Raw genomic sequence first — 40,511 nt, 5'->3', positions numbered from 1 at the left:
CTCGTCGACGGCGGCGACGCTCCGTACGGCAGGGCGGACCGGGTGCCACCGAGGTCTCCTGGGGCCGGGGCACGCCTCGCACCGGGTGCCCGTTGGGACGGGGGTGTGCCGGAGTCGCGCCGCCGCGTCGGGTGCCCGTCGCGGGGGAGGGGCACCCGGCGGCCGTGCTCACCGTTCCTGCGGCCCCAGTATCCGCCGTGCCTCGGCCCGCCGGGCCTGCGCGGTCTCGTCCCTGGCGTCGGCTCCCTCGTAGGCGGCCAGCACCTCACGCGCGCGTGCGGCCGCGTCGTCCTGGCGGCCCAGGTCGGTCTCCAGCCAGCCCGCGGCGAGCTCGGCCGCCGTACGGCTGTGCAGGGCGCCGTCGCCCAGCGAGCCGAACACCGCGACCGCCCGCTCCATCTGGGACAGCGCCTCCTCGAACGGGGCCCGGACCGCCCCCTCCCCGTCCTCCTCGGACACCGAGCGGGCCAGGAGGTCGCCGAACTGGCGGTGGGTGTGGCCCAGTTCGTCGGCCAGCCGCGCCCTTGCCGCGTCGTCGTCGCAGGCCTCCAGCGCCGTCACGCACTCCTCGACCGCGGCCGCCATCAGCTCCCGTGCCCCGGCCGGCCCGGCCTCCGCGCGCAGCGCCAGCCACGCGCGGGCGCGCAGTGAGCGGACGAGGAAATGCACGTTGCCCAGCGAGCGCCACAGGTCGCCCGCGCGCGTGTAGGCCCGGTCCGCCTCGTCCTCCAGCCCCGCCTGCCCGAGCGACTCGGCGGCGAGGTGGGCGAGTGTCGCGTGGTCCTGCTGCTCCGGCCACTGCCGGGCGATCTCGGCGGCCTGCAGCCGGCGCTCGGCGGCGGCGCGGTGCTCGCCCAGCTCGCTCAGGCAGTCCCCGAGCCACCACTGCGTCTGCACGATCGCTCCGTCGCCGTGCGTCTCGACGCTCAGGTCGGGCAGCGCCGACTCCAGCACCTCGGCGGCCTCCGCGAACCGTCCCTGCCGCAGCAGGAAACTGCCCAGCTGGTGCCGCGCCCAGGCGCCCAGCGTGGCGCTCTCACCCGCCTCGTCGGCCCAGTGCGCGGCCTCCAGGGCGTGCTCCACCGCCTCCGGTACCGCACCCCGGCCGCCGACGACCTCGGCCAGCTGGAGGTGCAGCTGGGCCCGTCCGGTCGGCTCCAGATACGGCCCGCCGTGCTCCAGGGACGCCCGCAGCGCCCGCTCCGCCTCCGCCATGTCGCCGAGGCCGTGCGCGAGGGCGGCCACCCGCACCTCGTACTCCACCGAGAACCACGGCAGCCCCGCCTCCACGAACCCCCGCGCCGCCCGCCGGAACAGCTTCGCCGCCCCTTCCCCGTCCCCGGCCAGCTCCGCCAGCTCCGCCAGCATCGCCTGCCCCTCGGCCGCCCGGGACGACAGCCGTACATCGCCGCCGGTGTGCCCCTGCACCAGGGCCAGCAGCTCCCGCACGGACCGCTCGGCGTCGGGGACGGCACCCGGGGTCTCCTCGTGCACCCGCCGCATCAGGATCCGGGCCCGCCCCATCAGCACGGACGCCGTCTGCCGCACGCCGGTGGCGTCCTCCGCGTACAGCGCGAGGACCATGTCGTACGGCTCCGCGACCGCGGCCAGCGCCTCGTCGACGTGGCCCGCCAGGGCGCGTACGTACGCCGCACGCGCGCGTGCGGCCAGTGCCTCTCCGAGGTCGCCCGCCTCCGCGTACAGCTCCGCGGCCCGCAGGAAGAGCCCGGCGCCCTCCGGGCCGCGGTCCATCGCCTCGTGGTCGGCGATCTCCGCACGGTCCCGCGCGTCCAGCTCGACGCCCTCGGCGGCCCGCGCGACCGCCGCCCACGCCTCGACGGCGTTCGGCCGGAGCGTGTCCGACAGCCGCCGGGCCTCGGCGACCAGCGCGGGCAGGTCCGCCCCGTCCGTGCCGGTGTCCGCGACCGTGACCGGGGCGGGCACAGACGCCGCGGGGGAGTGCGCGGTGCGCACGGCGACCGTCCGCACCCCCAGCGGCAGTCGCTCCACCAGCGGCCGCTGCTCCATGCGCGCGCGTACCCGCTCGCCGATGTACGAGGTGCCGTTGCGCCGGTCGAACCGTGCGGCCAGTTCCAGGGCCTCCGCACGCGCCTGGGCGGCGAGTTCCCGTGCGGTCCACGTCCGCCCGGCCGGCCCCGGCACCCGCTGGTCGCCCATCCCGAGCCCCGTCAGGCGGTCCATCAGCAGCGTCACCACGGCCATGAAGTCCAGCCGGCTGCGTGGCTGCCCGGTGTCCGTGAAGTACGCGGGCCGCTCCGCGAGCAGCTCCAGGCCACGCGCCTCGTTGCCGGTCAGCGCGCAGAACTCCACGTGGTCCGCGTAGGCGCACCGCATGCTCTCCATGGGCCGCACCAGCCGGAAGCCGCGCAGATGGTGGGCGCGGGCCTCGTCCACAAGGCCCAGCCGCAGCAGCGGGGACAGGGAGGACGCGAGGACGGAGTGCGGCTCGTGGGCGCAGGTGTACTCGCCCTCCAGGACCGGCCGCCACAGCTCCAGCGCCTCGGCGTCCCGGCCCCGCTTCACCTCCCAGGTGCCCTGCCCGTGCAGCTCGCACGCGTGGCAGTCGGCCATCCGGTCCCGGTCGGCCGCCAGCCAGGCGTCGTACGCCCGCCCGGCACGGTCCAGGTCCCCGATGTGCGCGGCGACACTGAACTCGGCGCTGCGCACGGCCCGTTCGGAGTGCCCGGCCAGCCGGTAGCGGTGCTCCATCTCGGCGAGCCACTTCTCGACCGAGGCGAGCGGGATGTGCGGCTGGTCCAGCATCCCGGCCGACATCCACTTGAAGACCCAGTGCAGCGAATGCGTCTCGTACTCGTCGAAGTCCTCGGGCCGCTCGTCCCACATCCGCAGCAGCCGCGCGAACGGGACGAACATCTTGTCCTTCTCGGAGCTGTAGTTGTAGACCTTCAGCTGGTGTCCGAGCGCCTCGATCACGGCGAGCGGGATGTTCAGCCGCTCGGCGTCGGCGAGCAGCTGCTCCGCGCGCGCGTTGCGGGCCGGGCCCTCCGGCTGCTCGCCGTTCTCCGCCATCGCCCGGCGCAGCGAGTCGAAGTCGGTGATCCCGGTGTCTTCGGTCATCGGTGACCGTCCTCCCCATGTGTGGCCCATTCCAGGAGGCCGATGAACGCGCGGTTCAGCAGCGCGGAGTCCGCGGGCCTGAGCGGGCGCTGCGCCATCAGCAGCGCCTGCCCGTACAGCGACTCCGTCGCGGTGCCGATCAGTTCCGGATCCTTCAGGGAACTGATCCGCCGGATCAGCGGGTTGAGATGGTTGAGCACCAGACGCGCGCGCGGGGCGCTGCCGCGCAGCGAGCCGAGGATGCCCGCCCACAGGTCGTCGGCCTGCTCCTCGGCCTCGGCCCGCGCCTGCTCGTGCCGGGCCGCCCGGTCGTCCAGGTGCAGCGCGGGCACGGACAGCGGATGGAAGGCACGCAGGACGACATCGCAGCCCAGGGGATCGAGTTTCGCCCGCGCGGCCGCCAGGAAGCCGGACAGCGCCAGCTCCTCGGCCGGGTCGACCGCGTCCAGATGGGCGGTCACGGTGTCCGCGTCCAGCTCGGCGACCACCGTCCCCGGGCGCACCGACGGCAGCGCCTCGACCAGCTCGCTGTCGTACGTGTAACCGCCGTTGATCACCCCGATGCCCTGTGCGGAGGCGATCGGCGCGACCTGCCGGTACTCCTCGACGGTCCGGGTGAAGTGCACCACCGGGTGCCGCTGGGCGAACTCCTCCAGGGACAGCCGCCCGTCGGTCGTCTCGAACGGGAGCCACGGCAGCATCGTGCGCAGCATCTCCCTGTCGTGCCGCGCCAGCGACTTCACGCCCAGGTGGTGCACCGACAGGAACGCGGCCAGCCGTTCCGGATCGCCCGCCGCCAGGCCCGTCAGCCAGGAGCGAATCCTTTCACCGAGCGCTTCCCGTACGGCGGCGAGGGTCTCGTCCTCGTACAGCGACTCGCGCGAGGCCGTGGGCCGCAGGCTGTCCGTGTCCAGGACGCAGCGCACGAAGAACGCCCAGTCCGGCAGCAGCTGTTCGGCCCGCTCGGTCAGCAGCATGCCCTTCAGGTGCACGCGGTGCGTCGCGCGCTGGGCCGGGCTGACCGCCGACGGAAGCACGTACGCCACTCCGCGGATCCCGGCCAGCGGCACGTTCAGCTCGATCGAGTCCAGCGGAGTGAACCCGAACAGCTCGTGACAGTGCCGGGCCAGGGCCACCCGGCGGGTGGCGGGGGACGGGTACGCGCGGTCCCAGGGCGCGGGCAGATCGGTGACAGCCTCGTCGCCGACGCGCACGTCGTACGGCAGCAGCGACCCGAAGTCCCGCGCCAGCGCGAGGACCCGCTCGGGCGAGAGCCACTCCGCGGCCCCGGCCCGCGCCACCAGGTGCACGGTGGTGCCCGGTTCGGGCCGGGCCTCGTCCGGCAGGGTCCGCACGGTGTAGGAGCCGTCGTCGCGTGCCGTCCACTCCACGGGCGGGGCGTCGGGCGTACGGGCGCTACGGCTGACGACCCGGATCCGCTCGGCGACCACGAAACAGGCGAGCAGCCCGATGCCGAACTGGCCCAGGAAGTCCGAGCGGGCCTCCTGCAGCCCCTCCGCGCGCTTGGAGCTGCGGCCGATGGTCGCCAGCAGGCTGTGCACGTCGGACTCGGTGAGCCCGACGCCGGTGTCCTCCACCCGCAGGCCATCGCCGTCGGCGTGGAGCCGCACCCGGGCCGGGGCTTCGGGCTCCTCGCCCCGCCTGGCCGTGATGGCGTCCACGGCGTTCTGCAGCAGCTCGCGCAGATAGACCTTGGGACTGGAGTACAGGTGATGGGACAGCAGGTCCACCAAACCGCGCAGGTCGACCTGGAACGTATGAGGTGACTGGGATGCCTGGGATGACTGTGAGGTCTGGGAGTCCATCGTCGCAGCGCCGGTGGGGGGAGGTGCGTCGGCGCGGGGTCGGGCGGTCCCTGATGGGGCGGTGACCGCGGGGGATGGCCGGAGCGCGCCATCCTAGAGCCCGAACAGCCCGTCTGACCAGGGGTTTCCCGGTACGTATACGGCAATGTCAGTGGCGTGGTGTGCAATGGATCTCGTGCCCGCACTGGAAGAACCACTGAAACAACCACTGAAGTCAGTGCTCGGCCCAGCCACCGCGAAGGTGATGGCCGAGCATCTCGGCCTGCACTCCGTCGGCGACCTCCTGCACCACTACCCGCGCAGATACGAGGAGCGCGGCCAGCTCACCCACCTCGCCGACCTCCCCATGGACGAGCACGTCACGGTGGTCGCCCAGGTCGCCGACGCCCGGCTGCACTCCTTCGCCTCCGCCAAGGCCCCCCGAGGCAAGGGACAGCGCCTGGAGGTCACCATCACGGACGGCAGCGGCCGCCTCCAACTGGTCTTCTTCGGCAGCGGCGTTCACAAGCCCCACAAGGAACTTCTGCCGGGCGCACGCGCGATGTTCGCGGGCAAGGTCTCCGTGTTCAACCGACGGCTCCAACTGGCTCATCCGGCGTACGAATTGCTGAAGGGCGACACCGAAGAGACAGTGGAGACCTGGGCCGGAGCCCTCATCCCCATCTACCCCGCCACCGCCAAGCTGGAGTCCTGGAAGATCGGCAAGGCGATCCAGACGGTGCTCCCCAGCGCCCAGGAAGCCCTCGACCCCCTGCCCGACTCCCTCCGCGAGGGCCGGGGCCTGGTCTCCCTCCCCGAGGCCCTGCTCAAGATCCACCGCCCGCACACCAAGGCGGACATCGCCGACGCCCGCGCCCGCCTCAAGTGGGACGAGGCCTTCGTGCTCCAGGTCGCCCTCGCCCGCCGCCGCCACGCCGACACCCAGCTCCCCGCGGTCCCGCGCAGACCCGCCCCCGACGGCCTGCTCACCGCCTTCGACGACCGCCTCCCCTTCACCCTCACCGACGGCCAGCGGAAGGTCTCCAAGGAGATCTTCGACGATCTGGCGACCGAGCATCCGATGCACCGGCTGCTGCAGGGGGAAGTCGGTTCCGGGAAGACCATGGTGGCCCTGCGCGCCATGCTCGCCGTCGTCGACGCCGGCGGTCAGGCCGCCATGCTCGCGCCCACCGAGGTGCTCGCCCAGCAGCATCACCGGTCGGTCGTCGAGATGATGGGTGAGCTGGCCGAGGGAGGGATGCTGGGCGGGGCCGAGCAGGCCACCAAGGTGGTGCTGCTCACCGGGTCGATGGGGGCGGCCGCGCGGCGGCAGGCGCTGCTCGATCTCGTCACCGGGGAGGCCGGGATCGTGATCGGCACGCACGCGCTGATCGAGGACAAGGTGCAGTTCCATGACCTGGGGCTCGTCGTGGTCGACGAACAGCACCGGTTCGGGGTCGAACAGCGCGACGCCCTGCGCGGCAAGGGAAAGCAGCCTCCGCACCTGCTCGTCATGACCGCCACGCCGATTCCGCGCACGGTCGCCATGACCGTCTTCGGCGACCTGGAGACGTCCGTCCTGGACCAGCTCCCGGCCGGCCGCTCGCCCATCGCCAGCCATGTCGTCCCGGCCGCCGACAAGCCGCACTTCCTGGCACGCGCGTGGGAGCGGGTCCGCGAGGAGGTGGCGAACGGGCACCAGGCGTACGTCGTCTGCCCCCGGATCGGGGACGAGGACGTGGACCCCAAGAAGAAGTCCCCCGAGGACGAGGCCGAGAAGCGTCCTCCGCTCGCTGTCATCGACGTGGCCGACCAGCTCGCCAAGGGGCCGCTCGCGGGCCTGAAGGTGGAGGTGCTGCACGGCCGTATGCACCCGGACGACAAGGACGCCGTCATGCGCCGCTTCGCGGCCGGGGAGACCGACGTCCTGGTGGCCACGACCGTGATCGAGGTCGGCGTCAACGTCCCGAACGCCACCGCGATGGTGATCATGGACGCCGACCGCTTCGGAGTGTCCCAGCTCCACCAGCTGCGCGGCCGCGTCGGCCGTGGTTCCGCCGCCGGCCTCTGCCTCCTGGTCACCGAGATGCCCGAGGCCAGTCCGGCCCGCCAGCGGCTGGGCGCGGTCGCCGCCACCCTGGACGGCTTCGAACTGTCCCGCATCGACCTCGAACAGCGCCGCGAGGGCGACGTCCTGGGCCAGGCCCAGTCGGGCGCCCGCTCCAGCCTCCGGGTCCTCGCCGTCATCGAGGACGAGGAGATCATCGCCGAGGCCCGCGAGGAGGCGGCCGCCGTCGTCGCCGCCGACCCGGATCTGGAACAGCTGCCCGGACTGCGCACCGCCTTGGACGCCCTGCTGGACGAGGAGAGGGAGCAGTACTTGGAAAAGGGGTGAGCGGCCCTACCTCAGGGGCGCGGGGCGGTGTCGATATGCGGCTCCGCCGCGTGGGCGCGAGCAACCACGACGAACCCGCAGCCGCTACGCGACGCAAGGCACCCCTCTGCCTACGCCTGCCAAACTGGACCTGTAACCCGCCCCACGATCAAGGACCCCAAATGACCCGCGTGATCGCCGGCGCAGCCGGAGGACGCCGCTTGGCCGTCCCGCCGGGAACCGGCACACGTCCGACCTCCGACCGCGCGCGCGAGGGCCTCTTCTCCACCTGGCAGTCCCTGCTCGGAGGTCCTCTGGACGGCGAGCGGATTCTGGATCTTTACGCCGGCTCCGGTGCAGTGGGCCTGGAAGCCCTCTCCCGCGGTGCGAGCCACACCCTGCTCGTCGAGGCCGACGCGCGAGCGGCCCGCATCGTGCGCGAGAACGTACGGAGCCTCGGCCTCCCCGGTGCCGAGGTCAGGGCGGGCAAAGCGGAACAGATCATCAGGACACCGGCGCCCGCCGAGCCGTACGACATCGTCTTCCTCGATCCCCCGTATGCCGTCTCCGACGACGATCTTCGCGAGATTCTGCTCACACTCCGCGCCGAGGGGTGGCTCGCGGAGGAAGCCCTCGTCACCGTGGAGCGCAGCACCAGAGGCGGAGAATTCCACTGGCCCGACGGTTTCGAAGGGCTCCGGGCCCGTCGTTACGGCGAGGGAACGTTTTGGTACGGTCGCGCCGCCTCTACGTGCGAAGACGCACGATGACCGGACCGGAGAGCGAGGGATCTCAAGTGCGCCGCGCCGTCTGTCCCGGGTCGTTCGACCCCATCACCAACGGACACCTCGACATCATTTCCCGTGCCTCCCGTCTGTACGACGAGGTCTATGTCGCGGTCATGATCAACAAGGCCAAGAGGGGCCTGTTCGAGATCGACGAGCGGATCGAACTGATCCGCGAGGTCACCGCCGAGTACGGGAACGTGCGGGTCGAGGCCTTCCACGGCCTCCTCGTGGACTTCTGCAAGCAGCGCGACATCCCCGCCATCGTCAAGGGCCTGCGCGCCGTCAGCGACTTCGACTACGAGCTGCAGATGGCCCAGATGAACAACGGCCTCTCGGGCGTCGAGACCCTCTTCGTGCCCACCAACCCCACCTACAGCTTCCTGTCGTCCTCCCTGGTCAAGGAGGTCGCGACCTGGGGCGGCGACGTTTCCCACCTGGTCCCGCCGGTGGTTCTGCAGGCCCTCAACGAGCGCCTGCGAGAGGACTGATGGGGCTACAGTCGTCCCGTCCGTCTCCAACACAGCTGTAGAGAGTGGCGAGCACAGGTGGACGTGCAGAAGAAGCTCGACGAGATCGTGGCCGCGGTCTCCGGCGCCCGGGCCATGCCCATGTCGGCATCGTGCGTGATCAACCGCGCCGACCTGCTCGCGATGCTCGAAGAGGTGCGCCAGGCCCTGCCCGGCTCCCTCGCGCAGGCCCAGGAGCTGATCGGCGACCGCGAGCAGATGGTCGAGCAGGCCCGTCTGGAGGCCGACCGGATCATCGGGCAGGCGCACGCCGAGCGCGGTTCGCTGATCTCCGACACCGAGGTCGCCCGCCGCTCCCAGGCCGAGGCCGACCGGATCCTCACCGAGGCCCGCAAGGAGGCCGAGGACGTCCGCGCGGAGGCCGACGACTACGTCGACTCCAAGCTCGCCAACTTCGAGGTCGTCCTCACCAAGACCCTCGGCTCGGTCGGCCGTGGCCGCGAGAAGCTCCTCGGCACCGGGCCCGGCCTCGACGAGCAGGGCTACGAGGACGAGGACGCCCCCGAGCGCAGCCACGACCCCGAGACCCTGCGCCGCAACGCCGACGAATACGTGGACGTCAAGCTCGGCGCCTTCGAGGCGGTCCTCGCCAAGACCCTGGAGGCCGTCGGCCGCGGCCGCCAGAAGCTGCACGGCCGCATCGCCACCGACGACCTCGGCGCCCTCGCCGACGACAACACGACCTTCCAGCACTCCAGCGACGCCGACTACCTGGCCGACCTCGCGGCCCTCGCCGAGCAGGACACCTCGGCCGAGCAGCCCGTACCGCAGCAGCCCGCCGCGCCGCAGCAGTACGACCAGCAGCCGGCCTACGGCTACCAGCAGCAGGACGTCTACGGCGGCTACCAGCAGCAGGAGTACGCACAGCAGGACCCGTACGGCTACCAGCAGGCCGATCCGTACTCCTCCAGCTCCGGCTACGCTCCGGCGGGAGGCGGCGCCCCCTTCCAGGGCTACGACGACGCGCAGGCGGCGTACGACCAGCACCAGGTCCCGAACCAGGGGCAGCAGGGGCAGCAGGGACAACGGGGCTACGCCCTCGACGAGACCAGCCTGTTCGACACCAGCATGATCACGCCCGAGCAGCTGCGGGCCTACGAGCGGGAACGCGGCCTGTAGGCGGCCCGCGGGACCCCCGCGCGGACCGGAAGCGGACACCGGATTGGGCCGAGAGCGAAAGGTCCAGTATCCTGGCTCTTCGGTCGCGCGTACGTCCGCGATCAGCGCTGCCTCACCACACCGAAGGGCAGTGTCCCTCTGAGCTCAGAAGATCGAAAGCAGGAATGACCTCTAACGCCCGCCTCGACCACCGCAACCCTCTCGTGTTCGACACACACGAGCTGGGCAGGCGTCCTGGTGCGCTGCAGCGGCTGACCCGCACGATCAACGCTCCCAAGGACTTCGGTATCCAGGGAGTCGTCGGGGTGCCGGAAGGCGCCCCGGTGGAGCTCGAACTCCGGCTCGAGTCGGTCATGGAAGGGGTGCTCGTCACAGGCACCGCCCGTGCACAGGCCGAGGGGGAGTGCGTAAGGTGTCTGGAGCCGCTTGAGATGGATCTCGAAGCGGACTTCCAGGAGATGTTCTCGTACCCTGACGCCGACGACCGGGGCCGTGTGAAGACGGAACCGGCCGACGACGCCGAGGAAGACGAGGGCAGGCTCTATCTCGAGGACGGCCTGTTCGACCTCGAACCCGTGCTGCGGGATGCGGTGGTGCTCGCACTGCCGATGCAGCCGGTGTGCCAGGACGACTGCCCAGGCCTGTGCTCCGAGTGCGGAGCGCGACTGGCGGACGACCCGGACCACCATCACGACGCCGTCGACATTCGTTGGGCGGCACTGCAGGGACTCGCCGGCACCATGTCGGACGGCGAGAAGGACGAGATGAGCGGCGCCGAAGCGGGCGTCGACGAGAAGCAGGAGAAGTAGCCGTGGCTGTTCCGAAGCGGAAGATGTCGCGCAGCAACACGCGCCACCGCCGGTCGCAGTGGAAGGCTGCGGTCCCCACCCTGGTTGCGTGCGAGCGCTGCCACGAGCCCAAGCAGCAGCACATCGCGTGCCCGTCTTGCGGCACCTACAACAAGCGCCAGGTCCTCGAAGTCTGAGTGGCTAGGTGAGAGGCACTGTGTCCAGTCCCAAGAAGGCGGATGACGCCAAGGCGGACCCATCCGCCAAGAAGAAGACGGACAGCACAGCCTCGTCCCACACGCTTCTGGAAGGGCGGCTCGGCTACAAGCTCGAGTCCGCCCTTCTGGTGCGTGCGCTGACCCACCGTTCCTACGCGTACGAGAACGGCGGTCTGCCGACGAACGAGCGGCTGGAGTTCCTCGGGGACTCCGTGCTCGGCCTCGTCGTCACGGACACGCTGTACCGCACCCACCCCGATCTGCCCGAGGGCCAGCTGGCCAAGCTCCGGGCCGCGGTGGTGAACTCGCGTGCGCTCGCGGAAGTGGGTCGTGGTCTCGACCTGGGTTCCTTCATCCGGCTCGGCCGTGGTGAAGAGGGCACGGGCGGCCGGGACAAGGCGTCCATCCTCGCCGACACCCTGGAAGCGGTGATCGGCGCGGTCTATCTCGACCAGGGCCTCGACTCGGCGTCCGAGCTGGTGCACCGGCTCTTCGACCCGTTGATCGAGAAGTCCTCGAACCTCGGAGCCGGCCTGGACTGGAAGACCAGCCTCCAGGAGCTCACCGCGACCGAGGGGCTCGGCGTGCCCGAGTACCTGGTCACGGAGACCGGCCCCGACCACGAGAAGACCTTCACTGCTGCCGCCCGCGTCGGAGGCGTCTCGTACGGCACCGGCACCGGCCGCAGCAAGAAGGAGGCGGAGCAGCAGGCCGCCGAGTCCGCCTGGCGGTCCATCCGGGCCGCGGCGGACGAGCGGGCCATGGCGGCCAAGGCGGCGAAGGAAGCCGCCGAGGGCGACCCCGACCCGTCGTCGGCCTCCGCCTGACGAACAGCGCACCCGAGCGCCTGCCCCCTGCCCGGGGGCGGGCGCTCGGCTCATCACACGGTCTGTCACGGGGGTCCCCATGCCCGAGTTGCCCGAGGTAGAGGTCGTACGGCGCGGCCTGGAGCGGTGGGTCGCCCATCGCACCGTGGCCGACGCCGAGGTGCTCCACCCGCGCGCCGTACGCCGTCACACGGCCGGCGCCGACGACTTCGCGCACCGTCTCAAGGGCCACCGCATCGGCACCCCCAGCCGCCGCGGCAAGTACCTGTGGCTGCCCCTGGAGGACACCGACCAGTCCGTCCTGGCCCACCTCGGCATGAGCGGCCAGCTGCTGGTCCAGCCGCACGAGGCACCGGACGAGAAGCACCTGCGCATCCGCATCCGCTTCGCCGACGAGGTGGACACGGAACTCCGTTTCGTCGACCAGCGCACCTTCGGCGGCCTGTCGCTGCACGACAACACCCCCGACGGGCTGCCCGACGTCATCGCGCACATCGCCCGCGACCCCCTCGACCCGCTGTTCGACGACGAGGCCTTCCACCAGGCCCTGCGCCGCAAGCGGACCACCATAAAACGGGCCCTGCTGGACCAGTCGTTGATCAGCGGAGTCGGCAACATCTATGCGGACGAGGCCCTTTGGCGCGCCCGCGTCCACTACGAGCGCCCGACCGCGAACTTCACCCGCCCACGCACCGCTGAACTCCTCGGCCATGTGAGGGACGTGATGAACGCGGCTCTCGCCGTCGGCGGCACCAGCTTCGACAGCCTGTACGTCAACGTCAACGGCGAGTCGGGCTACTTCGACCGCTCACTGGACGCGTACGGGCGTGAGGGCCTGCCCTGCAAGCGGTGCGCCACCCCCATGCGCCGCCGCCCCTGGATGAACCGCTCCAGCTACTTCTGCCCGAAGTGCCAGCCGGCGCCGCGCGTGCGGGCCGCCTGAACGGCGACCGGCCCGGGACGGAGCGCGCCACCGCCGTGTTGTTCGGCGACCGAGCGCTCAGGCCTGCCGGGCGTCGTACTCCTGACGTGCCTCGAGCACGTCGTCCATGGACCCCTCCACGAAGTGGATGAGGCTCAGCAGCCGCACGGCGACCTCGCGGCCGAGCGGGGTGAGTTCGTAGTCCACGCGCGGCGGGTTGGTCGGCTGGGCCTCCCGGTGCACCAGGCCGTCGCGCTCCAGCGCGTGCAGGGTCTGGGACAGCATCTTCTCGCTCACGCCGTCGACGCGGCGGCGCAGCTCGTTGAAGCGCAGGGAGCCCTCGTGCAGCGCACCGAGCGCGAGACCGCCCCAGCGGCCCGTGACGTGCTCCAGCGTGCCCCGTGACGGGCAGGCCTTGGCGAACACGCTGTAGGGGAGGTCCTGCTCCTCCGTGCGCTCCTGGGTGCCGTTCATGCTCCAAGCGTACTCGAGCGCAGCGCTCACCAACAGGTTGCACTTACCAGGAGTTAGTGCTTTCCTGTGGTTACCGCTATTGAGCTGCCCATTCGAGGAGTGCGCACCATGACCACCCCTGTTGTCTCCATCGCCTACCACTCCGGCTACGGCCACACCGCCGTCCTTGCCGAGGCCGTTCGCGCCGGAGCGGTCGAGGCCGGTGCCGAGGTGCACCTGATCAAGGTCGACGAGATCACCGACGAGCAGTGGGCGGCCCTGGACGCCTCCGACGCCATCGTCTTCGGATCGCCCACCTACATGGGCACGGCGACCGGCGCCTTCCACGTGTTCGCGGAGGCGTCCTCGAAGCGCTGGTTCGGGCAGGACTGGAAGGACAAGCTGGCCGCCGGCTTCACCAACTCGGGCTCCAAGAGCGGCGACAAGCTGCACACCCTGCAGTTCTTCCAGATCCTCGCCGCCCAGCACGGCATGAACTGGGTCAACCTGGGCCTGCACCCCGGCTGGAACAGCAGCGCCGGCTCCGAGCACGACCTCAACCGACTCGGCGTGTTCGCGGGCGCGGCCGCCCAGACCAACGTCGACGAGGGCCCGGAGGCCGTGCACAAGGCGGACGTGGCGACGGCGGAGCACCTGGGCCGCCGGGTCGCGGAGACGGCGAGGGTGTTCCTTCAGGGCCGGGCGGCCGCCGCCTGAGCGACGGTCGGTGCCGGGCTCGGCAGCCGGGGAAGTGACGGGCCGGTTCGCCGGCCCGTGGCCGCGCAATGAATCAACGCCACGGCCTGCGACCTGGCTGTCGACGGTGGTCGGCGTTGACAGCCATCGGTCGCCCGCCCCAGTCGGTCAGGACAATCCACAGGTGGTGGTTGCTGCCTGCGTGCTCGTACGTCGTGAGGACGGATCGTCCGCGTGCACCAGCCGGTCGGCGAGGCGGCGGCTGTGCTCCAGGTGCGCCGACACGGCGCCGTCGCCCATGGACCCCGGCCCGTGGCTGTCTCAGTAGCCGAAGTCCTGCGTCCACCAGGGGCCGTCGGCCCCGAAGTGCACTCCGACGCCCAGGGTCTTGAAGTCGCAGTTCAGGATGTTGGCCCGGTGTCCGGGGCTGTTCATCCAGGCCTTCATGACCGCAGCCGCGTCGGCCTGGCCACGGGCTATGTTCTCGCCGCCGAGGCCGGTTATGCCCGCCTTGTCGGCCCGGTCCCACGGGGTCGCCCCGTCCGGGTCGGTGTGGTCGAAGAAGCCCCGCGCAGCCATGTCGTCGCTGAAGGCCGCGGCCAGCGAGGTCAGTGAACTGTTCGCGGACACCGCGCTGCAGCCCACCTTCGCCCGCTCCTCGTTGACGAGCTTCAGCACCTGGGCCTCGGCCGCGGCCGCACTGGAGACCGTCGCCGGGGCCGAGGCGTGCGCCGACGCCTGCGGAGCCTTCTTCGGCGGCTTGGTCTTCGGCTTCTTCGACGGCGTGGCCGGGGACTTCGGCTCCTTGGGGTGCGTCTTCGCCGGTGCGGAGGACGAGGAGGCCGAGGCGGATGGTGCCGGCGAGACGGATCGGTCGCTGTTCCGGCTCGTCGAGGTGCCCCCGGAGCCACCGGTCCGGCCGTCGGCGGCGCTGCCCGAGGCGCCGCCCTGTTCGGCGGCCGTGTTGCCGGGCGAGCCCGCGGCCTGCACGTTGTCACCGCCGGTGGTGCTGGTGGTGCCGCCGAGCTTGAAGTGGTCGAGGCCGGGCACCGCACCCGTGGCCACCGTGACCGTTCCGATGGCGACGGCGGCGGAGACCCCGAGCAGACCCGTGCGCACGGGCGTGGCGGCCTTCTTCTTCCGGCGCCGGTGCCCACCGCCCGCGGGCGTGAACCCGTCCGCGGGGAAGGCGGTCGTTTCCGTGACCGGCCCGTACCCGTCGTCCCCGGCGTACAGGTACGCCGAGCTCCGCGCGTTCGCCTCGGCGTACGCTTCCGGGTTCAGATACGGCGCGGTGCCCATCGTGGCGGGGCGGCCCGCGTACGAGTCCTGCGGGTCCCGGCTCTCCGTGTACGAGCCATATGCTTCAGTGACCCCCGTGGCGGCGCGGCCGGCGGCGGAGCGTCGGTGGCGTCCCATCCCCTTGCCTTCCTCGTCTCGCGGTCAACCCCACTCATACGATCTTGTGGGCGAACCAGCTCACTCGATCGAGTGAGTTTCATATGAGATTCATTGGGTGGGGACGGTACCGCATGGCGCCAGAGGGAGATGTGCCTCGGGGGACATTGGTTGGTTAGGTTGCACCCATGAGCGACGATGTGCGACTGGTCGCCTGGGTGCGCGGACGCGTCCAAGGTGTGGGTTTCCGCTGGTTCACGCGGGCCAAGGCGCTGGAGATCGGCGGCTTGAGTGGCTTTGCTCTCAATCTGGGCGACGGACGGGTCCAGGTGGTCGCCGAGGGGTCGCGCGAGGGATGCGAGGGCCTCCTCGACTGGCTCCAGGGCGACGACACGCCCGGACGCGTGGACGGCGTCACCGAGATCTGGGACACACCCCGCGGCGGCTACGACGGCTTCGCCGTCCGCTGACCCCGCTCTGTAAATCTCCGCAGGCCGAAGCGGAGGAGCATGCCACTGGCAGGTGCCAGGAGCAGAAATGACCTGGTGGTTGCCAAGAACCGCTTGTCGTGGCAGGCTCCGACAGGTAAGGATCACCGCTACGCCCCGAGGGCCCCGCAGGACTTGCAGCGCCGCCGCTTCCCGGCCGTGCGCACGCGGGTTGCCCGCCAATACGGGGCGTGATCGTGTTGACCGTCAAACTTTTTGGTGAGACGCTGAAAGCCCCGCGCACCTTAGCTGTTTGGCATGTAGCAACGGCAGAGCAACACTCGAGTGTGCCAAGCACCGCGGGTGCGAATCCCTCACGACCCACACCGCTTCGGTCGGTCACTCAGTGTGGAGGACCATCCATCATGGCAAAGGCGCTTCTCGGTTACGTCGGCGGCTCCGACCCTCGACTCCTCGCCGAGATGCGACGGCTCCAGCAGCGTGTCCAGGACCTGGAATCCGAGCTCGGACGAATCCAGGCGGAGAACGACGTGCTGACGGCTGCCGCTTCTCACGACAGGATCATGGAGAGCATCGACGCACACCAGGCGGAGCCTGCGCTCACCTGATCGCTGCATCGCTCCACGACAGCGCACGCAGTGGTTGGGCTGTCCGTCTCAACCGCTAAGTTGTCAGAGTTGCAAGGGACGCTCCGGCGTCCCTTCTTTCTTGCTTCCCGCTCCCCCTTTACCTGCCCCCGCGCATCCTTTCACTCTCTTTAACGTCTGATGTGCCCTGCATGTTCATGGGCGAAACCGCCAGGTTGCGAGGGTTCGTGGAGTGCGATAGCGGCGGAAGGTAGAGTCCAGCGCCGTGCACCTCAAGGCCCTGACTCTCCGCGGCTTCAAGTCGTTCGCCTCGGCGACCACGCTCCGGTTCGAGCCGGGGATCACATGTGTCGTGGGGCCGAACGGCTCGGGCAAGTCCAATGTCGTGGACGCGCTCAGCTGGGTCATGGGCGAGCAGGGCGCCAAGTCGCTGCGTGGCGGCAAGATGGAGGACGTCATCTTCGCCGGCACCACCGGCCGCCCGCCGCTGGGCCGCGCCGAGGTGTCGCTGACCATCGACAACTCCGACGGGGCGCTCCCGATCGAGTACGCCGAGGTCACCATCACGCGGATCATGTTCCGCAACGGCGGCAGCGAGTACCAGATCAACGGCGACACCTGCCGGCTCCTCGACATCCAGGAACTCCTCTCCGACTCCGGCATCGGCCGGGAGATGCACGTCATCGTCGGCCAGGGACAGCTCGACTCCGTCCTGCACGCCGACCCCATGGGCCGCCGCGCCTTCATCGAAGAGGCGGCAGGCGTCCTCAAACACCGCAAGCGCAAGGAGAAGGCGCTCCGGAAACTGGACGCGATGCAGGCCAACCTCGCGCGCGTGCAGGACCTGACGGACGAGCTGCGCCGCCAGCTGAAGCCGCTCGGCAGGCAGGCCGCGGTCGCCCGCCGGGCGGCCGTGATCCAGGCGGATCTGCGCGACGCGCGCCTGCGCCTCCTCGCCGACGATCTCGTACGGCTCCGGGAGGCTCTCAAGACCGAGGTCGCCGACGAGGCCGCGCTGAAGGAGCGCAAGGAGACCGCCGAGCAGGAGCTGAGGAAGGCGCTCCAGCGCGAGGCGCTCCTGGAGGACGAGGTACGGCAGCTCACGCCGCGCCTCCAGCGCGCCCAGCAGACCTGGTACGAGCTCTCCCAGCTCGCCGAGCGCGTCCGCGGCACGATCTCGCTCGCCGACGCCCGGGTGAAGAGCGCCACGTCCGTGCCCTCCGAGGAGCGCCGTGGCCGCGACCCCGAGGACATGGAGCGCGAGGCCGCCCGCATCCGTGAGCAGGAGGCCGAGCTGGAGGCCGCCCTGGAAGCGGCCCAGCGGGCGCTCGACGACACGGTCACCCACCGCGCGGAGCTGGAACGCGAACTGGCCGTCGAGGAACGGCGCCTCAAGGACGTCGCCCGCGCCATCGCCGACCGCCGCGAGGGTCTGGCGAGGCTGAACGGACAGGTCAACGCGGCCCGTTCGCGCGCCGCGGCGGCCCAGTCCGAGATCGACCGCCTCGCCGCGGCCCGGGACGAGGCCCAGGAGCGGGCCGTCACCGCCCAGGAGGAGTACGAGGCCCTGAAGGCCGAGGTCGACGGCCTCGACGCTGGCGACATCGAACTCGCCGACCGGCACGAGGAGGCGAAGCGGCGGCTCGCGGACGCCGAGTCCGCCCTCACCGCCGCCCGCGAGGCGGCCACCGCGGCCGAGCGCAGCCGCGCCGCGACCCAGGCCCGCCACGAGGCGCTGGCACTGGGCCTGCGACGGAAGGACGGCACGGGCGCGCTGCTCGGCGCGAAGGACCGGCTCAGCGGCCTGCTCGGCCCGGCGGCCGGACTGCTCACGGTGACGCCGGGCCACGAGGTCGCGCTGGCGGCGGCGTTCGGCGCGGCGGCGGACGCGATCGCCGTGACGACACCGGCGTCGGCGGCGGAAGCGATCAGACTGCTGCGCAAGCAGGACGCCGGACGCGCGGCCCTGCTGCTGGCCGGAGCGCCGGAGGAACCGCACACCTCCGGCACGCTGGGCGACACGGTGACCGGGGGAGCCCGGCCGGGACAGCCCCCGACGCACGCCACCGACGCGAACCGCTCCGCCCCCGCCACCGCACCGACCGCCTTCGGCACGCCCGGAACAGCGGGCGGCCCGGTGACGGGCGGCGCCGCCGGGGAGGTGCGGCCAGGTCCGGCACCGGTACCGGCCGCCGGTACCCCGGTCTCGGGCGAGCCGTACCCGGACGCGGACCGGAGCGCCCCCGCCACCGCACCGACCGCCTTCGGCACGCCCGGAACAGCGGGCGGCCCGGTGACGGGCGGCGCCGCCGGGGAGGTGCGGCCAGGTCCGGCACCGGTACCGGCCGCCGGTACCCCGGTCTCGGGCGAGCCGTACCCCGACGCGGGCCGGAGCGCCCCCGCCACGGGCCCCGCCACCGCACCGACCGTCCTCGACGGCACCGGCCCGGGCTCCCTCGCGGACGGTCACCCCTTTGCCGCCGAGCTCGTCCGTGGTCCCTCCGACCTCATGCCTGCCGTACGCCGTCTGCTGCGCGGGATCGTCGTGGTCGGCACGCTCGAAGACGCCGAGGACCTCGTCCAGGCCCGCCCCGACCTCACCGCCGTCACCGCCGAAGGCGACCTGCTCGGGGCACACTTCGCGCACGGCGGGTCCGCCGGAGCGCCCAGCCTGCTGGAAGTGCAGGCATCCGTGGACGAGGCCGCGGCCGAACTCGCCGAGCTGGCCGTGCGCTGCGAGGAGCTGTCCGAGGCGCAGCACCTGGCCGCCGAGCGGCGCAAGGAGTGTGCCGCGCTGGTCGAGGAGCTGGGGGAGCGGCGGCGGGCGGCCGACCGGCAGAAGTCGGCCGTCGCCCAGCAGCTCGGGCGGCTCGCCGGTCAGGCACGCGGCGCCGCCGGTGAGGCCGAGCGCTCCACCGCGGCGGCGGCACGTGCGCAGGAGTCGCTCGACAAGGCCGTACAGGAGGCCGAAGAGCTGGCCGAACGGCTCGCCGTCGCCGAGGAGATGCCGATCGACGAGGAGCCGGACACCTTCGTACGTGACCGGCTCGCCGCCGACGGAGCCAACGCCCGGCAGACCGAGATGGAGGCCCGGCTCCAGGCCCGTACGCACGAGGAGCGGGTCAAGGGGCTCGCCGGGCGGGCCGACGCGCTCGACCGGGGCGCCCGCGCGGAACGCGAGGCACGCGCGCGTGCCGAGCAGCGGCGGGCGCGGCTGCGCTACGAGGCCGCCGTGGCGGAGGCCGTCGCCTCGGGCGCCCGGCAGCTGCTCGTGCATGTCGAGGTGTCGCTGGGCCGGGCCGAGGAGGAACGGGCGGCGGCGGAGGCCGCGAAGGCCCGCCGGGAACAGGAACTGACCACCGCCCGCACCGCCGGACGCGATCTCAAGGCCGAGCTCGACAAGCTGACGGACTCGGTGCACCGCGGCGAGGTCCTCGGCGCCGAGAAGCGGATGCGCATCGAGCAGCTGGAGACGAAGGCGCTGGAGGAGCTGGGCGTCGAACCGGCGGGACTCGCCTCCGAGTACGGTCCGCACCAGCTCGTACCGCCCTCCCCGCCCGCCGAGGGCGAGGTGCTGCCGGACGACCCGGAGCACCCGCGCAACCAGCCGAAGCCGTTCGTGCGGGCCGAGCAGGAGAAGCGGCTGAAGGCGGCGGAACGGGCGTACCAGCAGCTCGGCAAGGTGAACCCGCTCGCGCTGGAGGAGTTCGCGGCCCTGGAGGAGCGGCACAAGTTCCTCAGCGAGCAGCTGGAGGACCTGAAGAAGACCCGCGCCGACCTGCTTCAGGTGGTGAAGGAGGTCGACGAGCGTGTCGAGCAGGTCTTCACCGAGGCCTACCGGGACACGGCCCGGGAGTTCGAGGGCGTCTTCAGCCGGCTGTTCCCGGGCGGTGAGGGGCGGCTGGTCCTGACCGATCCCGACAACATGCTCACCACCGGTGTCGACGTCGAGGCCCGCCCGCCGGGCAAGAAGGTCAAGCGGCTCTCCCTACTCTCCGGCGGCGAGAGGTCGCTGACCGCCGTGGCGATGCTGGTGTCGATCTTCAAGGCCCGGCCCAGCCCGTTCTACGTGATGGACGAGGTCGAGGCAGCGCTCGACGACACCAACCTGCAGCGGCTGATCCGCATCATGCAGGAGCTGCAGGAGTCCTCGCAGCTGATCGTGATCACGCACCAGAAGCGCACGATGGAGGTCGCCGACGCGCTGTACGGCGTCTCCATGCAGGGCGACGGTGTGTCGAAGGTCATCTCGCAGCGCCTGCGCTGAACCCGTGCGATCTACACCTATCTCGACCTGCGCTTCTTGATTACTTCACTTCTTGAAGTCAAAGTCACAACTCACACCTTTAAAGTCACACCACTTCCGCTGTTGACTTCGAAAGTTGAAGACATATTCTCTGCGATGTTGCTTTTACCTTCAGGTCTCACCTGTAAGGGCTGACCCCCCACTCCGGCAGCGTTGCCGGGGGCCCGAGGAGTACACGTGACCAGCACAGCGCAGGCACCCAAGTCAGGAGCCAGGACGGCTCACCCCGAACATCTCGGGCACGTCATCTTCATCGCGGCGGCGGCCGCGATGGGCGGCTTCCTCTTCGGCTACGACAGCTCCGTGATCAACGGCGTCGTCGAGGCCATCCGCGGCCGGTACGACATCGGCTCCGCGGCGCTGGCCCAGGTCATCGCCATCGCTCTGATCGGCTGTGCCATCGGCGCCGCCACGGCCGGCCGCATGGCCGACCGCATCGGCCGGATCCGGGTCATGCAGATCGCCGCCGTGCTGTTCACCGTCAGCGCCGTCGGCTCGGCGCTGCCCTTCGCGCTGTGGGACTTCGCCCTGTGGCGCGTCGTCGGCGGCTTCGCCATCGGCATGGCCTCGGTCATCGGTCCCGCCTACATAGCCGAGGTCGCCCCGCCCGCGTACCGCGGCCGCCTCGGCTCCTTCCAACAGGCCGCGATCGTCATCGGCATCGCCATCTCGCAGCTGGTCAACTGGGGTCTGCTCAACGCCGCCGACGGTGACCAGCGCGGCAAGCTCATGGGCCTGGAGGCCTGGCAGGTCATGCTCGGCGTCATGGTCGTCCCGGCCGTCCTCTACGGCCTGCTCTCCTTCGCGATCCCCGAGTCCCCGCGCTTCCTGATCTCCGTCGGCAAGCGCGACCGCGCCCGCGAGATCCTCGCCGAGGTCGAGGGTGACAACCGCGACCTGGACGCCCGCGTCGCCGAGATCGAGCACGCCATGAAGAGCGAGCACCAGTCCACCTTCAAGGACCTGCTCGGCGGCGGCTTCTTCTTCAAGCCGATCGTCTGGATCGGCATCGGCCTCTCGGTCTTCCAGCAGTTCGTCGGCATCAACGTCGCGTTCTACTACTCCTCGACGCTGTGGCAGTCGGTCGGCGTGGACCCGACGGACTCGTTCTTCTACTCCTTCACGACGTCGATCATCAACATCCTCGGCACCGTGATCGCGATGATCTTCGTGGACCGCGTCGGCCGCAAGCCGCTCGCCCTCATCGGCTCCATCGGCATGGCGGTCGGCCTCGCGCTGGAGGCCTGGGCCTTCTCCTACCATCTGGTCGGGGGCAAGCTGCCGGCCACCCAGGGCTGGATCGCCCTCGTCGCCGCCCACCTGTTCGTCCTCTTCTTCGCCCTGTCCTGGGGTGTGGTCGTCTGGGTCATGCTCGGCGAGATGTTCCCGAACAAGATCCGCGCCGCGGCCCTGGGCGTGGCGGCCGCCGCGCAGTGGATCGCCAACTGGGCCATCACCGCGAGCTTCCCGTCGCTGGCCGACTGGAACCTCTCCTTCACCTACGTGATCTACGCCGCCTTCGCCGCACTCTCCATCCCGTTCGTCCTGAAGTTCGTCAAGGAGACGAAGGGCAAGGCGCTGGAGGAGATGGGCTGAGCAGCCCCTCGAACTCGGGGAGAAGGGCCAAGTCCCCGCTGCCCCTCTCCCCGTACCTTCCGTCGCCCCCGCCCGGCCACTGCCCGAGCGGGGGCGGCGGTGTCCTGTCCGCGGCTCACCGGATGAGGATCCCGCCGCCGATCAGCGAGGCCCGCAGGGCGGCTTTCTCGATGATCCGCAGCCGCTCCTCGATCTGGCGCCTGTGCTCCTCGATCGTCCGCGGGTGCTCGGTGCAGTAGGCGATCGGGTCGAGATGGGCGCGCAGCAGGGCGACCTCTCGCAGAAGCTCATGCACCTGCCCCGCCTCGACCTCCAGATCCCCCTCGGCCAGCACGGGGAAGAAGCGGGCGCCCAGCGAGCGCACCTGCTCCGATCCCCACACCGTCGTACGCCACGACTCGAACCCGGCCGCATCCTCGCACCCCTCGGGCACGTCGAGCACCCGTTTCGTTTCGTCCGGTTCCCGGACGAACACATCCACCGACAGACTCATGGCCCCAGTGGATCACCGGCGGCCCCGACCGGACCACCGGTTATCGCCGCAGGTCAGCCGTCCAGTGCCGGAAGTACCCGCTCCGCGAACAGCCGCAGGCTCCGCCACCCCTCCGCCACCGGCATGCCCCCCGCCAGCGGATGCAGTACGAGGTTGTCCAGTCCCTGCGCCACGCACTGCTCCGGCGTGAGGATCCGGTACACACCCTCCGCGCGCAGCTCGTCCACCGTCGTGGCCGCCGACCTCACCGCCGAGCGGATGTCCCCGGACTGCCAGGAGGCATACGTCCGCGCCTCGTGCAGGAAGTGCCGCCCGTGCTCCGCCCACGCCCGGTCCGGATCCTCGGCGATGTGCAGGAGCGGGGTCTCGGCGGTGGGCATCATGGTCCAGCCCTCGGTGCCGTACTCGGTGAGCTTCTCCTTGTAGTACGCCTCCAGCTCCGGCAGGTGCGCGCTCGGGAAGAACGGCAGGCCGAGCCGGGCGGCCCTGCGGGCGGCGGCCTTCGAGGAGCCGCCGACCAGAAGGAGGGGATGCGGATCGGTGTACGGGCGCGGGGTGACCCGTACCGTACGGCCCCGGTACTCGAAATCCTCGCCGGTCCAGGCCTTGAGCAGGGTCTCCAGCAGCTCGTCCTGGAGGCTGCCCCGGCGCTTCCAGTCCACGTCGAACAGGGCGTACTCCTCGGGCCGGTACCCGATCCCGGCGACGGTGACCAGCCGTCCGCCGCTGAGCAGATCGAGCACGGCGATGTCCTCGGCCAGCCGCAGCGGGTCGTGCAGCGGGCCGATCACCGCCGAGACCGTGACCGCGATCCGCCGGGTGGCCCCGAACACCGCGCCCGCGAAGGCGAACGGTGACGGCAGCCAGTTGTTCGCGGCCCCGTGGTGCTCCTCCGTCTGCACGGTGGTGATCCCGCGGGCGTCGGCGTACGCGGCCATCTCCACGGCGGCCCGGTAGCGGGCGGCGAGGGAGGCGGGGGTCGCGCCGGGCTCGACGAGGTTGAAGCGTACGACCGTCACAGGCATGGGACGTCCCCCTTCGCCGGTTGGGGTGTCGGCGATGGGGAAGGTTAGCTGACGGTGTGTCAGATTGCTATGACTGGTGGCGCAGGCACCGAGCGGCCCACACACCCCTGGAGGAATCTACGAAGAAACCTTCCGGGGGATCAAAGGCCCTCCTGGGGGAGGGATGGATACTGGACGGGCTATGGAAACCGTCATCCTTGTTGTAGTCATCGCCGTGATCGCGCTTGTCGCGCTCGGTGGGCTCGTCGTCGGCAGCCGGCGCAAGAAGCAGCTGCCCCCGCCACCGCCCGCCGCGCCCGACATCACCGCGCCTCCGGCCGAGCCGCACGTCGGCGACGAGGCCGAGACGCCGCGCGACGAACCGCGCCGGACGATCGAGGAGGTGGACCTCCCCGGCGGCTCGGCCCCGGTCGCCGTCGAGGAACCCCCTGTCGCCGAAGCCGTCGAGGCTCCCGCGATCGAGATCCCGGAGCCCACCGCGGGACGCCTGGTCCGCCTGCGCGCCCGCCTCTCCCGCTCGCAGAACGCCCTCGGCAAGGGTCTGCTCACCCTGCTGTCCCGCGAGCACCTCGACGAGGAGACCTGGGAGGAGGTCGAGGACACGCTGCTCACCGCCGATGTCGGTGTGCTGCCCACTCAGGAACTGGTGGAGGCCCTGCGCGAGCGCGTGAAGGTGCTCGGCACCCGTACGCCCGCGGAGCTGCGCGGGCTGCTGCGCGAGGAACTCCTCAAGCTGGTCGGCACCGACTTCGACCGATCCGTGAAGACCGAGCCGGAGGACCGCAAGCCGGGCATCGTGATGGTCGTCGGCGTCAACGGCACCGGCAAGACCACCACCACCGGCAAGCTGGCCCGGGTCCTGGTGGCCGACGGGCGCACCGTCGTCCTGGGAGCCGCCGACACCTTCCGTGCCGCCGCCGCCGATCAGCTGCAGACCTGGGGCGAGCGGGTCGGCGCCTACACCGTGCGCGGTCCGGAGGCCGGCGACCCCGCCTCCGTGGCCTTCGACGCGGTGAAGGAGGGCAAGGAGATGGGCGTCGATGTCGTGCTCATCGACACCGCCGGCCGTCTGCACACCAAGACCGGTCTCATGGACGAGCTCGGCAAGGTCAAGCGCGTCGTCGAGAAGCACGCGCCGCTCGACGAGGTGCTGCTCGTCCTCGACGCCACCACCGGCCAGAACGGCCTCGTCCAGGCCCGGGTCTTCGCCGAGGTCGTGGATATCACCGGCATCGTGCTGACCAAGCTGGACGGTACCGCCAAGGGCGGCATCGTCGTCGCGGTCCAGCGCGAGCTGGGCGTGCCGGTCAAGCTGGTGGGTCTCGGCGAGGGGGCCGACGACCTGGCACCGTTCGAGCCGGAGGCGTTCGTTGACGCCCTTATCGGAGACTGAACCACCTGCCGGAACCGGTGGCTCGTCGACAAGCGCCCGCCCCAAGATCCAGTTGGGACGGGCGCTTCGCTGTGTACGGCCATGCGCTCAGTACGACTATGTCCGGTACGGCCATGCCCTCGGTACGACTGAGCCCTCGATACGACTAAGCCCTCGACCGGTGTGCCACGTAGGCCAGCGTCCCCAGCAGCAGTCGCGCGGCGGGCGGTTTCGACACCGAGTCCAGCGCCGGCGGCCGCAGCCAGCGCACCGGCCCCAGCCCGCCCCGGTCGGACGGCGGCGCCGTGATGTACGCACCGGGGCCGAGGCCGCGCAGATCGAGGGAGGACGGATCGTCCCAGCCCATGCGGTAGAGCAGCGCGGGCAGCTCGGCCGCGGCGCCCGGGGCGACGAGGAAGTGGGCGCGGCCCTCCGGGGTCGCGGTCACCGGGCCGAGGGGGAGGCCCATGCGTTCGAGGCGGACCAGGGCGCGGCGCCCGGCGGGCTCGGCGACCTCGATGACGTCGAACGCGCGCCCGACCGGCAGCATCACCGAGGCACCCGGGAACTCGCCCCACGCCTTGGTGACTTCGTCGAGCGTGGCCCCGGCGGAGAGCTGGGGCGCGAACTCCAGCGGATGCGCACCTGGTGCACGGCAGTCCGTCCGGCCGCACGAACAGGCGCCCCCGGCGGCCCGCGCCCCCGGCACCACGTCCCAGCCCCACAGCCCGGTGAACTCGGCGACAGCGGTGCACTCCGACGAACGGCCGCGCCGACGCGTGCCGGAGCGGATCTCGCGAATGCCGCCGATCGTGAAGCCCATGCCCCCTCCAACGGGTCCAGCGCGCCGGTGGTTACGCCACGAAACGAAACGGTAGCGGAAAGTGACTCTACGTCGCCGTCGGTGCCCGCGCTCGCAGGGTGCGAGCGGCGCCTTGAGGCAACTCCGGTGGTACACCCGGCAGTGTGCGCCCCCGAGTACATCCCTGCATCCACTCGTGACCGTCCTGTGTCAAGTGAATCGCGCCCAGGCGAAGGTGAGTTCATTCGAAGGGGTGGCGAATGGTGGCGTTTCCGGGATCGCCATGGCTGGACCCGTGATCGTAGGATTACTTTGAGTGCACGAGGCCTGGGGGCACATGCCCTCGTGGGTATGCCGGAGGCAAGTCGGCATCCCGTCCGGAGACTGTGAACTACCGGACGGGCCGCCGTATTTACCGGCATTCTGATAGGGCTTGGCGCACTCGGCGACAAGTGGTCTCAGGGATGGGGGCGTTCCAGTGGGCGGCAACGGCGGTGGCGGGATGAACGCTGACAAGCGCCCCAATGAGCTGCTCGGCTCGTGGTTCGTGCGCAGTGGCTGGTCCAAGGGCGAACTCGCCCGGCAAGTGAACCGCCGCGCACGCCAGTTGGGTGCCAACCACATCTCCACGGACACCTCGCGGGTGCGCCGCTGGCTGGACGGGGAGAACCCGCGCGAGCCGATCCCCAGGATCCTCTCCGAGCTGTTCTCCGAGCGGTTCGGCTGTGTCGTCTCCGTCGAGGACCTCGGTCTGCGGGCCGCCCGTCAGTCACCCTCCGTGTCCGGCGTCGACCTGCCCTGGACGGGCCCGCAGACGGTGGCCCTGCTCAGCGAGTTCTCGCGCAGCGACCTCATGCTGGCGCGGCGCGGCTTCCTCGGGACCTCGCTCGCCCTGTCCGCGGGCCCGTCCCTCATCGAACCGATGCAGCGCTGGCTCGTGCCCTCACCGACGGGACCGCACCCGCAGCACGAGCCCGAGCCGTTCGCCGAGCCCCGCCGTCCGGGCCGCCTGTCCAAGCCCGAGCTGGACCTGCTGGAGTCCACCACGGTGATGTTCCGGCAGTGGGACGCCCAGTGCGGCGGCGGCCTGCGCCGCAAGGCGGTCGTCGGCCAGCTGCACGAGGTCACCGACCTCCTCCAGGAGCCCCAGCCCGAGGCCACTGCCAGGAAGCTCTTCAAGGTCGCTGCCGAGCTGGCCGAGCTGGCCGGCTGGATGAGCTACGACGTCGGACTCCAGCCCACCGCGCAGAAGTACTTCGTCCTCGCCCTGCACGCCGCCAAGGAAGCGGGGGACAAGCCGCTCGGCTCGTACATCCTCTCCAGCATGAGCCGCCAGATGATCCACCTCGGCCGGCCCGACGACGCCCTGGAACTGATCCACCTCGCGCAGTACGGCAGCAGGGACTGCGCGAGCCCGCGCACCCAGTCCATGCTGTATGCGATGGAGGCCCGCGCCTACGCCAACATGGGTCAGCCCGGCAAGTGCAAGCGGGCGGTCAGGATGGCGGAGGACACCTTCGCCGAGGTCGACGAATGGGACGAGCCGGACCCGGACTGGATCCGCTTCTTCTCCGAGGCCGAGCTGTACGGCGAGAACTCCCACTCCTTCCGCGACCTCGCCTATGTCGCCGGCCGCAGCCCCACCTACGCCTCCCTGGCCGAGCCCCTGATGCGGCAGGCCGTGGAGAAGTTCGCCAAGGACACCGAACACCAGCGGTCGTACGCACTGAACCTCATCGGCATGGCCACCGTGCACCTGCTGCGCAGAGAGCCCGAGCAGGGCACGGCGTACGCCTCGCAGGCCATGGGCATCGCCAAGAAGGTCCGCTCCGAGCGTGTGAACACTCGTATCCGAAAGACCGTCGACACGGCCGTACGCGACTTCGGTGACCTCGCCGAGGTCGTCCAGCTCACCGACCAGCTCGCCGTGGACCTCCCCGAGACCGCGGAGGCGGTCTGAGGTACCGGGGGATTCCCGAGGGAATCCCCAAGACCCCGGCCGCGGCCGGCCCTCCCGAACTGTCCGACTCGGCTCCCCCACGCCAGGTCATCGGAAGGCCGACCGCGGCCGGTTCTTTTCCCTCCAGAGAAGGTTGCGCCACGATAACGATCCCGCAGCCGGACATCTCGCAATTCATCGACGCGTAACACGCAGGGCGTCTTCGTCACTCCGGCGAAACAACGAGGGGCTTCGACCGAAACCGCGCTACGCCAATCTCATGGCGCATAACCGGCCCACCCCTCACTTGACCGGACCGCTCTCAGGCTTCGCCCGCACGGGGCCGTACCAATCGACGAGGAGACGCCGATGGCACCAGCCATCACGCTTGCCGCGGAGGCACCCAAGCTGTCCTCCGCGAACACAGGCTTCATGCTCATCTGTTCCGCCCTGGTCCTGATCATGACCCCGGGCCTGGCCTTCTTCTACGGAGGCATGGTCCGCGTCAAGAGCACCCTCAACATGCTGATGATGAGCTTCATCAGCATGGGCATCGTCACCATTCTGTGGGTGCTCTACGGCTTCTCCCTCGCCTTCGGCACGAACAACAGCCTCATCGGCTGGAACTCCGACTGGTTCGGCCTCAGCAACATCGGACTGACGGAGCTCTGGGACGGCTACAACATCCCGATCTTCGTGTTCATGGTCTTCCAGATGATGTTCGCCATCATCACACCGGCCCTGATAAGCGGCGCCCTCGCGGACCGCGTGAAGTTCTCGGCCTGGTCGCTCTTCATCGCCCTGTGGCTCACGATCGTCTACGTCCCGGTCGCCCACTGGGTCTGGGGTGCCGACGGCTGGGCCTACAAGCTCGGCGTGATCGACTTCGCCGGTGGTACGGCGGTCCACATCAACGCGGGTGCCGGGGCGCTCGGCGTGATCCTGGTCATCGGCAAGCGCGTCGGTTTCAAGAAGGACCCGATGCGCCCGCACAGCCTTCCGCTGGTCATGCTCGGTGCGGGGCTCCTGTGGTTCGGCTGGTTCGGCTTCAACGCCGGCTCGTGGCTCGGCAACGACGACGGCGTAGGCGCGCTGATGTTCGTCAACACGCAGGTCGCCACCGCCGCCGCCATGCTCGCCTGGCTCGCCTACGAGAAGATCCGGCACGGCGCGTTCACCACGCTGGGCGCCGCCTCCGGTGCGGTCGCCGGTCTGGTCGCGATCACCCCGTCCGGTGGCGCGGTCTCCCCGCTCGGCGCGATCGCCGTCGGCGCCATCGCCGGTGTCGCCTGCGCCGCGGCCGTCGGACTGAAGTTCAAGTTCGGCTACGACGACTCGCTCGACGTCGTCGGCGTCCACATGGTCGGCGGAATCCTCGGCTCCCTGCTCATCGGCTTCTTCGCCACCGGCAAGGGCCAGTCCACCGCGACCGGTGTCTTCTACGGCGACCACTCCTTCACCCAGCTGTGGAAGCAGTGCGCCGGTGTCGGCGCGGTCCTCGCCTACTCGCTGGTCGTCTCCGCGGTCCTCGCCTTCCTGCTCGACAAGACCATCGGAATGCGGGTCACCGAGGACGAGGAGATCTCGGGCATCGACCAGGCCGAGCACGCCGAGACCGCATACGACTTCAGTGGCGCGGGCGGCGGTGTCCTCAGCACCGTCTCGGCTTCCGCCCAGGCCGGCACGCAGAGCAAGAAGGTGGACGCATGAAGCTCATCACCGCCGTCGTGAAGCCCCACCGGCTCGACGAGATCAAGGAGGCCCTCCAGGCCTTCGGCGTCCACGGCCTGACGGTCACCGAGGCGAGCGGCTACGGTCGTCAGCGGGGCCACACCGAGGTCTACCGCGGTGCCGAGTACACCGTCGACCTGGTCCCCAAGATCCGGATCGAGGTGCTGGCCGAGGACGACGACGCCGAACAGCTGATCGACGTCATCGTCAAGGCGGCCCGCACCGGCAAGATCGGTGACGGCAAGGTCTGGTCCCTCCCGGTCGAGACGGCCGTACGGGTCCGGACCGGCGAGCGCGGCCCCGACGCGCTCTGAGCGGACACGCTCACCACAGAAGAAGGACAGGAGTCGCCGGGTGACGAGTACGGATGATCGGAAAGACGCAGAGGACTCGGGACCCAGCGGCTACGCGGCGGCCCGGCTGCGCCTCCTCACCGAGGAGGCGCGGTCCGGGCCGCCGCGCCGTGCGGCCCTCGCCGAACTGACGGACGACTGGCTGACGGGGCTGTTCACCGCGGCGGCCGACGGCCTGAAGGGCGTCTCGCTGGTGGCCGTCGGCGGCTACGGACGCGGCGAGCTGTCCCCGCGAAGCGATCTGGACCTCGTGTTGCTGCACGACGGCAGCGACTCCGGCGCGGTCGCCGCCCTGGCCGACCGCATCTGGTACCCCGTCTGGGACCTGGGCCTCGCCCTCGACCACTCGGTACGCACACCGTCGGAGGCCCGCAAGACAGCAGGCGAGGACCTCAAGGCCCAGCTCGGCCTCCTCGACGCCCGGCACCTCGCGGGCGACCTCGGCCTCACGGCCGGACTACGCACGGCCGTCCTCGCCGACTGGCGCAACCAGGCCCCCAGGCGCCTCCCCGAACTCCAGGAACTGTGCGCCGAGCGCGCCGAGCGCCAGGGCGAGCTGCAGTACCTCCTGGAACCCGACCTCAAGGAGGCCCGCGGCGGCCTGAGGGACGCCACCGCCCTGCGCGCGGTCGCCGCGTCCTGGCTGGCCGACGCCCCGCGCGAGGGCCTCGCCGACGCCCGGCGGCGCCTGCTCGACGTACGCGACGCACTGCACCTCACCACCGGGCGCGCCACCGACCGCCTGGCATTGCAGGAACAGGACCAGGTCGCCGCCGAGCTGGGCCTGCTCGATGCCGACACGCTGCTGCGGCAGGTGTACGAAGCGGCACGGGTCATCTCGTACGCCAGCGACGTCACCTGGCGTGAGGTGGGGCGTGTCCTGCGCTCGCGAGCCGTCCGGCCGCGGCTGCGCGCCATGCTGGGCGGCGGCAAACCCGTCGCCGAGCGCTCCCCGCTGGCCGAAGGCGTGGTGGAACAGGACGGCGAGGTGGTGCTCGCCCGCGCCGCACGCCCCGAACGCGACCCCGTGCTCCCGTTGCGTGCCGCGGCCGCCGCCGCGCAGGCCGGCCTCCCGCTCTCCCTGCACGCCGTACGGCACATGGCGGCCACCGCGCGCCCCCTGCCCACGCCCTGGCCCGCCGAGGCGCGCGAGCAACTCGTGACCCTCCTCGGCTCGGGCCGCCCGACGGTCGACGTCTGGGAGGCCCTGGAGGCGGAAGGCCTGATCACGCACCTCCTCCCCGACTGGGAGCGGGTCCGCTGCCGTCCGCAGCGCAACGCCGTCCACATCTGGACGGTCGACCGCCACCTCATCGAAACGGCCGTCCGCGCCTCCGAACTGACCCGCCGCGTCAGCCGCCCCGACCTCCTCCTGGTCTCCGCGCTGCTGCACGACATCGGCAAGGGCTGGCCCGGTGACCACTCGGTGGCCGGCGAGATCATCGCCAAGGACGTGGCGGCACGCATCGGCTTCGACCGCGCGGACGTGGCGGTGCTCTCCACCCTCGTACGACACCATCTGCTGTTGATCGAGACGGCCACCCGGCGCGACCTGGAGGACCCGGCCACCGTCCGCTCCGTCGCCGAGGCGGTCGGCACGCAGAGCACGCTGGAGCTGCTGCACGCGCTCACCGAGGCGGACGCCCTGGCGACCGGCCCGGCAGCATGGTCCTCCTGGCGCGGTTCCCTCGTCGCCGACCTGGTGAAACGGGTCTCGGCGGTCCTCGCCGGGGACGCCCCCGAAGAGCCCGAGCCCGCCGCGCCCACCGCCGAGCAGGAACGGCTCGCCATCGAGGCGTTCCGCACGGGCAGCCCGGTGCTGGCCCTGCGCGCCCAGACCGAGCCCCCGGCCGGGGAGGAACCGGCCGGGGAGCCCGAGCCTCTCGGCGTGGAGCTCCTCATCGCCGTACCGGACCAGCCGGGCGTGCTGCCCGCGGTCGCCGGCGTGCTGGCCGTGCACCGCCTGACCGTCCGCACCGCGGAACTGCGCGCCCTGCGCCTCCCGGACGACGTCGACGAAGGTTCCGTCCTGCTGCTGAACTGGCGGGTCGCGGCCGAGTACGGCTCCCTGCCCCAGGCGACCCGGCTCCGTGCCGACCTGGTGCGGGCCCTGGACGGCTCCCTGGACATCGCGACCCGCCTCGCCGAACGGGACGCGGCCTATCCCCGGCGCCGTGGCCGGGTGGCCCCGCCCGCGCGCGTGACGGTGGCCTCGGCCGCGTCCTGGCACGCGACGGTGATCGAGGTCCGGGCCCAGGACGCGCCGGGGCTGCTGTTCCGGCTCGGGATGGCGCTGGAGAAGGCGGGCGTGCGTGTACGAAGTGCGCATGTGTCGACCCTGGGCTCGAACGCCGTGGACGCCTTCTACGTGACGTCCGGGTCCGGGACCCTGCTGCCGGGCGAGGAGGCGGCGTCGGTGGCGAGGGCGCTGGAGGAGGCTCTGCGGGCGTGACCCTGGTGTCGCGTCAGGCGTTGCTCCGGTGTGCTCCCCGCTGACGCGGGGTTTCCGTCCCCGCCCGCTGGACTCAGCGGGCGGGGACGATTTGCTTGCCGGGCCAGATACTCTGGAGGGCAGCCCAAGACGACCCCGACCCCGAGGACCGACGCCACCGTGTTCGATACCCTCTCCGACCGCCTCAGCGCGACCTTCAAAAATCTCCGCGGCAAGGGGCGCCTCAGCGAGGCGGACATCGACGCCACGGCACGCGAGATCCGCATCGCGCTCCTCGAAGCCGACGTGGCCCTCCCCGTCGTCCGGACGTTCATCAAGAACGTCAAGGAGCGTGCCCTCGGCGCCGACGTCTCCCGAGCGCTGAACCCCGCCCAGCAGGTACTGAAGATCGTCAACGACGAGCTCGTCACGATCCTCGGCGGCGAGACCAGGCGCCTGCGCTTCGCCAAGCAGCCCCCCACCGTGATCATGCTGGCGGGTCTGCAGGGTGCCGGTAAGACCACCCTCGCGGGCAAGCTCGCTCACTGGCTCAAGGAGCAGGGCCACTCGCCGCTGCTCGTCGCCGCCGACCTCCAGCGCCCCAACGCCGTCAACCAGCTCAGCGTCGTCGCCGAGCGGGCCGGCGTCGCGGTCTACGCGCCCGAGCCGGGCAACGGCGTCGGCGACCCGGTCAAGGTCGCCAAGGACTCCATCGAGCACGCGCGGACCAAGGTCCACGACATCGTGATCGTGGACACCGCCGGCCGCCTGGGCATCGACCAGGAGATGATGCAGCAGGCCGCGGACATCCGGGACGCGGTCTCGCCGGACGAGATCCTCTTCGTCGTCGACGCCATGATCGGTCAGGACGCGGTCAACACCGCCGAGGCCTTCCGCGACGGCGTCGGCTTCGACGGCGTGGTGCTCTCCAAGCTCGACGGCGACGCCCGCGGTGGTGCGGCCCTGTCGATCCGCCAGATCACCGGCAAGCCGATCATGTTCGCGTCGAACGGCGAGAAGCTCGACGACTTCGACGCGTTCCACCCTGACCGGATGGCCTCCCGCATCCTCGACATGGGTGACCTGCTCACCCTGATCGAGCAGGCGGAGAAGACGTTCAGCCAGGAAGAGGCCGAGAAGATGGCCTCCAAGCTGGCGTCCAAGAAGGGCCAGGACTTCACCCTGGACGACTTCCTGGCCCAGATGGAGCAGGTCAGGAAGATGGGCAGCATCAGCAAGCTGCTCGGCATGCTTCCGGGCATGGGCCAGATCAAGGACCAGATCAACAACCTCGACGAGCGTGACGTCGACCGCACCGCCGCGATCATCAAGTCGATGACCCCGGGCGAGCGTCAGGACCCGACGATCATCAACGGCTCCCGCCGCGCCCGTATCGCCAAGGGTTCCGGTGTCGAGGTCAGCGCCGTCAAGGGACTCGTCGAGCGGTTCTTCGAGGCCCGCAAGATGATGTCCCGCATGGCCCAGGGCGGCGGCATGCCCGGCATGCCGGGGATCCCGGGCATGGGCGGCGGCCCCGGCCGCACCAAGAAGCAGCCGAAGCAGGCCAAGGGCAAGCAGCGCTCCGGCAACCCGATGAAGCGCAAGCAGCAGGAGCTGGAGGCGGCCCAGCGCCGCGAGGCCGCGGCCCAGGGCGGCGGCGCCTTCGGGCTGCCGCAGCAGGGCGGCCAGGACTTCGAGCTGCCGGACGAGTTCAAGAAGTTCATGGGCTGACGCGCACCGAAGCCGTACGACACCGAGGGCGTCCTTCTCCGAGAAGGGCGCCCTCAGCGCGTGCCGCGCCCCGCTGTGTGCCGTAACGTCCAGATATGAGCAATGCGGCGCCACCACGCAAGACCCCCGACCAGCCGTGGCGCACCGAGGGCACTCCGGACGAGTCGTCCCGGCCGCCCGGTGGCCGTCGAATACGCGGCAGATGGTGGGGCCTGGCCGTCACCGCGGTGATCGTCTTTCTGCTGGCCTACGTGGGGCTGAACTATCTCGGCAAGGGCAATGAGCCGACGATCTCCTACACGGAGTTCAGCAGACAGGTCGACGCCGGCAACGTCGCCAAGATCTACTCCAAGGGTGACGCCATCCAGGGCCAGCTCAAGACGGCCCAGGCCAATCCCAGTGGCGGTGGCGACTACACCAAGTTCAAGACGCAGCGCCCGGCCTTCGCGGGCGACAGGCTCTGGCAGAGCCTGAGCAGTCACGGTGTGACGGTGACCGCCCAGCCGGTCGTGCAGGAGCGCGGTTTCCTGTCCAACCTGCTGATCTCCCTGATCCCGATCGTGATTCTGGTCGGCGTGTGGGTCTTCTTCGCACGGCGGATCGGCGGGGGACTGGGCGGAGCGGGCGGCTTGCTCGGCCGCAAGGCCCCGCCCAAGCCGGTCGGGCTGCGGCCGGGTGCCCAGCGCACGACGTTCGCCGACGTGGCCGGCATCGACGAGGTCAAGGGCGAGCTGGACGACGTCGTCGACTTCCTGGAGCATCCCGACGCCTACCGCAGGATGGGCGCGAAGATGCCCCGCGGTGTGCTGCTCGCGGGCCCGCCCGGCACCGGCAAGACCCTGCTGGCGCGCGCGGTGGCGGGCGAGGCGGGCGTGCCGTTCTTCTCCGCGTCGGCGTCCGAGTTCATCGAGATGATCGTCGGCGTCGGCGCGTCCCGCGTCCGGGAGCTGTTCGCCGAGGCCCGCAAGGTGGCACCGTCGATCATCTTCATCGACGAGATCGACACCATCGGACGCATGCGCGGCGGCGGTGCGTCGGTGAGCGGTCACGACGAGCGCGAGCAGACGCTGAACCAGATCCTCACGGAGATGGACGGCTTCTCCGGCTCGGAGGGCGTGGTCGTCGTGGCGGCGACGAACCGCGCCGACATCCTGGACCCGGCGCTGACCCGGCCCGGCCGCTTCGACCGGGTGGTCCACGTGTCCCCGCCGGACCGCGGCGGGCGCGAGTCGATCCTGCGGATCCACACCCGTGAGATCCCGCTCGCCCCGGACGTGGACCTGGCCCAGGTGGCCCGCACGACCCCGGGCATGACAGGGGCGGATCTGGCCAATCTCGCCAACGAGGCCGCCCTGATCGCGGTCAAGCGCAAGCAGGACACGGTGACCCGGTCGGACCTGTCCGAGGCGCTGGAGAAGGTGCAGCTGGGCGCCGAACGCACCCTGGTGATGCCCGAGGAGGACCGTCAGCGCACCGCCTACCACGAGAGCGGCCACGCCCTCCTCGGCATGCTGCAGCCCGGCGCCGACCCCGTCCGCAAGATCACCATCGTGCCGCGCGGCCGGGCGCTCGGGGTGACGATGTCGACCCCGGAGGTGGAGCGGTACGCGCACTCCGAGGAGTACCTGCGCGGCCGCATCATCGGCGCCCTCGGCGGCATGGCGGCGGAACAGGTGGTCTACGGGGTCGTCACCACGGGTGCGGAGAACGACCTCGAACAGGTCACCAACATCGCGCGCGGGATGGTGGCCCGCTGGGGCATGAGCGAGCGCATCGGCCGGCTGTCGGCCCTGCCGAGCGACGCCCAGCAGGCGTACGGGCTCTCGGCCGCCCCGCAGACCCTCGACGCGATCGACACCGAGATGCGCCGGATCGTCGACGAGTGCTACGAGGAGGCCTGCCGCAAGCTCCGCGACCACCGCTCCAAGCTGGACGCCCTGACCGAGGCCCTGCTGGAGAACGAGACGCTGGAGGAGGCCGACGCCTACCGGATCGCGGGGATCACGCGACTGACGAAGGACGCGGACGCGTGAAGGACCCAGATGCGTGAAGGACCCAGATGCGTGAAGGACCCAGATACGTGAAGGACCCAGATGCGTGAGGGACGCTCAGGGCGTGCGGGCGATGAGGTAGCGGAACACGTTCGACATCCACACCGTCCCGTCCCGCCGCTGGTACGGGTGCAGCGCCTCCGCCAGCTCCTTGCCCACCTGGTCCTGGTCCGTCGCCGCGATCGCCGCGTCGAACAGGCCGGTCGACAGCAGGCCCCGTACGGCACTGTCGGTGTCGGCGTATCCGAACGGGCATGCGACACGTCCGGAGCCGTCCGGCTTCAGCCCTGCCCGCTGGGCGACCTCCTCCAGGTCGTCGCGGAGGGCGGGGCGCCAACTGCCCGAGGTGCGCAGCGGATCGGCGAGTTTGGTGGCCACCCGCAGCACGGTCGACGTGGCGCAGCGTTCCGGCGGACCCCAGCCGGCCAGCACCACGGGCGTCCCGTGTCCGGCGAGCGGCGTCGCGGAGGCGAGCAGTTCGCCGAGCCCCTCCGAGTCGCCCGCCAGGCATCCGATGGGCTCGAAGGCCGTGACCAGCGTGTACGCGGGCGTGTCCGCGTCGGCCGCGTCCCGGAGGGAGCCTGCTAAGACGGTCCGGGCGCCCGTACGCGCGCGCGTGCCATGGAGGTGCCCCCCGCTCGAGCGAAGCCGAGAACTCGGGGGAGTTTCCGGCAACAGCCGCGCCCGGGCCAGGGCGAGCCGCTCGGGACGGGTGGAGTCGACACCGGTGACCGCCGCTCCTCTGGAGGCCGCCATCATCAGGGCGAGCCCGGAGCCGCAGCCGAGGCCCAGCAGCCGGGTGGCGGGTCCCACTTCAAGTCGCTCGTAGACGGCCTCGTAGAGCGGGACCAGCATCCGCTCCTGTATCTCGGACCAGTCACGCGTGCGTGCGTCCAGGTTCACGCGGGGTGCGGATCCCGCGTGAGACAGGGTGTGCCGCACGAGCGTAGGTGTCATAGGTAAGCGCCCCAATCCGACGAGAGTTGGTGGTGTGCCCGATCCGTGGCCCCCGTGCCGTGCCCTCGCACTCCCCACGTATGTCAGGTAACTCCTGGCTCGCGGCGGCGTCCAGGGGTCGTGGGGCCCTGCTTGTGGCTCGCGCGGGCCCGTGGCGAGAATTCACATCCCCGAAATCTGGGCCCGTAGCATCGCGCCATGGCGAAGACTCCCGTTCTCACCCCGCGGTCGGACGACTTTCCGCGCTGGTACCAGGACCTGGTCGGCAAGGCCGAGCTGGCCGACAACGGCCCGGTGCGCGGCACGATGGTGATCCGGCCGTACGGGTACGGGCTGTGGGAGCGGATGCAGGCGGAGATGGACGCCCGCATCAAGGAGACCGGAACCCAGAACGCGTACTTCCCGCTGCTGATCCCGCAGTCCTACCTCACCCGGGAGGCCGACCACGTCGAGGGGTTCGCGCCCGAGCTGGCCGTGGTCACGCACGGCGGGGGCAAGGAACTGGAGGAGCCCGCGGTCGTCCGGCCCACGTCCGAGACCATCATCAACGAGTACTTCTCCAAGTGGGTGCAGAGCTACCGCGACCTGCCGCTGCTGATCAACCAGTGGGCGAACGTGGTCCGCTGGGAGCTGCGCCCGCGCCTCTTCCTGCGCACGGCCGAGTTCCTGTGGCAGGAGGGGCACACCGCCCACGCGACCTACGAGGAGGCGCGGGACTTCGCCGCGCACATCCAGCGGAACGTGTACGGGGACTTCCTGGAGAACGTCCTCGCGATGGACTTCGTCTCCGGCCGCAAGACGGTCAAGGAGCGGTTCGCGGGGGCCGTCAACACGCTCACGCTCGAAAGCATGATGGGCGACGGCAAGGCCCTCCAGATGGTCACCAGCCATGAGCTGGGCCAGAACTTCGCCAAGCCGTTCAACACCCGGTACCTGTCGAAGGAGGGCACGCAGGAGTACGTCTGGCAGACCTCTTGGGGCTCGACGACCCGCATGATCGGCGCCCTGGTGATGACGCACGGCGACGACGACGGCCTGCGCGTCCCGCCGCGGCTGGCGCAGATCCAGGCGGTCGTTCTCGCGATCAAGGGGGACGAGGCGGTTCTGGCCAAGGTTCGCGAGATCGGTGACCGGCTGAAGGCGGCGGGGATCCGCGTCCACGTCGACGACCGTGCCGACATCCCCTTCGGCCGCCGGGCCGTCGACTGGGAGCTCAAGGGCGTCCCCGTCCGTGTCGAGATCGGCCCCCGCGACCTGGAGAACGGCACGGCGATGCTGGCCCGCCGGATTCCGGGCGGCAAGGAGCCGGTGGCGCTGGACGCCCTGGCCGGCCTGCTCCCCGCGATCCTCGAAGAGGATCAGGCGCTGCTGCTGAGGCAGTCCCGGGAGCGCCGCGAGTCCCGCACCACGGACGTGTCGACGGTCGAGGAGGCCGTCGAGGCCGTCACGGCCGGCGGCTGGGCCCGTGTCCCGTGGGGCGTCCTCGGTGAGGAGGGCGAGGCCAGACTGGCCGAACGCGCGGTTACCGTACGGTGTCTGGTCGCCGAGGACGGGTCGGTGCCCGAGGACGGGGACGCCCCGAGTAACACTGCGGTCGTCGCGCGCGCTTACTGAAGTAGTGCCCTCCGGCACGAGAGCGACCGAAACGCCTCTTGTGCAACCGCCGACCCCAGCCACCCCAGCGCGCGGACCTGATCTACGCGCCGGGTCGTACGTCGGACTACGCACCGGCTTGATACGAGCTGTGAGGCTTCTCCGCAGATCAGCGCACCCGCCCTCGTCCGGACGCATCAGCGGCAACTGACGGGTAAGTGCAAATTATTTGGGATGCCCCGGAATCGGAACACTGGAGCCCCCAGGCTCGTTGTCATTACGTGAGCACGACACAGACACCACCTGTTCTCGCCGCAGAGCTGGCGCAGGCGTGGGCCGACATTCAGCGGTACCACCCCGAGCTGCCGGACCTTGCCGCGCCAGAGTCCCTGATCGGGGAGTCGTCGTCCGCCTGCGGTCACGAGCTCTCCTTCGAGCGACTGCTTCACGAGGCAGTCCACGGCATCGCCGCCGCCCGCGGGGTCCGCGACACCTCCCGCGCCGGGCGCTACCACAACCGCAGATTCCTCGCGATCGCCGAGGAACTGGGCCTGGACCACCCCGACGAACCCCACCCCAGCAGCGGCTTCTCCCTGGTCACGCTGAACGCGGAGGCCAAGCGCCGCTACCGCCCGACGATCGAACGCCTTCAGCGCGCGCTGAAGGCCCACACGGTGGCCACGTCCGCCGACACCACCCGCACCTTCCGCGGCCCGGCCGCCCGCCATGGCTCCTCCGGCGGCGGCGTCCGCGTCAAGGCGGTCTGTGACTGCGGCCGCAACGTCCGGGTGGTTCCGTCGGTCCTGGCCCAGGCCCCGATCGTGTGCGGCGGATGCGGAAAGCCGTTCCGTATCCCGGAGGTCGTGGGAGCGGCGGCGAGCTGAAGCTGCGACTGCTCGTGGCAGGCGCAGTCCGCTCGTAACGCACACCCGCGGGCAGTCGTGCCGCAGGGCGGCGCGAGTGGGCGCGGCCGGCGACTTGCCGGTGCCGAGTGGCGCACCCGACGTACGGTCACCTCCACGCCGGGTGCCCCTCAGGCATGCCCAAGATCACCCAGCCCCCTCGGCCGGAAGCGGCCCGCAGGGTGTGGCACAATGGCTAGCTGTACTCGACAGCCGCACAGGACCCCTCTCTCCTCCGGCTGACGCGTCCGTCGGGCACTCGGGTACCGCAACCCCACGCGGCAGTCTCGCCGTGCCCAACCACGTCAAAACCAGGAGAATCCACTCCCGTGGCAGTCAAGATCAAGCTGAAGCGTCTGGGCAAGATCCGTTCGCCTCACTACCGCATCGTCGTCGCCGACTCCCGCACCCGTCGTGACGGCCGTGCGATCGAGGAGATCGGCAAGTACCACCCGACCTACAACCCGTCGGTCATCGAGGTGGACGCCGAGCGCGTGGCGTACTGGCTGGGTGTCGGCGCGCAGCCGACCGAGCCCGTCCTCGCCATCCTGAAGAAGACCGGCGACTGGCAGAAGTTCAAGGGCGAGCCCGCCCCGGCGCCGCTGCTCGTCGCCGCGCCGAAGGCCGTGCGTCCGTCGTTCGAGGCTCTCGGCGGTGACGACGAGGGCAAGGGTGAGGCCATCACCCAGAAGAAGAAGGCTGAGAAGAAGGACGAGGCCGCGGCTGAGTCCGAGTCGACCGAGGCCTGAGCAGCATGCTCGAAGAGGCGCTTGAGCACCTCGTGAAGGGCATCGTCGACAACCCCGACGATGTGCAGGTCGCCTCGCGCGACCTGCGCCGCGGGCGCGTCCTCGAGGTCCGGGTCCACCCCGACGACCTCGGCAAGGTGATCGGCCGCAACGGCCGCACCGCGCGCGCCCTGCGCACCGTCGTGGGTGCCATCGGCGGCCGCGGCGTCCGCGTCGACCTCGTCGACGTGGACCACGTCCGCTGACGCTTTCGCAGCACCGGCTCGGGCCGGGGAGGGCCACTGGGCCGTCCCCGGCCCGTAGTCGTACGACAGGAGATCAAGCACAGTGCAGCTGGTAGTCGCACGGATCGGCCGTGCCCATGGCATCAAGGGCGAGGTCACCGTCGAGGTGCGTACCGACGAGCCGGAACTCAGGCTCGCGCCCGGCG

At 70.9% G+C, this 40,511-nt stretch carries 33 protein-coding genes (1 of these 33 cut by a window edge); 25 read left to right on the top strand and 8 right to left on the bottom strand.

Features of this window, described 5'->3' with window-relative positions; all coding sequences use genetic code 11:
• Positions 1 to 168 precede the first annotated feature (168 nt).
• Together ACIPSA_RS34115 and ACIPSA_RS34110 are read right to left on the bottom strand one after the other, a co-directional pair.
• A complete protein-coding gene (locus ACIPSA_RS34115; RefSeq protein ID WP_402641683.1) occupies positions 169 to 3,099 on the bottom strand; it encodes a tetratricopeptide repeat protein in 2,931 nt (976 codons plus the stop codon).
• Positions 3,096 to 4,925 carry an HSP90 family protein gene (locus ACIPSA_RS34110; protein ID WP_402641680.1) on the bottom strand — a complete coding sequence of 610 codons (1,830 nt, stop codon included), beginning with the start codon at positions 4,923 to 4,925 and terminating at the stop codon, positions 3,096 to 3,098. The genes ACIPSA_RS34115 and ACIPSA_RS34110 overlap by 4 nt, the downstream gene beginning before the upstream one ends.
• Positions 4,926 to 5,091: 166 nt before the next feature.
• On the opposite strand from ACIPSA_RS34110, the gene recG reads away from it, so the two are divergent.
• The 8 genes from recG to mutM all read left to right on the top strand — a co-directional run bounded on the left by recG (position 5,092) and on the right by mutM (position 12,488).
• Positions 5,092 to 7,299 carry an ATP-dependent DNA helicase RecG gene (gene recG, locus ACIPSA_RS34105; RefSeq protein ID WP_402641677.1) on the top strand — a complete coding sequence of 736 codons (2,208 nt, stop codon included), beginning with the start codon at positions 5,092 to 5,094 and terminating at the stop codon, positions 7,297 to 7,299.
• 161 nt (positions 7,300 to 7,460) lie between these two features.
• The gene (gene rsmD, locus ACIPSA_RS34100) at positions 7,461 to 8,048 is read left to right on the top strand and encodes a 16S rRNA (guanine(966)-N(2))-methyltransferase RsmD (protein WP_402641674.1); all 588 of its coding nucleotides are present in this window, start codon (positions 7,461 to 7,463) and stop codon (positions 8,046 to 8,048) included.
• Between the two features lie 26 nt (positions 8,049 to 8,074).
• Entirely contained in the window at positions 8,075 to 8,554 is a 480-nt protein-coding gene (coaD, locus tag ACIPSA_RS34095) for a pantetheine-phosphate adenylyltransferase (protein ID WP_402642055.1), read from the top strand.
• Positions 8,555 to 8,611: 57 nt separating this feature from the next.
• Entirely contained in the window at positions 8,612 to 9,712 is a 1,101-nt protein-coding gene (locus tag ACIPSA_RS34090) for a cell division initiation protein (RefSeq protein ID WP_402641671.1), read from the top strand.
• 164 nt (positions 9,713 to 9,876) lie between these two features.
• On the top strand, positions 9,877 to 10,521 hold the full coding sequence (locus ACIPSA_RS34085) for a YceD family protein (protein ID WP_402641669.1): 645 nt from the start codon (positions 9,877 to 9,879) through the stop codon (positions 10,519 to 10,521).
• 2 nt (positions 10,522 to 10,523) lie between these two features.
• Positions 10,524 to 10,697, top strand: a complete 174-nt coding sequence (rpmF, locus tag ACIPSA_RS34080) for a 50S ribosomal protein L32 (protein WP_003951102.1) — start codon at positions 10,524 to 10,526, stop codon at positions 10,695 to 10,697.
• An 8-nt stretch (positions 10,698 to 10,705) separates the two neighbouring features.
• Entirely contained in the window at positions 10,706 to 11,545 is an 840-nt protein-coding gene (gene rnc / locus ACIPSA_RS34075) for a ribonuclease III (protein WP_402641666.1), read from the top strand.
• Positions 11,546 to 11,624: 79 nt separating this feature from the next.
• The gene (mutM, locus tag ACIPSA_RS34070) at positions 11,625 to 12,488 is read left to right on the top strand and encodes a bifunctional DNA-formamidopyrimidine glycosylase/DNA-(apurinic or apyrimidinic site) lyase (RefSeq protein ID WP_402641663.1); all 864 of its coding nucleotides are present in this window, start codon (positions 11,625 to 11,627) and stop codon (positions 12,486 to 12,488) included.
• Positions 12,489 to 12,545: 57 nt separating this feature from the next.
• Here mutM and ACIPSA_RS34065 read toward each other — a convergent pair whose 3' ends face one another.
• The gene (locus ACIPSA_RS34065; protein WP_402641660.1) at positions 12,546 to 12,941 is read right to left on the bottom strand and encodes a winged helix-turn-helix transcriptional regulator; all 396 of its coding nucleotides are present in this window, start codon (positions 12,939 to 12,941) and stop codon (positions 12,546 to 12,548) included.
• Positions 12,942 to 13,049: 108 nt separating this feature from the next.
• Between ACIPSA_RS34065 and ACIPSA_RS34060 the strand changes: the two genes are divergently transcribed.
• Positions 13,050 to 13,637, top strand: a complete 588-nt coding sequence (locus ACIPSA_RS34060; protein ID WP_402641657.1) for a flavodoxin family protein — start codon at positions 13,050 to 13,052, stop codon at positions 13,635 to 13,637.
• Between the two features lie 300 nt (positions 13,638 to 13,937).
• Here the strand turns inward: ACIPSA_RS34060 and ACIPSA_RS34055 are convergent, their stop codons facing one another.
• Entirely contained in the window at positions 13,938 to 15,035 is a 1,098-nt protein-coding gene (locus ACIPSA_RS34055) for a CAP domain-containing protein (protein ID WP_402641654.1), read from the bottom strand.
• Between the two features lie 167 nt (positions 15,036 to 15,202).
• Here ACIPSA_RS34055 and ACIPSA_RS34050 point away from each other — a divergent pair, with 167 nt between their 5' ends.
• The 4 genes from ACIPSA_RS34050 to ACIPSA_RS34035 all read left to right on the top strand — a co-directional run bounded on the left by ACIPSA_RS34050 (position 15,203) and on the right by ACIPSA_RS34035 (position 21,952).
• The gene (locus ACIPSA_RS34050) at positions 15,203 to 15,484 is read left to right on the top strand and encodes an acylphosphatase (protein WP_402641651.1); all 282 of its coding nucleotides are present in this window, start codon (positions 15,203 to 15,205) and stop codon (positions 15,482 to 15,484) included.
• 383 nt (positions 15,485 to 15,867) lie between these two features.
• Positions 15,868 to 16,071, top strand: coding sequence for a hypothetical protein (locus ACIPSA_RS34045; protein ID WP_402641648.1), 204 nt, complete (start codon positions 15,868 to 15,870; stop codon positions 16,069 to 16,071).
• Positions 16,072 to 16,315: 244 nt separating this feature from the next.
• Positions 16,316 to 20,317, top strand: a complete 4,002-nt coding sequence (locus ACIPSA_RS34040) for an AAA family ATPase (RefSeq protein WP_402641645.1) — start codon at positions 16,316 to 16,318, stop codon at positions 20,315 to 20,317.
• Positions 20,318 to 20,533: 216 nt separating this feature from the next.
• Complete coding sequence (locus ACIPSA_RS34035) at positions 20,534 to 21,952, top strand: sugar porter family MFS transporter (RefSeq protein WP_402641643.1); 1,419 nt, start codon at positions 20,534 to 20,536, stop codon at positions 21,950 to 21,952.
• Between the two features lie 115 nt (positions 21,953 to 22,067).
• Here ACIPSA_RS34035 and ACIPSA_RS34030 read toward each other — a convergent pair whose 3' ends face one another.
• Complete coding sequence (locus ACIPSA_RS34030) at positions 22,068 to 22,445, bottom strand: hypothetical protein (protein ID WP_402641640.1); 378 nt, start codon at positions 22,443 to 22,445, stop codon at positions 22,068 to 22,070.
• Positions 22,446 to 22,498: 53 nt separating this feature from the next.
• Entirely contained in the window at positions 22,499 to 23,470 is a 972-nt protein-coding gene (locus ACIPSA_RS34025) for an LLM class flavin-dependent oxidoreductase (protein WP_402641637.1), read from the bottom strand.
• A 181-nt stretch (positions 23,471 to 23,651) separates the two neighbouring features.
• Here ACIPSA_RS34025 and ftsY point away from each other — a divergent pair, with 181 nt between their 5' ends.
• The gene (gene ftsY, locus ACIPSA_RS34020) at positions 23,652 to 24,863 is read left to right on the top strand and encodes a signal recognition particle-docking protein FtsY (protein ID WP_402641635.1); all 1,212 of its coding nucleotides are present in this window, start codon (positions 23,652 to 23,654) and stop codon (positions 24,861 to 24,863) included.
• 145 nt (positions 24,864 to 25,008) lie between these two features.
• Here the strand turns inward: ftsY and ACIPSA_RS34015 are convergent, their stop codons facing one another.
• Positions 25,009 to 25,665, bottom strand: coding sequence for a bifunctional DNA primase/polymerase (locus ACIPSA_RS34015; RefSeq protein WP_402641632.1), 657 nt, complete (start codon positions 25,663 to 25,665; stop codon positions 25,009 to 25,011).
• Between the two features lie 457 nt (positions 25,666 to 26,122).
• Here ACIPSA_RS34015 and ACIPSA_RS34010 point away from each other — a divergent pair, with 457 nt between their 5' ends.
• From ACIPSA_RS34010 to ftsH, 6 genes are all read left to right on the top strand, one after another.
• Entirely contained in the window at positions 26,123 to 27,604 is a 1,482-nt protein-coding gene (locus ACIPSA_RS34010) for a hypothetical protein (protein ID WP_402641629.1), read from the top strand.
• Positions 27,605 to 27,952: 348 nt separating this feature from the next.
• On the top strand, positions 27,953 to 29,293 hold the full coding sequence (locus tag ACIPSA_RS34005) for an ammonium transporter (RefSeq protein WP_402641627.1): 1,341 nt from the start codon (positions 27,953 to 27,955) through the stop codon (positions 29,291 to 29,293).
• Positions 29,290 to 29,628, top strand: coding sequence for a P-II family nitrogen regulator (locus ACIPSA_RS34000; protein WP_003997576.1), 339 nt, complete (start codon positions 29,290 to 29,292; stop codon positions 29,626 to 29,628). The genes ACIPSA_RS34005 and ACIPSA_RS34000 overlap by 4 nt, the downstream gene beginning before the upstream one ends.
• Positions 29,629 to 29,668: 40 nt before the next feature.
• Complete coding sequence (locus ACIPSA_RS33995; RefSeq protein WP_402641625.1) at positions 29,669 to 32,119, top strand: [protein-PII] uridylyltransferase; 2,451 nt, start codon at positions 29,669 to 29,671, stop codon at positions 32,117 to 32,119.
• Between the two features lie 159 nt (positions 32,120 to 32,278).
• Complete coding sequence (gene ffh / locus ACIPSA_RS33990; protein ID WP_402641622.1) at positions 32,279 to 33,829, top strand: signal recognition particle protein; 1,551 nt, start codon at positions 32,279 to 32,281, stop codon at positions 33,827 to 33,829.
• Between the two features lie 95 nt (positions 33,830 to 33,924).
• Positions 33,925 to 35,862 (top strand): ATP-dependent zinc metalloprotease FtsH, encoded by a 1,938-nt coding sequence (gene ftsH, locus ACIPSA_RS33985; RefSeq protein ID WP_402641620.1) that lies wholly within the window; start codon positions 33,925 to 33,927, stop codon positions 35,860 to 35,862.
• 75 nt (positions 35,863 to 35,937) lie between these two features.
• On the opposite strand, the gene ACIPSA_RS33980 is transcribed toward ftsH, so the two are convergent.
• Positions 35,938 to 36,837, bottom strand: a complete 900-nt coding sequence (locus ACIPSA_RS33980) for an SAM-dependent methyltransferase (RefSeq protein WP_402641617.1) — start codon at positions 36,835 to 36,837, stop codon at positions 35,938 to 35,940.
• Positions 36,838 to 37,035: 198 nt separating this feature from the next.
• On the opposite strand from ACIPSA_RS33980, the gene proS reads away from it, so the two are divergent.
• The 5 genes from proS to rimM form a co-directional block, all read left to right on the top strand.
• Positions 37,036 to 38,451: a proline--tRNA ligase gene (proS, locus tag ACIPSA_RS33975; RefSeq protein ID WP_402641615.1), complete on the top strand. Its 1,416-nt coding sequence runs from the start codon at positions 37,036 to 37,038 to the stop codon at positions 38,449 to 38,451.
• A gap of 260 nt (positions 38,452 to 38,711) precedes the next feature.
• Complete coding sequence (locus ACIPSA_RS33970; protein ID WP_263213184.1) at positions 38,712 to 39,314, top strand: hypothetical protein; 603 nt, start codon at positions 38,712 to 38,714, stop codon at positions 39,312 to 39,314.
• A 347-nt stretch (positions 39,315 to 39,661) separates the two neighbouring features.
• A complete protein-coding gene (rpsP, locus tag ACIPSA_RS33965) occupies positions 39,662 to 40,081 on the top strand; it encodes a 30S ribosomal protein S16 (protein ID WP_402641611.1) in 420 nt (139 codons plus the stop codon).
• Between the two features lie 5 nt (positions 40,082 to 40,086).
• Positions 40,087 to 40,326: an RNA-binding protein gene (locus ACIPSA_RS33960; protein WP_005479813.1), complete on the top strand. Its 240-nt coding sequence runs from the start codon at positions 40,087 to 40,089 to the stop codon at positions 40,324 to 40,326.
• Between the two features lie 82 nt (positions 40,327 to 40,408).
• Positions 40,409 to 40,511, top strand: the 5' end (the start) of a protein-coding gene (rimM, locus tag ACIPSA_RS33955) for a ribosome maturation factor RimM (protein WP_402641609.1). Its footprint extends 458 nt past the window's final position; only the first 103 of its 561 coding nucleotides appear in the window; the start codon lies at positions 40,409 to 40,411; the stop codon falls past the right edge of the window.

It is taken from the genome of Streptomyces sp. NPDC086549, from assembly GCF_044746205.1.
GTDB lineage: Bacteria > Actinomycetota > Actinomycetes > Streptomycetales > Streptomycetaceae > Streptomyces.
This window is presented reverse-complemented; position numbering and strand designations above follow the sequence as displayed.

Excerpts from the sequence above, each read along its gene's own strand:
- proS (WP_402641615.1), top strand. The coding sequence starts at position 37,036 with ATGGCGAAGACTCCCGTTCTCACCCCGCGGTCGGACGACTTTCCGCGC.
- ACIPSA_RS33960 (WP_005479813.1), top strand. The coding sequence starts at position 40,087 with ATGCTCGAAGAGGCGCTTGAGCACCTCGTGAAGGGCATCGTCGACAAC.
- ACIPSA_RS34055 (WP_402641654.1), bottom strand. The coding sequence starts at position 15,035 with ATGGGACGCCACCGACGCTCCGCCGCCGGCCGCGCCGCCACGGGGGTC.
- ACIPSA_RS34005 (WP_402641627.1), top strand. The coding sequence starts at position 27,953 with ATGGCACCAGCCATCACGCTTGCCGCGGAGGCACCCAAGCTGTCCTCC.
- ACIPSA_RS34030 (WP_402641640.1), bottom strand. The coding sequence starts at position 22,445 with ATGAGTCTGTCGGTGGATGTGTTCGTCCGGGAACCGGACGAAACGAAA.
- ACIPSA_RS34115 (WP_402641683.1), bottom strand. The coding sequence starts at position 3,099 with ATGACCGAAGACACCGGGATCACCGACTTCGACTCGCTGCGCCGGGCG.
- ACIPSA_RS34060 (WP_402641657.1), top strand. The coding sequence starts at position 13,050 with ATGACCACCCCTGTTGTCTCCATCGCCTACCACTCCGGCTACGGCCAC.
- ftsY (WP_402641635.1), top strand. The coding sequence starts at position 23,652 with ATGGAAACCGTCATCCTTGTTGTAGTCATCGCCGTGATCGCGCTTGTC.
- ACIPSA_RS34015 (WP_402641632.1), bottom strand. The coding sequence starts at position 25,665 with ATGGGCTTCACGATCGGCGGCATTCGCGAGATCCGCTCCGGCACGCGT.
- ACIPSA_RS34065 (WP_402641660.1), bottom strand. The coding sequence starts at position 12,941 with ATGAACGGCACCCAGGAGCGCACGGAGGAGCAGGACCTCCCCTACAGC.
- ACIPSA_RS33980 (WP_402641617.1), bottom strand. The coding sequence starts at position 36,837 with ATGACACCTACGCTCGTGCGGCACACCCTGTCTCACGCGGGATCCGCA.
- rsmD (WP_402641674.1), top strand. The coding sequence starts at position 7,461 with ATGACCCGCGTGATCGCCGGCGCAGCCGGAGGACGCCGCTTGGCCGTC.
- ACIPSA_RS34000 (WP_003997576.1), top strand. The coding sequence starts at position 29,290 with ATGAAGCTCATCACCGCCGTCGTGAAGCCCCACCGGCTCGACGAGATC.
- mutM (WP_402641663.1), top strand. The coding sequence starts at position 11,625 with ATGCCCGAGTTGCCCGAGGTAGAGGTCGTACGGCGCGGCCTGGAGCGG.
- ftsH (WP_402641620.1), top strand. The coding sequence starts at position 33,925 with ATGAGCAATGCGGCGCCACCACGCAAGACCCCCGACCAGCCGTGGCGC.
- ACIPSA_RS34110 (WP_402641680.1), bottom strand. The coding sequence starts at position 4,925 with ATGGACTCCCAGACCTCACAGTCATCCCAGGCATCCCAGTCACCTCAT.
- ACIPSA_RS34085 (WP_402641669.1), top strand. The coding sequence starts at position 9,877 with ATGACCTCTAACGCCCGCCTCGACCACCGCAACCCTCTCGTGTTCGAC.
- ACIPSA_RS34025 (WP_402641637.1), bottom strand. The coding sequence starts at position 23,470 with ATGCCTGTGACGGTCGTACGCTTCAACCTCGTCGAGCCCGGCGCGACC.
- ACIPSA_RS34050 (WP_402641651.1), top strand. The coding sequence starts at position 15,203 with ATGAGCGACGATGTGCGACTGGTCGCCTGGGTGCGCGGACGCGTCCAA.
- ACIPSA_RS34045 (WP_402641648.1), top strand. The coding sequence starts at position 15,868 with ATGGCAAAGGCGCTTCTCGGTTACGTCGGCGGCTCCGACCCTCGACTC.
- recG (WP_402641677.1), top strand. The coding sequence starts at position 5,092 with ATGGATCTCGTGCCCGCACTGGAAGAACCACTGAAACAACCACTGAAG.